This window comes from Streptomyces sp. NPDC037421 (assembly GCF_055602105.1).
In genome coordinates this window covers 18,896-73,945 of the sequence record NZ_JBVJWV010000026.1, presented here as the reverse complement: position 1 = coordinate 73,945, position 55,050 = coordinate 18,896, and the positions used below count along the sequence as shown (strand labels likewise).

The window sequence follows — 55,050 nt, the reverse complement described above, 5'->3', positions numbered from 1 at the left end:
CCACATGGATCAGGAGTCTCTCTTGTTCATGTGGTGTCAATTGCACCTGTATCACCAAGCTTCCGGGACATGGTCGTCGTCGCGCCGGGATGTGACCGTACCGGCCGTCAACACTTTGTTGACCTGCGCTTATCCGTGCCAAGCGTCTCTTGCCCAACACAGGACGAGGCTTTCCGTCCCGATCACCGCCGCTTTACCGGAGCGTGGGTGATCATTGGCGGAAGAGCGAGGACCATACCGTAGGGCCCGTACTTTTCCGCCGAGTTAACCCACGTTTCGGGAAGGCACTCGGTTCAGTTCCGCCCCGGTCCCGGCGGGGCGGTTCGTATACGGCCCTCGGCCGGGGGGTTCAACAGCCCCTGAGGGTGCGCGCGGAGGCGCCGGCGGGCCAGGGCAGGGCGATCCACACGGTCTTGCCGCCGTCCTCGGTGGGGCTGACCGAGAGCCGGCCGCCGGCCTCGGCCGCGAGCCAGCGGATGATGACCATCCCGCGGCCGTTGTCCTGCTGGACGGCGGCGGGGAGCCGCTTGGGCCAGCGCGGGTGACTGTCCGTCACTCCGACGCGCAGCCATTCCTCGCGTTCGAGGCGGACGTCGACGGTGAAGGTGGGCGACTGGCCGAAGGTGTGCTGCACGGAGTTGGTCGCGAGCTCCGAGACGATGAGCCGGACGGTGTCCGCGGTGCCCGCGTCCTCGGGCAGTCCCCAGTCGCTCAGTACCTGCGCCACGTAGCGGCGGGCGGCGGCCACCGACACCGGATCGCTCGGCAGAGTGACGGATGCTTCCAGCTGATCTGCCATGGCGACGTCCCTTTCCCACCGGGACGGAGCCGCCCCGGATCTACGCTGAGCGCCAGAGTGCCACCCATCGTGCCGCCGTTTCCGCCGTTCCCCCAAGATATGCATATATCTGTCGCTCAATGCGGTGAACTCTGCTACGGAAGAGCGTATTTGGACGGCAGACTGGTGCGAGGTGTGCCGGTGGAAGGAGAGCGGGTATGCAGCACGGTCCCGCGGTACGTCGGCGCAAACTCGGTGAGGAGCTGCGCGCCCTGCGCGACCGCTCCGGTCTCACCAGCGGCGAGGTGGCCCGCATCGTCGGCTGGCACCAGTCGAAGGTCAGCCGGATCGAGACGGGCCGCAGCGGTGTGAAGACGGAGGACATCCGGCTGCTGCTGGACGCCTACGGGGACGTGGTGAGCGCCCAGCAGCGCGCCCTGCTGGAGGCGCTCGGGGCCTCGGCGGCCGGCCCGGCGGCGAGCGGGGACGAGGCGCGCGGACGGCAGTGGTGGCACGACTACCGGGGCCTGCTCCCGCAGGAGTACCGGGACTTCATCAGCCTGGAGGCCGGGGCCCGGGCGGCGCGGACCGTCGAGCTGTCGGTGGTGCCGGGGCTGCTGCAGACCCCGGACTACGCGCGGGCCGTGACCCGGGCCGCGCTGGGCGGGCTGCCGGAGCCGAAGGTGGACGCGCTGGTGGACGTACGGCTGGCCCGGCAGGCGGTGCTGCGGTCCGATCCGCCGCTGGAGCTGAGCGCCGTGCTGGACGAGGCGGTGCTGCGCCGGCAGATCGGCGGGCCGGGGGTGATGGAGGAGCAGCTGAGGCATCTGGTGGAGGTGGCGCGGCTGCCCCAAGTGCGCCTCCAGGTGCTGCCGTTCACCGTGGGGGGCCATCTCGGCCTGACCGGACCGTTCGTAATTTTCTCATTTCCGAACATCGCCGATCTGGATGTGGTGGTGCTCGACCATTTGACGAGTAGCCTCTATCTGGAGCGGAAGGAAGACCTAGAGGCCTACAGCGCCGCGTTCCGCACCATCCAGGCGCACGCCCTCCCGCCCCGTGACTCGTCGGATCTCATCAGCTCTATCGCTGACGACGCGTAAGGAGGCACCCCCGTGTCCGCAACCCCCTTATCCACCAGCGGACTTCTGAACAGCGCGCGGTGGCGGCGGAGCAGCCGCAGCACCGGAATGAACAACTGCGTGGAAGCGGCCGCCCTGACCGGCGGCCTGCTGGCCGTCCGCGATTCCAAGCGGACGGACGGCCCGGCCGTGCTCTTCACCGGGCCGGCCTGGGACGGCTTCCTCGCCTCCGTAAGGGCGGACGTGCACGCGTGACGTGACGCCTAGCGGTCCGTGGCTCCGGCCGGAGCGGTCCCGAGGACCGTGCCGACGGCCCGGCTGATCTCGTCCCCCGTGAGATCCGCCCGAGCCGTCAGCCGCAGCCGGGAGATGCCGTCCGGCACCGACGGCGGACGGAAGCACCCCACGGACAGACCTGCCTCGCGGCAGTCGGCGGCCCAGCGCAGTGCCGCCGAAGCCGACGGGGCCCGAACCGACACCACGGCCGCGTCCGGCCGGGCCGCGGTCAGGCCGGACGCGGTGAGCCGCCCGTACAGCTCTGCGGCGACCTCCCGGACCCGGGCCGCGCGCTCCGGTTCCCGGCCCAGCAGGCGCAGGCTCGCCAGCGCCGCACCGGCGGCGGCCGGGGCCAGCCCGGTGTCGAAGATGAAGGCACGGGCCGTGTTGACCAGGTGCCGGATGACCTTGGCCGGCCCCAGCACCGCGCCGCCCTGGCTGCCCAGCGACTTCGAGAGGGTCATCGTGGCGACCACCCCCGGCGCGCCCGCGAGCCCGGCGGCGTGCAGCGCGCCGCGGCCGCCCTCGCCCAGCACCCCCAGCCCGTGCGCGTCGTCCACGACCAGCGCGGCGCCCTCGGCCCGGCAGGCGGCGTGGTGGTCCGCGAGCGGAGCGGCGTCCCCGTCGACGGAGAACACCGAGTCGGTCACCAGCAGGGCGCGGCCCTCGTGCCCGGCCAGGGTCTTGCGGGCCGTCTCCGGATCGCCGTGCGGGGTGACCGCCACCTCGGCCCGTGAGAGCCGGCAGCCGTCGACGATCGAGGCGTGGTTCGCGGCGTCGGAGACCACGAGCGTGCCCCGGCCGCTGAGCGCGGTCACGGCGGCCAGGTTCGCGGCATATCCGGACGAAAGCACCAGAGCGGCCTCGAAGCCCGCGAACGCGGCGAGCTCCCGCTCCAGTTCGGCGTGGAGTTCGGTCGAGCCCGTGACCAGGCGCGACCCGGTGGCGCCGGCACCCCAGCGCTCGGCCGCCTCGCAGGCACCGCGCACGGTCTCCGGGTGCCGGGACAGGCCCAGGTAGTCGTTGCTCGCCAGGTCCAGCAGGGGCGAGGAGGCGGGCCTCGGACGCAGGGTCCGCACCAGCCCCGCCTGCTCGCGGACGCGCTCCGCGCCGTCGATCCAGGCGAAGACGTCCTCGGGTTGCGGGGTGTGCTGGGTCATCGGCGGTCCTCGCGTCGCGTCTCGCGATGTGTCTCGCGTTTTGTCGGCAGTCGACAGATCTGCTCGACCCTATCCGCCGTGACCCGAGGGACTGGTGTGGCGATCCACACACTCCCTTCCGGCCATGTTGTCCGATCTCTCCTTGGCCGGGAGTGGTCGCGTGGGACAGGATCGGGCGCATGGACCTGCTGAACACCCTGGTGGAAAAGGGACTGCGGCGCGAGCTGCCGACCCGCGAAGAGGCGCTCGCCGTACTGGCGACCTCCGACGACGAACTGCTCGACGTGGTGGCCGCGGCCGGCAAGGTGCGCCGCCAGTGGTTCGGGCGCCGCGTCAAGCTGAACTACCTGGTCAACCTGAAGTCGGGGCTCTGCCCCGAGGACTGCTCGTACTGCTCCCAGCGCCTGGGGTCGAAGGCCGAGATCCTCAAGTACACGTGGCTGAAGCCCGAGGAGGCCTCCCAGGCCGCCGCGGCCGGCGTCGCCGGCGGCGCCAAGCGGGTCTGCCTCGTGGCCAGCGGACGCGGTCCGACCGACCGCGACGTGGCCCGCGTCGGCGAGACGATCGCCGCCATCAAGGAGCAGAACGAGGGCGTCGAGGTCTGCGCCTGTCTGGGCCTGCTCGCCGAGGGCCAGGCCGAGAAGCTCCGCGAGGCGGGTGCGGACGCCTACAACCACAACCTGAACACCTCCGAGGCCACGTACGGCCAGATCACCAAGACGCACACCTACGCGGACCGCGTCGACACGGTGCAGAAGGCGCACGCGGCGGGCCTGTCGGCCTGCTCCGGCCTGATCGCCGGCATGGGCGAGAGCGACGAGGACCTGGTCGACGTCGTCTACTCGCTGCGCGAGCTGGACTCGGACTCCGTCCCGGTCAACTTCCTGATCCCCTTCGAGGGCACCCCGCTGGCCAAGGAGTGGAACCTCACCCCGCAGCGCTGCCTGCGGATCCTCTCGATGGTCCGCTTCGTCTGCCCCGACGTGGAGGTCCGGATCGCCGGCGGACGCGAGGTCCACCTGCGCTCGATGCAGCCGCTCGCGCTGCACATCGCCAACTCCATCTTCCTCGGCGACTACCTCACCAGTGAGGGCCAGGCCGGCCAGACCGACCTCGACATGATCGCGGACGCCGGTTTCGAGGTGGAGGGCGCCGGTACGACCACCCTTCCCGCGCACCGCGCCGACGCCGCGGCCGCCGCCCCCGCGGCCGGCATGTGCGGGTCCTCGGCCGGCTCCGGCGGCTGCGGGCCGGCGGCCGACGCGGAGACCCCCGGCTGCGGCTCGGCCTGCGGCGGCTGCTCCGGACACGCCCCGGAAGCGCCGGTGCCCGCCCAGGCGGAGGCCGGAGAGGTGCGTCCGGACCTGGTGGCGGTACGCCGCCGCGGCGCGGGGACGGACATCGCCCCCAATGCGTGACCAGTTCCCGCTGCACGACCCGCTCGACCCCTCGTCTGACACGGCGGACCTGCTCGCCCTGGACCGGCAGCACGTCTGGCACCCGTACGGACCGATGCCCGGGCGGCAGGAGACCCTGGTGGTCTCCTCCGCCTCGGGGGTCCGGCTGCGGCTCGCCTCCCCCGCGCAGGGACGGGAGGAGCTGGTCGACGGCATGTCCTCCTGGTGGTCGGCGATCCACGGCTACAACCACCCGGTGCTGAACGAGGCCGCGACCTCGCAGCTGGGCCGGATGTCGCACGTGATGTTCGGCGGGCTCACCCACGAGCCCGCCGTCCGGCTGGCCGCCCGGCTGGTGGAGATCACCCCCGCCGGTCTGGAGCACGTCTTCCTCTCCGACTCCGGGTCGGTGTCCGTCGAGGTCGCCGTCAAGATGTGCCTGCAGTACTGGCGTTCGCTGGGCCGCACGGGCAAGACCCGGCTGCTGACCTGGCGCGGCGGCTACCACGGCGACACCTGGCAGCCGATGGCCGTGTGCGACCCCGACGGCGGCATGCACGAGCTGTGGCAGGGCCACCTGCCCCGGCAGGTCTTCGCCGACGCCCCGCCCGGGGACTTCGACACCCCCGTGGACCCGGCGTACACGGCCCACCTGCGCTCGCTGGTCGCCGCGCACGCCGACGAGCTGGCCGCGGTGATCGTGGAGCCGGTGGTGCAGGGCGCGGGCGGCATGCGCTTCCACCACCCGGGCTACCTGCGGGTGCTGCGCGAGCTGTGCGACGAGTACGGGGTCCTGCTGATCCTGGACGAGATCGCGACGGGCTTCGGCCGCACGGGCGCGCTCTTCGCCGCCGACCACGCGGGCATCACCCCGGACGTCATGTGCCTGGGCAAGTCCCTGACCGGCGGCTACCTCACGCTCGCGGCCACCCTGTGCACCGAACGGGTCGCCGACGGGATCTCGCAGGGCGAGGTGCCCGTGCTGGCGCACGGTCCGACCTTCATGGGCAACCCGCTCGCCACGGCGGTGGCCCTGGCCTCCGTCGACCTGCTGCTCGGCCAGGACTGGGCGGGTAAGGTCAAGCGGATCGAGGCGGGCCTGCGCGAAGGCCTCGCCGAGGCCCGCGCCGTACCCGGGGTCAAGGACGTGCGCGTGCTGGGCGCCATCGGCGTGGTCCAGCTCGACCACCCGGTCGACGTGTGGGCGGCCACCCGGGCGGCGGTCCGGGAGGGCGTCTGGCTGCGCCCGTTCCGCGACCTGATCTACACCATGCCCCCGTTCGTCACCGGCGACGCCGATGTGGCCCGGATCTGCCGCGCGGCCGTCGCAGCGGCGCAGGAAGGCTGACATGTCCGTAGTCGTCGTGTCCGGTACCGGCACGGAGATCGGCAAGACGGTGGTCACCGCGGCCATCGCGACGGCCGCCCTGGCCGCCGGGCGTTCGGTGGCGGTGCTCAAGCCCGCCCAGACCGGGGTCGGCCCGGACGAGCCCGGGGACGCCGCCGAGGTCGTGCGGCTCGCCGGCCCGGCCGTGACCGCGCTGGAACTGGCCCGCTACCCCGAGCCCCTGGCCCCGGACACCGCCGCGCGGCGCTCCGGGCTGGCGACGCTGACCCCGGCCGGGATCGCGGAGGCGGCCGCGCGGCTGGCCGCCGATCACGACCTGGTGCTCGTGGAGGGCGCGGGCGGGCTGCTCGTGCGCTTCGACGAGGACGGCCACACCCTGGCGGACGCGGCGCGGCTGATGGCGGCGCCGGTGCTGGTGGTGGCCCCCGCGGGGCTGGGCACGCTGAACACCACCGACCTGACGGCGGAGGCGCTCGCTGCCCGGTCCGTCAGGGCGCTCGGGGTGGTGGTCGGCAGCTGGCCCGCCGCTCCCGACCTGGCCTCCCGGTGCAACCTCGCCGACCTCCCGAAGTCCGGGCTCCCGCTGCTGGGGGCCGTGCCGGAGGGGGCCGGAGGGCTGGAGCCCGCCGCCTTCCGCGCGGCCGCGCCGGGGTGGCTGGGGGCCCCGCTGGACGGCACCTGGTCGGCGGAGTCCTTCCTCGCCGAGTGGCCCGCCTGACGTGAAGCGGCGGCGGGGAGCCGGCGGCGGGATCAGTGGCCCCCCGCCGGCTCCTTGCAGCCGCCTTCCAGGTACACCCCGTGCGCCTCGACCCGGGCGGGGTCCGCGGCCCGCCCCGATACGCAGGGGCCGGTGCCGGGGAGCATCAGCGCGAAGCCGGGGCCCTGGGCGGCGTTCCCCTCGTACACGTCACCGCTGCCGACGGGGTAGCCCAGGCCGCGCAGCAGCGCGGTCAGTCCGGCGGGGTCGGCCGCGGGTGCCGCGGCCAGCTTCGCCCTGATCCGGGCCGCGTGGGCCTCACCGCGGCAGCGGGCGGCGGGGCTCAGCTCCGTCTGCTGCCGGTACGCGTGGTTCTCGGCGTACTTGCGCGCCTCGGGATCCGTCGGCATGCCCCCGGCGGCGGGCGGCGCGGGCGAGGCGGCGGCGGTGGCGCAGCGGGCGGCGACCTCCGCGAGGAACGCGGCGTTCGGATCGGCCGGGGGCGCCTCGGCACGGGGCGCCGGCGCCGGGGCCGAGTCGCAGCCGGACAGCAGGAACGCCGCGGCGGCGAGCAGCGCGGCGGCCGCGCCCCGGACGGGGGCCGTACGGGATGTCAAGGTTGCGCTCTCCTCGTGTGCGCGGCCCCAAGTGCGGTGGCCGGAGTGCCGATTATCGCCTCCGCCGCTCGGGCGGAGGCGGTTTCGGGACGGGCCCGGGTGGGGAACAGCCCCGAAGGGCACGCGCAGCCGTGTCGTCCGTCCGCCGCCCGTCCGCGCCCGGAGGCCCGCCATGCCCAGCCCCGTCCCCGATCCGGTCCACCACCCGTACTTCGCCCGGTTCTACGCCCGTGCCAGCACCGCCGCCGAGACCCGCGCCGGTATCGGCGCCCTGCGCCGGGAGCTCCTGGAGGGGGTGTCCGGACGGGTCGTCGAGATCGGCGCGGGCAACGGTCTGAACTTCGCGTACTACCCCGCCGCCGTCTCCGAGGTCGTCGCCATCGAGCCGGAGCGCACCCTGCGCCGGCTCGCCGCGGCGGCCGCGCTGCGCGCCGAGGTGCCGGTGGACCTCGTACCGGGTGTCGCCGAGGCGCTCCCGGTCAAGAGCGAGGCCTTCGACGTCGCGGTCGCCTCGCTGGTGCTGTGCACCGTACGCAACCTGCCGCGCGCCCTCGCCGAACTGCACCGGGTGCTCCGCCCGGGCGCCGAGCTGCGGTTCCTGGAACACGGGCTGGCCCCCGGCCCGGGGATGGCCGCCGTCCAGCGGGCGCTCGACCGGACGGTGTGGCCCCGCCTGTTCGGCGGCTGCCACACGGCGCGCGACCCGCTCGCCGCGATCGAGGCGGCCGGCTTCCGGATCGCCTCGCACCGCTCCTTCCGTCTGCCCGAGCGCGGCCCGGCGCTGCCCACCTCGTACTGCGTCATCGGCTCGGCCCGCCGCCTGGACGACTGAACCGCCGGGTCCGTTCCCGTACCCCTTCCGGCGGACTGGCAGTCAGAGGTGCCCGGCAGGCACCACAATCGAGCCGGGGCCGCGCGGTCCGGCGCGGCCCGGGACCGTGTCAGGAGTGGAGCGGAGGGGGAGCGTGGCACACGAGGCGCAGCCGGGACAGCTGGTCAACCACCGTTACCGGCTGGTCCGGATCCTCGGGTCCGGGGGAATGGGCCGGGTGTGGAAGGCACACGACGTGCAGCTCGACACCGATGTGGCGGTGAAGGAGCTGGTGCTGCCCTCCGGCCTGTCGGGCGCGGACGCGTCGGACGTTGTGCAGCGGGCCCTGCGGGAGGCCCGCAACACGGCCAGACTGCGCCACCACCCGAACGTCGTGACGGTCCACGACGTCGTCCTCGTGGGCAGGGTGCCGTGGATCGTCATGGAGCTCGTCAGCGGCGCGACGCTGCAGGAACGGCTGCGGGTGCGGGGCCGGCTGCCGGTGGAGGACGTGGCGGAGGTGGCCTCGGCGCTGCTGAAGGCCCTCGGAGCGGCTCACGGGGAGGGCATCGTCCACCGCGACATCAAACCGGCCAACGTGATGCTGGCCGACGACGGCCGGATCCTCCTCGCCGACTTCGGGATCGCCCTCAACGAGGCCGAGGACGGCCTGACCAGAACGGGTGTGGTCATCGGTTCGATGCCGTACCTTTCGCCCGAGCGCGCGCGGGGCGAGAAGGGCGGTGCCCCGAGTGACCTGTTCTCCCTGGGGACGACCCTGTACGAGGCCGTCGAGGGCGTGTCGCCGTTCCGCAGGGAGAACCAGGTCGGCTCGCAGTACGCGGTCGTGAACGACCCGGCCCCGCCCCCGCGGCACGCGGGCCGCCTGGCGGCGCTGATCACGGGGCTGTTGGAGAAGGACCCGGCCGCGCGCCTGACGGCGGCGCGGGCGATGGAACTGCTCGCGCCGCCGTCTCCGGAGCCGGCCCCGTCCGAGCCGCCCGCCCCCAGGGCGTCGCCGGGGGAGCCCGCCGCGCCGGCGCTTTCGTTCCTCATGGGCCGTCGGGCCGCCGCGGAGCCCGTACGCCGGCGGGCCGGGTCGGCGCCCCCCGGCCGCGCGGACGGCCCGACCCGGCGGGCGGCGGCGCCACCGCCGCGCAACACCGCGCGCCGCGCGGCCCTCTCCGCCGTCGCGGCCCTCGTGGTCGTCGGCACCGTGTTCGCCGGCCACCGGTGGACGCAGAGCCAGTACTACGTGGGCGCCAACGACGGGCACGTCGCGGTGTACCGGGGCATCAGCCAGAAGCTGGCCTCCATGGACCTGTCGGAGGTGGAGACCGATCACCCCGAGATCGAGCTGCAGTACCTGCCGTCGCACCGTCGCCGGCAGGTCGAGTCGACGATCGTGGCGACCAGCCTGGAGGACGCCCGGGCGCGCGCGGCCGAACTCGCCCTCCAGGCCTCCGCCTGTGCGAAGAACGCCGGACAGAACGGGGAGGACTCCGTCCTCTCGGAGGAGGAGCAGGCCCTCACGGCCCAATGCGGCACGTGACCGCCCCGGTCGGGGGCGGCCGTCGGCGGCCGGCAGGTCCGTTACGATCTTGAACTCGTGCGGATCGAGGGGGACATGCCAATGACTGGGTCGGACCGGGCACCGGTGGACGGAAGCGGAACGGGCACGCTGCGGCCGCTGGCACCGGGGGATCCGCGGGAGATCTCCGGGTACCGGCTCCTCGCGCGGGTCGGCGAGGGCGGGATGGGCACCGTCTACCTCTCCCGCACCCGCGGCGACCAGCCCGTCGCGCTGAAGATGATCCGCCGCGAGTACGCCAACGACCCCGGCTTCCGCGGACGCTTCGAGCAGGAGGTGCGGTCGGCGCAGCAGGTGCGCGGATACCACCTCGTACCCGTGGTGGACCACGACACCCGGGGCGACCGGCCCTGGCTGGCCAGCGCCTACGTGCCGGGCCTGCCGCTGGACGAGGCCCTGGACGCCTACGGGCCGCTGCCGCTGACCGCCGCCCTCCAGGTGGTGGCGTGCGTGGCGCGGGCCCTGGAGGCGGTCCACGCGGCGGGGATCGTCCACCGGGACCTGAAGCCGGGGAACATCATGCTGGCGGCGGACGGGCCGTGGGTGATCGACTTCGGGATCGCGCGGGCCGCCGAGTCCACCCGCCTCACCAGCACCGGCGGGTTCGTCGGGACGCCCCAGTTCATGTCGCCCGAGCAGGGCACGGGCGGGGACGTCACGCCGGCGAGCGACGTGTTCGCGCTGGGCCTGATCGCCGCCGTGGCCGCGACCGGACGCCACCCGTACGGCGAGGGCGGGGCGCTGACCGTGGCGACGCAGATCGCCAACACGGCCGTGCGTCCGCCGGACCTTTCCGGATACCCGGACTGGCTGCGGCCGCTGCTGGAGGGCGCGCTCGCCGCGGATCCGGCCGAACGCCCCGCTCCGGGCCGGCTGGTGGAGCTGTGCGAGCGGCTGGCGGGACGCGCCACCGCCGAGGTCGAGGACTGGCTGCCCGAGCCCTGGGCCGGCGCCGTCGCGGTGCGGCGGGCGGAGCTCGACCGCGTCCCGGCGGCGGGCCCGGCGGGTCCGGCGCCCGGGTACGCCCCGACGTACGTACCCACGCAGGCGGGCGGGCCGTCGGTGCACGCCGCGCCGACACAGGCCCCGCCCGTACCGCCGGTCCCGCCGGTCCCGCCCGCCGCTGCCCCGGTGGCGTCCGCCCCGCAGGGGAACCGGACGCGGCTGCTCGGCGCGGCCGTCGCGGCGGTGCTGGTGGTCGGCGGGGGTATCGCGTGGGCCAGCTCCGGCGGGGAGGAGGGCGACGGAGGCGGCACCGGCGCCCGGCCCCGGCAGTCGGCGGCAACCGAGCAGCAGCCGTCCGGCGGTCAGCAGCCCTCGGGCGTCCCGTCCCAGCAGAAGCCGTCCCAGCCGAAGCCTTCCCAGCCCCCCGTGTACGAGCTGGTGTTCAAGGACAAGCCCCTGCTCTTCGGGTCGCCCGGGGGCTCGGTCGTCACGGTCGACCTGGACACCCCGAAGGTGGTGCCGAACGGCGATGTCGTCGACAAGAAGGCCGAGTTCTACTACATCCTCCAGAACATGACCTTCCGCCGCGCCATGGCGAAGTCGCCGGGCACCACGCCCGAGGTCTGCCGCCAGGCGGTGGACACCACCCCCCTGCCGGCCGAGCTCTCCAACACCTCCCTCATCGAGAAGGAGGCCATCGTCAAGGGCGACGTGCTGTGCTCGGTGACCTCCGAGAACAACCTGGCCATGCTCCAGATCACCGACGTCAGGCCGACGGGCCACAGCGCGGACCCGCCCGCCTACGCCGGGAACCTCACCCTCTGGAAGCAGCCCGCCCAGCCCTAGGGGGTGCCCTGCGGACGGCTACGGGGCGACCTTGCCGATGCCTCCCGGGGCCTGCGCGGCGCGCCGGTCGATCTGCCACAGCTGGCCCTCGCGGTTGGTGACGTAGATCCAGCCGCCCTCCAGCGCGAGTCCCTCGCACGTGCCCAGGCCCGAGGCCACCACCCGGTGCGCGCCGTCGGCGAGGGTGATCTCGTGGAGGAGGCCGTTCGCGTGGTCGATGGTGTACGCCCGGCCGGCGCCGTCGAGTTCCACGCGGATGGTCCGCGCCCCGGCGGGGAGGGTGGCCACGACGCGCTGGGCGCCGTCGGCCAGGTCGATCTCGTACAGCTTGGCGCCGTTGTCCTTCTGGCCGACGTACGCCTTGCCCCTGCCGTCCAGGGCCACTCCGGCGATGCCCTGCCCGAGGCCGGTGGCGATCGTGGTCTTCCGCCCGTCCGGCAGGTCGACGGCGATCAGCTGCCCGTCGGTCCAGTTGGTGACGTAGGCCCTGCTCGCCGCCGCGCCGAGCGCGACGCCGTAGGCTCCCCGCACGTCGGCGATCTTGCGGGAGGTGCCGTCGGACAGGTTCACCGCGAGCAGTCGCCCGCCGGCCCAGTCCGTGGTGTAGGCGGTGCCCTGCCCGTCGAGCTCCACGTCGCCGATGTCGCCCAGGGCGCTCGCGACCACGCGCTGGGCGCCGGTGCCGGGCTTCACCTCCGACAGCCTCAGGCCGCCCCGGTCGGCGACGTACACCGTGCCGTTCGCCGGGTCGGCCGCCACGCCTTCGGAGACGCCCAGCCCCGTCGCGACCAGGGTGTGGCTCCGCTTGTTGGCGATGAGCTTCGACAGGTCCTCCAGCTTGGGCATGTCCTCGTCGCTGATGCTCACCTTCGGCGGCCCGAACGCCTTGGTGGTGGACGAGGCCATCGTGGAGGCCGATCCGGGGTCTTCGGTGACCTGGCGCTGCGCGGCGGCCGCGGCCCGGGTGCTCTCGAAGAGCGGCCCGAGGAAGCCCATGACGTCGAACGCCCCGTGTGCGGTCTGGCGTACGAGCCACGGGTCGCGCTCGCTCTCCAGCCGGCGCACCTCTTCCGAGACGCTCCCCGCTCCCGGGGCGTCCTCGCCGAGCTTCCGGCCGGCCTGGTCGGCGGAACCGGCCTGGTCCCCGCCGTTGTCGAAGATGTTCTTGAAGGACATGGTCTCTCCCCTAGAGCGGCTGCGGCTGCGTCTGGTAGTCGAGTACTTCCGGCTGGAACACCCGGTGTTCCCCGGCACGGACCGCGACCCTTTCGGCCGTCCCCTTCTGCATGAACCGCTTTCCCTCGTCGGCGAGGTCGAAGCGGCTGGAATCGAGAGCGGCCTCGCCGAGCTTCCACGCGAGGACCTTGGAGTACCTCGGCTCGGCGCCCTGCTTGGCCGTCTCCCTGACCTCGACCGGCTCGGGGTAGTGCAGGGCGACCCAGCCGCCGAAGGTGACGGGGAACTCGTAGTCGAACTGGCGGACCTCGCGCCGGGTCGTGGCCATGACGTCGGCCCGGCTGCTGATCTGGAAGCTCATCGTCGACACGTGCTTCCATTCGGTGGTCAGCGAACCGCTCACGGAGCCGGTGATCCCGAGCGCGAGCTCGCCCCACAGTTCCCCGGTGCCGGTGACGGAACTGGTGGCGGTGGTGTTGCTCGTCGCCTCCGTCTGCGTCTCCGTGTTGACGCCCTGGTTGTCCTTGCTGTTGAGCAGGGTGGTCTTCTGGTACTGCTTCATCTCCATGCTCTTCGCCAGCTGCTGCTGGAGCGCTGCGATGGACTTCGCCCCGAAGGTGAGCTTCACCTCCCCCTGGAGCGACCAGCTGATCGTGTTCGAGATCGTGAACTCGACGGTGTCCGTCACGGTGATCACGATCGGGTCGGTGCCGTTGACGTACGTCTGCTTGGACACCATGTCGGGCGGCGGCTGCTGGATGTCGGCACGCTCCTCGATGACGGGTACGCCGACGTTCATGAAGGCGCGCCAGCCGCGCTCCTGCGCCGTCTGCTCGTCCGCGGGGAACGTGCCGTAGCGCTCCTTGTTCAGGGAGAACCCGATGGGGTCGAGCGGCTCGCCCCCTCCCTGGCGGTTCCGCCTGAACGCGCCGCGGCGCAGATTGCGCTCCAGGATGCCGGCGGCCCTGGCGGCGATGTCCAGCTCCTGCTGGTTCTTCGTGGTCAGCGGGTGCCGCATGAACACGTCGTTGATGTAGGCCGTGCCCACGTCGTTCCTGACGCTGCCTTGCCCCATACCCTTTTCCCCTCCCGGTGTGGCTGATCGGTTACGCTACGCAACCGATGGAGGGTCGGCAGCGCCCAGAAGTCGCCACCGGGTGACAACCGGACAGATGCCGCTGACCAGGCACTTGATCATGGCCGGGCGGGGCGCGCACCGGGGCCGGGCGGCCGTCCCGGGTGCGGCTTTGCATGATCCACTGAGGCCGGGGGTCCCGGACGCGGCGCGGCGGCGGGCGGCCCCGGCGGGTCCGCCGCGTGTCCGGATCCATGGGCCCGGGGCCGACTCGGCGTAGCCGGGGCACCGGTTCCGGCTCGAATTGACCCCGGCCGTGCGTTCGAAGGACGGGAGCGGGGTCCCCGCCCGCGACCGGAGCCGGGGCGTTGACCCGTAGCGGTCCGGGCGGCTGCGGATCAGCCCGCGAGCGGCTTGACCCAGCGGGTCCAGATCTCCTCGGGCCCATAGCCGGCCGCCCGCCACGCCCCGTGCGCCCGCTCGTTCCCGTCGAGCACCATCGCGTCGGCGCGCCTGCCGCCCAGCGCCGCGAACCGCTCCTCGGCGGCCGCCAGCAGCGCGGAGCCGATCCCCCGGCGGCGCTGGTCCGGGTGCACGGCGAGCCGGTACAGATGACAGCGCCAGCCGTCGAAGCCCGCGATCACGGTGCCGACGAGCTCGCCGTCGCGCCGGGCGAGCAGCAGGGCCCCGGGGTCGCGTGCGTGCAGCCGCTCGACGCCGGCCAGGTCGTCGCTGATGCTCGCGCCCTTGGCGGCGTCCTTCCAGAAGTCCAGTACGGCGGGCAGGTCCGGGGCCGAAGCGGGAGCGATGTGAAGATCGTTCATTCCGGGATCCCACCACCAGCGCCCGCTCTCCCAAAAGGGCGAGCCATCACCTTTGCCTTTCCTTTACCATGTGGTGAACGGTTTCCCCGATCCACGACGAAAGGTGTGAGCGTCCGCCCATGGGCGAGCCTCCCAGTCCCCGACATCCCGGTGCGCGACATCGCGCGGCCCCCCGCCTCCTGACCGATCATGGGACGGAGGTGAACGACCGATGACCGAGGTACTCCTGCTCCTCGCGGCGCTGCTGCTCTGTCTTGCCTGCGGAGTGTTCGTCGCGGCCGAGTTCTCGCTGACGACCGTCGAGCGCAGCGAGCTCGAACGGGCCGTCGAGCGGGGCGAGCGCGGAGCGGACAGCGCCCTGGCCGCGGTCCGCAGCCTCACCTTCCAGCTGTCCGGCGCCCAGCTCGGCATCACCGTGACCGGCCTGGTCATCGGCATGATCTCCAAGCCCTCGATCGCGGCCCTGCTCACGGGCCCGTTCCAGGACATGGGCCTGCCGGCCGGCGCCGCGTCCTCCACCGCCCTGGTCCTCGGCACCGTCCTCTCGACGGTGGTCCTGATGGTCGTCGGCGAACTGGTCCCCAAGAACTGGGCGATCTCCTCGCCGCTGGCGATCGCCAAGCGCGTGGCGACCATGCAGCGGGTCTTCTCGCGGGCGTTCAAGCCGCTGATCAGCCACCTGAACACCACCGCCAACCACATGGTCCGGCGCTTGGGCATGGAGCCCGCCGAGGAACTGGCCTCCGCCCGCAGCCCGCAGGAGCTGGTGGCCCTGGCCCGGCACTCCGCCAAGGCCGGCGCGCTGGAGAAGGACACCGCCGAGCTGTTCGTGCGGACCCTGAACCTCGCCGACCTGATCGCGGAGAACGTGATGACCCCGCGCGTCCAGGTCACGGCCCTCGACGTGCACACCACCGCCGAGGACGTGGCCAACGCGACCATGGCCACCGGGCTGTCGCGCTTCCCCGTCTACCGGGGCAGCCTCGACACCGTGGTCGGCATCGTCCACATCAAGGACGTACTGGCCCTGCCCGCCGCCGAGCGGCACCGCCATCCGGTGTCGCGGCTGCTGCGCGAGCCGCTCCTCGTACCGGAGTCGCTGACCGTGGACCGGCTGCTGGACCGGCTGTCCGGCAAGCAGACGATGGCCGTGGTGATCGACGAGTACGGCGGCACGGCCGGAGTGGCCACGCTGGAGGACATCGTCGAGGAGGTCGTCGGCGAGGTGCGCGACGAGCACGACCCGCACGAGACCTCCGACCTGGCCCCGGCCGGCACGGACGAGGCGGGCCGCACCCTGTACTCGGCCGACGGCGCCGCGCGCACCGATCAGCTCCGGCGGATCGGGCTGCGGGTGCCCGAGGGCCCGTACGAGACCCTGGCCGGGCTGATAGCGACCGAGCTGGGCCGGATCCCGGCCGTCGGCGACCGGCTGGAGCTGGACGGCTGGCGCCTGGACGTGGTCGACGCCAGCGGGCGCCGGGCCGCCCGCGTGCTCCTGCACGAGCCGGCCGGACCCGTCGGCGGCGAGACCGCGGAGGAGACCCGATGACCGCGGTCCAGCTGCTGATCGGCCTGGCGACGCTGGTCGTCAACGCCTTCTTCGTCGGCGCGGAGTTCGCGCTGATCTCGGTCCGGCGCAGCCAGATCGAGCCGTACGCCGAGCAGGACGACCGCCGGGCCCGCGCGGTCCTGTGGGGCCTGGAGCACGTGTCGGCCCTGATGGCGGCGGCGCAGCTCGGCATCACCCTGTGCACCCTGGTGCTCGGCGTGGTGGCCGAGCCGGCCATCGCACACCTGCTGAGCCCGCTGCTCGACGCGGTCGGGGTGCCGTCGGGAGTGACGCACGCGATCTCCTTCGTGGTCGCGCTGGCGCTGGCCACGTACCTGCACATGCTGTTCGGCGAGATGGTGCCGAAGAACGTGGCACTGGCCGAGCCGGTGCGCACCGCGCTGGCGCTGGGGCCGCCGCTGGTCGCCCTGACCCGGGGGCTGAAGCCGGTGATCTTCGCGGTGAACGCCTTCGCCAACGCCCTGCTGCGGCTGCTGCGGGTGGACGTGAAGGGCGAGGTCGCGGCGACGTTCTCGGACGACGAGCTGGCCCGGATCGTCAAGGACTCCAGTGACGCGGGGCTCATCGACGACCGGGCGAGCGAGCGGCTGCACGACGCCCTCGAACTGGGCCGGCGCCCCGTCGCCGATGTGGTGCTCCCCGTGCACCGGGTCGTCACGGCCCGGCAGGGCATCACCGCGGCCGCTCTGGAGGCCCTGTCCGCCGAGTCGGGGTACTCCCGCTTCCCGGTGGTCGACGCCCGGCAGCGGATCCTGGGGTACCTGCACGTCAAGGACGCCCTGGACGTGGTGGAACGGGACGAGCCCTTCCCCCGGTCCGCGCTGCGCCCGATCGCGCAGGTGCGTGCGGAGACCCCGCTGGACGACGTGCTGACCGCCATGCGGCGCAGCCGCACGCACCTGGCGGCGGTCCTCGGGGCGGACGGGGCGCTGGCGGGACTGGTGACCATGGAGGACGTGCTGCGCGAGCTGTTCGGCCGGCCCGCCTCCGCCTAGGAGGGGCCCGGAAGCGGCGCCCGGGGCGGATGCCCGGGAAGGACGCCTGGGAAGGACGCCTGGGAAGGACGCCTGGGAAGGAAGCCGTACCGCGCGGTAGCATCGCTCCGCCATGGAGATGAATGCGTCGTACACCAGTTTCGTCGCGGTCGGCGACTCCTTCACCGAGGGGATGTCCGACCTGCTGCCGGACGGCTCCTACCGGGGCTGGGCCGACCTGCTGGCCACCCGGCTCGCCGCGCGCGAGCCGGGCTTCCGCTACGCGAACCTGGCGGTGCGCGGCAAGCTGATCGGCCAGATCGCCGAGGAACAGGCACCGGCCGCCGCCGCGATGGGCGCGGACGTGGTCACCCTGGTCGGCGGGCTCAACGACGCGCTGCGCCCCAAGGTGGACATGGGGCGGGTCCGGGCGCACCTGGAAGGCGCGGCGGAACTCCTCGCGCCGTCCTGCAAGCACCTGGTGCTGATGCGCTCGCCCGGCCGCAACGGCCCGGTGATGGAACGCTTCCGGCCGCGCATGGAGGAGCTCTTCGGCATCCTCGAAGAGCTCGCCGCGCGGCACGGGGCGCTGCTGGTGGACCTGTACGGGGCGCCCGTGCTCGGGGACCCTCGGCTGTGGGACGTCGACCGGCTGCACCTGACCCCGGAGGGGCACCGCAGGGTGGCCGAGGCCGTCTGGCAGACTCTGGGGCTGCCCGCCGAGGAGGACTGGCGGGCGCCGCTGCCGGCCGCGGCCGTGCCGGGCTGGCCCGTGCGCCGGACCGAGGACCTGCGTTTCGCCCGGCGGCACCTGCTCCCCTGGATCGGGCGGCGGCTGACGGGCCGCTCCTCGGGGGACGGCCGCCCCGCGAAGCGTCCGGAGCTGCTGCCGTACGGGAACCCGCCGCTCTCGTAGCAACCCACAATCCCAAGGGCTGCCCCTACCTGCGTAAACGCACAGCCGCGGCCCAAGTAGAATCCCTACACGTGACTGCCAAGCCCCGCATCCCCAATGTCCTGGCCGGCCGCTACGCCTCCGCGGAGCTCGCCGTCCTGTGGTCCCCCGAGTACAAGGTCACGCTGGAGCGGCGGCTGTGGCTCGCCGTGCTGCGCGCCCAGAAGGACCTCGGCATCGAGGTCCCCGACGCCGCCCTCGCCGACTACGAGCGCGTCCTGGAGACCGTCGACCTCCCCTCCATCGCCGAGCGCGAGAAGGTCACCCGGCACGACGTGAAGGCCCGGATCGAGGAGTTCAACGCCCTCGCCGGCCACGAGCACGTCCACAAGGGCATGACCTCCCGCGACCTCACCGAGAACGTCGAGCAGCTCCAGATCCGGCTCTCGCTGGAGCTCGTGCGCGACCGCACGGTCGCCGTCCTGGCCCGCCTCGGCAAGCTCGCCGGCGAGCACGCCGAGCTGGTCATGGCCGGCCGCTCCCACAACGTGGCCGCGCAGGCCACCACGCTGGGCAAGCGCTTCGCGACCGCCGCCGACGAGCTGCTCGTCGCCTACGACCGCCTGGAGAACCTCCTCCAGCGCTACCCGCTGCGCGGGATCAAGGGCCCGGTCGGCACCGCCCAGGACATGCTCGACCTGCTGGGCGGCGACGCCGCCAAGCTGGCCGACCTCGAGCAGCGGATCGCCGCCCACCTCGGCTTCGCCCAGGCGTTCACCTCGGTCGGCCAGGTCTACCCGCGCTCCCTGGACTACGACGTGGTCTCGGCCCTCGTCCAGCTGGCCGCGGCCCCCTCCTCGATCGCGAAGACGATCCGCCTGATGGCCGGCCACGAGCTGGTCACCGAGGGCTTCAAGCCCGGCCAGGTCGGCTCCTCCGCGATGCCGCACAAGATGAACACCCGCTCCTGCGAGCGCGTGAACGGCCTCATGGTCATCCTGCGCGGCTACGCCTCGATGACGGCCGAGCTGGCCGGCGACCAGTGGAACGAGGGCGACGTCTCCTGCTCCGTCGTCCGCCGGGTGGCCCTGCCCGACGCGTTCTTCGCCTTCGACGGCCTGCTGGAGACCTTCCTGACGGTCCTCGACGAGTTCGGCGCCTTCCCGGCCGTCGTGGCCCGCGAGCTGGACCGCTACCTGCCCTTCCTCGCCACCACCAAGGTGCTGATGGGCGCGGTGCGGGCCGGTGTGGGCCGCGAGGCCGCGCACGAGGTCATCAAGGAGCACGCCGTGGCCTCCGCCCTGGCCATGCGCGAGCAGGGCGCCGAGCGCAACGAGCTGCTGGACAAGCTGGCGGCCGACGAGCGGATGCCGCTGGACCGTGCGCAGCTGGACGCCCTCATGGCCGACAAGCTCTCCTTCACGGGCGCCGCGGGTGACCAGGTCGCCGCCGTGGTCTCGCGGATCGAGGCCATCGCCAAGGAGCACCCGGAGGCCGCCGGTTACGCTCCGGGGTCGATCCTCTGACCCCCGACGAGCTCGAAGCCGCCCGCGGCCGCGTCCTCCCGGACGTGGTCGCGGGCGGTCTGCGTGTGCTCTTCTGCGGAATCAATCCGGGTCTCCTCTCCGCCGCGACGGGCCACCCCTTCGCCCGTCCCGGCAATCGCTTCTGGCCGGTCCTGCACCTGTCGGGCTTCACCCCCCGCAGGCTCGCCCCCGACGAGCAGGAGGAGCTGCTGTCCTACCGCCTGGGCATCACCAACGTCGTCGCCCGGGCCACCGCCCGCGCCGACGAGCTGAGCGCCGAGGAGTTCCGTGAGGGCGGCCGGATCCTGACGGCGAAGGTGGAACGGCTGCGCCCCCAGTGGCTGGCCGTGGTCGGCGTCACCGCCTACCGCACCGCTTTCGCAAGCCGTAGTGACTATCAGGTGATGCGGGCAGTCTGCCTAGCCGCCTGACCTGGCCGGATACACCGGAAAGCCCCTACCAGGATGGTGAGGCATCGCGCCGGCCGCTGGCGCTCAGCGGGACGGACACGGACGGGAACGTTCAACCGCTCTGCCGTCCGCGCCACCGACTCAAGACGCGTGACGATTTCGGGGCTGGTGATCCGTGCTGACACCGCCTCGTACGAACGGGCCCTGCTATCGGGTAGTCCACCAAGCGGTTCCCGTCCCCAACGCTGTGGTTACCAGAGTGACCACCCATGAGGGAATGCGCTCAATGGTCAGATGCAGCCCGCCGAAGCGAACTTCGATCTGCGGCGATGCAGTCGGCAAGCGGCGACTAGTCACGATTCCTCCTGAGGTCAGCTGCCTCAAACCTCGCGCACACCGCTCGTGACGAACCATCGTGCGTGCCCTGGCGAAGCCTGGCGAATAGTCGCTGGACATCTGGCGGGGGGGACTGTCAACTCAGCCGAGAACCTGGGGGCTTGACGTGGGGAAAGGCCCAAACGCCAGCTTTTGAAGGACCTGTTCGGCCTACTGGCAGCAGTATTCACCGAGCGGCTCGGTCGTGTCGTGACCAACGAGGACCTCGGGCTTGTACGGCAGCGGCGCACCACACGACGGCAGCCGGACGGGGATCGGCAGAACCCCGACGGAATGCCGTGGGCGCCCGAACGCACAGCCGCGGCCCCTCACCGAATTCACGGGAATGGACCTCATGCTCAACCGTCGCGGTCTGATGGGCGCGGGTGCCGCGCTCACCGCCGGCTCCGCCCTCAGCAATTCCATGTATGACTGGCTCCACACCGACCCCGCCCTCGCCAAGGAGGCGCAGCACTTCGGGGACGCCTTCCAGGCCGACCCGGCGGGCTTCGACCGCTACGAGGCCGCCCCGATCGGCTCGCAGGAGATCGAGGCACTTGAACGCTCGGTCGAGGTGTTCCGTGCCTGGAACGCCTCCAGAGGCGGGGGACTCCAGCGCAAGGCCGTCGTGGGCCAGCTCAACGAGGTGGGCGGGATGCTCGCCTACTACCACCCCAACCACCTCCAGCGCCGGCTGTGGGTGGCGGCCAACCTGGCGGTGCTCGCGGAAGGGCAGGAATCACGGTCAGCGCCGACTCAGTCACGGTTCGCAAGCCGTAGCAAGTCGCATGTGACGCATGCCGTCGGCCTAGCCGCCTGACCAGGACCGCAGCAACAAAATGCCCCCACCTGGAAGGTGAGGGCATCACGCCGGCCATCTTGCCCACAGCCGCTCGCCCTCGGCGGGACGGACACGGACGGGAACGTTCAACCGCTCTGCCATCTGTACCACAAGGCGAAGACCCGGACCGACTTCGGACACTTCACCACGCCGTTCTGACGCACTCGCGCATGCGGCTGAATGCCCCTATACATCCGCAGGGTCAACCCAGGTATGTGTCGCCTAAGGGCTGTCCCGTAATCCCCGGTGGATCAGCGCACGGCGTCGGATGCGGTGCATCGCAAGGCGGAGGGGCGCCCCCATACTGGGCGTATTCGGGCGTTCCGACAACGCAGCGAGGTGCCGTAGCCGGCGTCGTGCGCCCGCCGGGGATTACGGGACAGCCCTTAGAGCGGATTGTCTGACCTCCTAAGGTCGATGACATTGCCATCCAAATTGTGGAAGGTGATCAGGGCCTTGTCTTTGAGGTTGTTCACCTCGGCGGTGGAGCAGGACCCGCCCTGGTCAGGGATGGGCGTCACATCGTGGGAGGTGATCAGGGCCTGGTCACCGTCGGCCGCGTGTGCTGTGGCGGGGAGGGTGATCGCCATCGCCGCCAGGGCGAGAACTGTGAGAGTACGTCGGGCGTTGGCCATGTCGTAGCAACGATCATTGGCCCGCGCCGGTTACGAGGGGGTCGCCCTAAGGCCGCCCCGTTGGCGGAACTGCCGCCGTACTCAGCCCTAGTGACTGGTCCGGGACTGCTTACTGATCGTATCCACGCCTCCGGAAGAGAGGTGATCCCTCATGCCCCGAAAGCCCCGCCCCGCGCCCTGTCCCGTACCCCGAGCTGACCCGCGCCTGCGGACGCTGGAGGGTGCATCACCGTCAGTGCCGATTCGGTCATGGTTCGGTGAGAGGAAGGCCGTGATCGGCCCCCAGGACCGCACCATCGGCGCCACCCGGATCTGGGCCCTGCCCAACCCCAGCGGACTGAACGCCCACTGGACCGCCGAGTCCATGGCCGAGGAGTACGCCCGCCTGCGCCTGGCCGCGAGCTCCGACGGCCCCTGAGGCCCGCCGCCGGCTACGGCGGGTCGACCACGGTGACCCCTGCCGTCAGCATGAAGGGGAACTCCTTGTCCCATTGGGTCACGCAGACCACCAGCCACCGGTCCCCGACCCGCCACAGGTGCACATGGTCAGTGGTGTTGCACAGCTCGTTCCACGGTGCCGGTATCTCCTCCCCGTCGAACCCCCGGTCCATCAGCGATGCCAGGGCGAAGACCTGCGGCGGCCCCCACCGGTCGGTGACGGCCTGGGTGAGCGCTGCGTACTCGGCGCTGATCTGCTCCTCGGCCTCCTGCCGGCCGGAGCCGTCGTCGTCCCAGAAATCCCGGGTCCGGCTGAGCTGGACCAGGTGGTGACCCGGGCCCGTGCTCCGTTCGCCGGACACGGCCGGCTCGGACGGGAAGCCCTCCGCCCTGAGCCGGTCGATCGTGTCGAGATGCTCTGCCGTGGTCATGCCGTCAGTATCCCGGGGGCCACTGACAACTGGCCGGGCGTCACGCGTCGCGGCGCCGTACGGCCAACCAGCCCGCGGCCAGGGCCGCGAGGGCCCACAGCCCGGCCACCGCGAGCCCGCTCCAGGGCCCGAGCGACCCCTCCGCGTGCGTCCGCATCACCATCTGGCCCGCCCGGTCCGGCATGAACCGCATGGCCCCGCCGGCGACCTGACCCACCACGAAGGGCACGATCAGCAGGAAGGGTATGAGCAGACTCATCACGAGGGTGCCGCTGCGCACCAGGGCGGTCAGGCCGGCCGACAGCAGGGCGATCAGGGTCAGGTAGACCCCGCTGCCGAAGACGGCGCGCAGCGTCCCGGGGTCGCCGAGGGAGAGGGCGTACTCCCCCATGAACGCCTGCCCCGCCAGGAAGGTGACGAGGCCGGTGATCTGACCGACCAGGAAGGCGAGTCCGGCCACGGCGGCGGCCTTGGACAGGTACAGCCGGGTCCTGTTGGGCACGGCGGTGAGCGAGACCCGCAGGGCGCCGGCCCGGAACTCACCGGCGAAGGCGGTCGCGCCGAAGGCTATGGCCGCTATCTGACCGAAGTTGATTCCGAAGAAGGCCCCGAGCAGGCGGTCCTCCCCCAGGGCGCCGGGCTCCGACGTGCCTATCGCGGCGGCGGTGAGCGCCGTGATGCCGGCGGTGGCCGCGAAGAGGGCGATCAGCGATCCGAGGACGGCGCGGGCGGACCGTATCTTGATCCATTCCGAGTACAGGACGGGGACGGTGGGCAGGGCGGCGGCGGTCACGGCGGTGGCTCCCATCGGTTTCAGGCGGCGGTGGCGGAGAAGGGGGTGCGGTCGGCGGTGAGGTCGAGGTAGGCCTGCTCCAGTGAGGCCCGCTCGTCGGAGAGTTCCAGTACGGCGATGCCCTCCCGGGCGGCGAGGGCCCCGATCCGCTCGGCCTGTGTGTCGTCGACGGTCCAGCGCCCTTCCCCGGAGGCCGCCATGCGCAGGCCCTCGCGGGCCAGGGCGGCCTCCAGCCGGTCCGGCTCCGAGGTCCGCAGCCGCACCCTGGGCGTGCTGCGGGCGTCGATGAACTCCCGTAGCGGGGTGTCGGCGAGCAGCCGGCCCTGTCCGAGTACGACGAGGTGGTCGACGAACGAGGCGGACTCGGCCATCAGGTGGCTGGAGACGAAGACCGTGCGCCCCTCGGCGGCGAGGCCGCGCATCAGCTCACGGATCCAGATGATCCCCTCGGGGTCGAGGCCGTTGGTCGGCTCGTCCAGCAGCAGGACCCCTGGGTCCCCCAGCAGGGCGGCGGCTATGCCCAGGCGCTGGCGCATGCCGAGCGAGAAGGTGCCGATCCGTCGGCGGGCGACCGCCGCTATGCCGGCCTGCTCCAGGACCGCGTCGACCCGGGCGGCCGGGATGCCGTTGCTCACGGCGAGGGCGAGGAGGTGGTCACGTGCCCTCCGTCCGGGGTGGGCCGCCTGGGGGTCGAGCAGGGCGCCCACCTCGCGCAGCGGGCTCCGCAGGTCGGTGAAGCGGCTGCCGGCGATCGTGGCGGCGCCCGCGGTCGGCCGGTCCAGGCCCAGGATCAGGCGCATGGTGGTGGACTTTCCGGCTCCGTTGGGGCCCAGGAATCCGGTGACCCTGCCCGGCAGGACGTCGAAGGTGAGGTGGTCCACAGCCCGGTGGGTTCCGTGGTCCTTGGTCAGATCGCGGATCTCGATGCGGTTCATGGCTCAAGATTCGCCGTCCGGCCCGGGCCCTTCCCTCCCCCACGCGAGGGTGCCGTCTCCCCCACGTGGGGGAGACGGCCCCTCCCCGCGCCCTGCCACGATGGGGGCATGATCCGACTTCTCCGTGCCCCGTTCCGGCCGGTGACGTACTCGCGCTGGCTTCACTTGTGCGTTCCGCTGCTGCTGCTCGCCATCTGGATGTTCGTCAACCCGCGCTGGCCGTGGATGCCGCTGCTGATCGTCATACCGTTCGGGTTCGTGCCGTGGGTGCGGCTGGCCGAGGGGCTCCAGGCCCGGTTCCTGCTCACTCCGCAGCACCGGGACAGCGACGAGAGCGGCATCAGCGCCGCCCCGTCGGCCCGGTGGGGGGACCGGTGGCGGACGCTGCTGTGGCTGGAGATACGCCTGGTCGTGTCCGGGGCCGCCATGTTCGCCTCCGTGTCGCTTCCCGTGATGGCCGTGGAACTGGTCGCGGTCGCGGCCGGGCATCCCCTGACCGACGACCCGGCAGTGCCGTTCGTCCCCGCGCGCTGGGCCGCGGCCCTCCTCGCTCCCGTGCCCCTGGTGCTGCTGATCGCCGTGGTGGTCCTGCTCGGCGAGCTGATCACCGCCATCGCCCGGCGGCTGCTGGGGCCGTCCGCCGCCGAGCGGCTGACCGCACTGGAGGCGCGTACGGAGCAGTTGCTGGAGCGGACCCGGATCGCGCGCGAGCTGCACGACTCCATCGGGCACGCGCTGACGGTGGCGGTGGTCCAGGCGGGTGCGGCGCGGGCCGCGGGAGACCCCGAGTTCACCGACCGCGCGCTGAGCGCGATCGAGGAGACCGGCCGGGCCGCGCTGGAGGATCTGGAACGGGTCCTGCTGGTGCTGCGGGAGTCCGCGCAGCCGCCGTCGCAGCGGCCGACCCTGATGGAGGCGGACCGGCTGCTGGAGTCGGCCCGCGCCTCGGGGGCGGCGGTCGACGCGCAACTGACGGGCCCGCTGGAGAAGTTGCCCGGACCGGTCACGCGTGAGGGGTACCGGATCCTGCAGGAGGCACTCACCAATGTGCTGCGCCACTGCGGGCCCGTTCCCGTACGTGTGCGGGTGGACATGGCCCCGGGCCGGCTGGAACTGGAGGTGACGAACCCGTTGCCGGAGCGTCCTGCCGTCACGAGGGGCGGCGGGAGCGGGTTGCGGGGCATGAGGGAGCGTGCCGCGCTGCTCGGCGGTCAGGCCGAAACCGGCCTCCACGAGGGTGGTTGGCGGGTGCGCGCGCGGCTTCCGCTGGAGCGAATATCCTGACCGGATGCCGGTTACCGTACTGCTCGTCGACGACGAGCCCCTGGTGCGCGCGGGTCTGCGTGCCGTCCTGGAGGCCCAGCCCGACATCGAGGTGGTGGGTGAGGCCGCGGACGGGGCGGCGGTCATCCCCCTCGTGCGGCAGTTGCGGCCGGACGTGGTGGCGATGGACGTACGGATGCCGCTGCTCGACGGGATCGAGGCGACCAGGGCGGTCCTGCGGTCGGTGGACTCCCCGCCGAAGATCCTCGTGGTCACGACCTTCGAGAACGACGAGTACGTCTACCAGGCGCTGCGCGCCGGAGCCGACGGCTTCCTGCTGAAGCGGGCCCGCCCCTCGGAGATCGTGCACGCGGTGCGGCTCGTGGCCGAGGGCGAGACCCTGCTCTTCCCGGCGGCCGTACGGGCCCTCGCCGCCGAGTACGGGAACCGGGAGGCCCGCACGGTCCTGGAGCGGGCCGCGCTGACGGAGCGCGAGGAGGCGGTGCTGCGGCTCGTGGCCCGGGGTCTGACCAACGTGGAGATCGCCCGCGAGCTGATCGTCGGCACGGAGACCGTGAAGTCTCATGTCAGCGCGATCCTGGGCAAGCTGGGGGCGCGCGACCGGACCCAGGCGGTGATCACGGCGTACGAGTCCGGCTTCGTCTCGCCGGCCTGAGGCGAGGGCCGGTTCCTGCCGGCGGGGGGCCGCTTCTCGCCGCGGCGGCGGGCGCGCAGTACGATCCGCCTGACAGGGTCGTTAGCTGGGAGGACACACGTTGGGGCAGCTGACCGGCGGGGATCCCTCTCTGCTCCGGCGCATCAATTCGGCCGTGGTGCTTCGCGCACTGCGGGCGGCCGGATCGCCTACCCTCACCGACCTCACCCGGGTGACCGGGCTCTCCCGGCCGACCGTCGAGGGGGTCGTGGAGGGGCTGATCGGCGCCGGCCTGGTGGTCGAGGCGGTCGCCGAGGAAGGCGCACGCCGGCAGGGCCGGCCGGCGAGGAGGTTCCGCTTCCGCGCCGAGGCGGGGCACCTGCTGGGCGTCGAGATCGGGTCGCACCGGATCGCGGTCCTGCTGTCCGGGCTCGACGGCCGGGTCATCGGAGCCGGCACCAAGGACGTGTCGGAGACGGCTTCGGCCGATGAGCGCCTGGAACGCGTCAGGACGGCGGTCGCCGATCTGCTGCGCCGGGCCGGGATCCCCCGCGACTCGCTGCGCGCGGTCGGTGTCGGCAGCCCCGGCATCGTCGAGGCCGACGGGACGGTCCGCCTCGGAACGGCCCTGCCCGGCTGGACGGGGCTGCCGCTCGGCGAGCGGCTGCGGCGCTCGTTCCGCTGTCCGGTCCAGGTGGAGAACGACGCCAACGCGGCGGCGCTCGCCGAGCACTGGAAGGGTGCGGCGCGCGACACCGACGACATGGTGTTCGTGATGGCCGGGCTCAGCCCCGGCGCCGGCTCGCTGATCGGCGGCAGGCTGCACCGGGGCTTCGGCGGGGCGGCGGGCGAGATCGGCGCGCTGCACCTGCTGGGCCGGGAAGCCACCCCGGAGCGGCTGCTGTCCACGACGGGCGAACCCCTCCACCCCTTGGACGAGCCGGCGGTCGCCGAGGTGTTCGCGATGGCCAGGCGGGGCGACGAGCGCGCGGTGGCCGCGGTCGACCGGTTCCTCCAGCGGCTCGTGCACGACGTGGCGGCGCTGGTGCTGGCGATGGACCCCGAGCTCGTGGTCGTGGGCGGCTGGGCGGCCGGACTGGACGGGGTGCTGGACCCCCTGCGCCGGGAGCTGGAGCGGTACTGCCTGCGCCCGCCGCGGGTGGCGCTGTCCATGCTCGGCGAAGCCGCCGTGGCGACCGGCGCCCTGCGCCTGGCCCTGGACCACGTGGAGGAAGAGCTCTTCGCGGTGGAACGGACGGTCACCGCCCGCCGCTGACGCCGGGGGCGGCGTCCGGAGCACAGGAAACCCCGGGGTACGGAAAACCCCGGGGCCCGTGGGGGCTCCCGGGGTCCGTGTCCGGCGCGGTCAGGAGGCCGCGCGGGTCTCCGTGATCTCCACGCCCGAGTCGCCGAAGGTGAGGCGGCAGGTGTCGGCGCGGTACGTGGCCACCGAGACGGCGGCGGTGCCCGCGGCGGTGAAGTAGCGGGTGGTCACCAGGAGCACGGGCGCGCCGGGCAGCCGGTCCAGCTCCTTGGCGTCGTCGGCCCGGGCGGAGCCCAGCTCGACCGAGCGGTCCTGCCCCTCCAGGGAGAGCCGCTGGAGTTCCCGCATGACGGCGCGGGCCCGGGCGGGGCCGGTGGGGGCGTCGATGGCGGAGAGCCCGGGCACCGAGGCGGCCGGCACGTACAGCAGCTCGGCGGCGACGGCCTGGCCCTGCGTGACGCGGGTCCGGCGCACGGTGTGCACGGCTTCGCCGGCGGCGGTTCCGAGGAGCCCCAGGACGGCGGCGGCGGGGACGGCCTCGACGGCGTCGACGGCCTCCCAGCCGTCGGCCCCCTCACCGGGCCAGCCCTGCTGCGCGCTGCCGACGGCGACGCCCACGCGCGGCGGGGCCACGGTGGTGCCGACGCCGCGGCGGCGCTGGAGGCGGCCTTCGAGTTCGAGCTGTTCCAGGGCCTGTCGCAGGGTGGCGCGCGCGACTCCGAAGCGCGCGGCGAGCTCACGCTCGTTCGGCAGGACCTCGCCGACCGCGAAGTCCTGGTCCAGCGCGTCGCTGAGCACGGTCTTCAGGTGCCAGTACTTCGGCTCCGGCACCGATTCGAGCTGCGTCGTCCCCACCCTGACTCCTCCTGCAATCGCCGCTGTCACCGTGTCCGGCATCGCCGTGTTCCAGCGGCGTTTCCGCGCCGCAGTTCCGCGCCCTTGTTTATTAAAGGTTCCTGCACTATCCGCGACGATAGGACGGTGCACCCCCTTGGTCAAGACCAATCCTGGCCGCTTTGCCGGGCAGATCGGGCATATGTAGCAACCCGTTCACAGGATGTTCTCGCTCGGCACCTCCGCGTCGCGCGGACTTCGCAAAGGCTTGTAGCCGGACGCTACTCGACGGTAATCATGGACACAGTCATTACTGACGGCCTGTCTCATACGCGTCCACCCGACGAGGAGCAGCATGACCGCCACGGTCTCCTTCACGATCGATTCGCCGCTGGGCCCCCGCACCGCCACCGTCGCCTACGAACGCAAGGGCGTCGGCGAACCGCTTCTCCTGCTGCACGGCATCGGCCACCACCTCCAGGCCTGGCATCCGGTGACCGACGTCCTGGCCGCCGATCACGACGTGATCGCGATCGACCTGCCCGGATTCGGCGCCTCCGAGCCGCTGCCCGCGGGTGTCCCGTACGACCTCGCCACCATCACCCCGGCCCTCGGCGCGCTCTGCGCGGCGCTCGGCGTCGAGCGCCCGCACGTCGCGGGCAACTCCCTGGGCGGACTGCTCGCACTGGACATGGGGCGCAGCGGTCTCGCCCGCTCGGTCACCGCCCTCTCCCCCGCCGGATTCTGGTCTGAGCCCGAGCGGCGCTACGCCTTCACCACGCTGCGGGCCATGCGTGCCGGGGCCCGGGCGCTGCCGCTGCCGGCCCTGGACCGGCTCTCGCGCAGCGGCCCCGGCCGCGCCGCCCTCACCGGCACCATCTACGCCCGCCCCGCGCACCGCGCCCCGGGGGCGGTGGTGGCCGAGACCCTCGCCCTGCGGGAGGCCACCGGCTTCGAGGAGACCCTGGCGGCGGGCGGCTCCGTACGCTTCACCGACGACGTGCCCGGGATCCCCGTCACGATCGCCTGGGGCACCCGCGACCGGCTGCTGCTGCGCCGCCAGGGCGTGCGGGCCAAGCACACCGTCCCCGGGGCACGGCTGGTCCGGCTGCCGGGCTGCGGCCACGTGCCGATGAACGACGACCCCGCGCTGGTGGCCCGCGTCATCCTGGACACGGCGGCGGGGGCGGCGAAGGCGACCGGCCCGACGGACCCGGCGAAGGCAACGGCAGGGGCAACGGCAGAGGCAGAGGCAGAGGCAGAGGCAGAGGCAACGGCACGCCGTACATGACCGGCTGACGGCTGTTCATCCACGGTTCGCGTGGGCGACGCGGTCGGTCCCGTGTGCGAAGGCACACTGGTCCGGCCCGCCCCCGCCGGCCCCTGGAGACGCACCCATGGCACCGATGCCGCACACCCGCCGCACCCTGCTCGGCGGTTCCCTGGCCGTCCCGCTGGGCCTGGCCTTGTCCACCGCGCTGGCCTCGCCCGCACTGGCCTCCCCCCGACGGGCCCCCGCCTTCGTCCGCTCCGGCCGCCCGGCCGCGCTCTGGGGGACCCAGTCGGGAGAGGTCACCTCCCACTCGGCCGCCATCTGGACCCGCTCCGACCGTCCCGCCCGGATGTACGTGGAAACCTCCCCGAGCGAGTCGTTCCGCTACGGCGTCCGCCGCCACGGCGGCCCCTTCCTCGGCCCCGCCACCGACCACACCGGCACCGCCACCCTGCGCGACCTGCCGCCCGGCCAGCGCATCCACTACCGGGTCGTGCTCACCGACCCCGACGACCCCCGCCGCTCCGGCGAGCCGGTGCGCGGCAGCTTCCGCACCACCCCCGCCTCCCGCCGCCATGACGTGCGCTTCCTGTGGTCCGGGGACCTGGCGGGCCAGGGCTGGGGCATCAACCCCGAACTGGGCGGGTACCGCGTCTTCGACGAAATGCGACTGCGCGACCCCGACTTCTTCCTCTTCAGCGGGGACACTATCTACGCGGACGGGCCGATCAAGGCCGCCGTTCCGCTGCCCGACGGCCGCGTCTGGCACAACGTCACCACCGAGGAGAAGTCCAAGGTCGCGGAGACCCTGGACGAGTTCCGCGGGAACTTCCGCTACAACCTGCTGGACCGCAACCTTCGCGACTTCTACGCCCAGGTCCCCGTGGTCGCCCAGTGGGACGACCACGAGGTGCGCAACAACTGGTACCCCGGCCAGCTGCTCGACGACCCGCGCTACGTCGTCAAGGACGTCGACACCCTCGCCGCCCGCGCCCGCCAGGCCTTCGGCGAGTACTTCCCGGTCACGGACCTGCGGGGCGGGCGCGCCGAGGGGCGGATGTACCGGGTGCTGCGGCACGGCCCGCTGCTCGACGTGTTCGTGCTGGACATGCGCACCCACCGCGACGCCAACTCCCCCGGCCGCCAGACCGAGGACCGGGTCGGCATCCTCGGCGCCGAGCAGCTGGCCTGGCTGAAGCGGGAGCTCTCGCGCTCCCGCGCCACCTGGAAGGTGATCGCCGCGGACATGCCGCTGGGCATCGTCGTCCCCGACGGGGCGGTGGACTTCGAGGCGGTGGCCCAAGGCGACCCGGGGGCACCGCTGGGGCGCGAGCTCCAGATCGCCGATCTCCTGCGGCACATCAAGCACCAGCACATCACGGGCACCCTCTGGCTCACCGCCGACGTGCACTACACCGCCGCCAACCACTACGCGCCCGAGCGCGCGGCCTTCTCCGACTTCGCGCCGTTCTGGGAGTTCGTGTCCGGGCCGATCGGTGCGGGCGGCTTCCCGGCGGGCCGGCTCGACGCGACCTTCGGCCCGAAGACGGAGTTCGTCCAGTCGGCGCCGGTCGCCAACATGTCCCCGGCCGAGAACCCCCCGTACTACGGCGAGGTGGAGATCGACGGCGGCAGCGGAGACCTCACCGTCCGGTTGCGCCGCCAGGGAGGCGGCGTACTCTTCACCAGGGTCCTCCAGCCGGGCCGCGTCGGGCAGTCGTGACCCCCGCCCGGTGACCAGCCGCCGACCGCCCGGCGACCGGCCGGCGGCCGCCTGGTCACCAGTGGAAATCCGCCGGAAAACCAGGCGAAACCGGCCAGATCGACACTTAACCAGTCGGTCACAGATCGTTCGTGATCACGCAACACCCCTGAGCCAGAGTGGTGTGCATGACTGACCGTAACCCTCTCTCCACCGCCCAGCGTCCCCACCGCCACCACTGGCGCCGGGACCTCGTCGAACTCGCCGCCCTCTTCTGCGCCGTCGCGGTCGCCGACGGCATCGCCAACCTCGTCGCGCACGGCCCGGACGGCCCGGTCCTGCTGGTCGCCTCGGCCGTCGCGCTCCTGGTCACCGCGGCCTTCCACACCTGGTGGGCGCGCCGGCACAGCCATGCGCCGCCCCCGGCGGCCAAGGCCCCCTCCGATCCGGCCGCCGCCACCACGGGGGCGGCGGCGGAGCCCGCCAACCCCGCGCTCTGGCGGATGCGGACGACCGTGCGCGACGAGCCCGGCAGCCTCGCCGCGCTGTGCACCGCGCTCGCCCGCGAGGGCGTCGACATCCTGACCCTGCAGACGCACCCCCTCCCGGAGGGCGGCACGGTCGACGAGTTCCTGCTGCGCACCCCGCGCGAGCTGGCGGCCGCCGGCCTGACCCGCGCCGTCGCCCAGGCCGGCGGCCGCAGCACCTGGATCGAGCGCGCCGACGCCCACGACCTGGTGGACGCCCCCACCCGGGTGCTGGGCCTGGCCACCCGCACCGCCCTGGACGCCGCCGAACTCCCGCTCGCGCTGCGCCAGCTGCTCGGCCGCTGCACCATCCAGTCGATCCCCGCCACCACCCTCTCGGGCCGCCCCAACGCGGGCGCCGACGCCCCGGTCGAAGGCGTCCTGGAGTCCACGGTGATGCGGCTGCGCGACCCCTCGGGCGGCGCGATCACCGTGGAGCGGCCCTACCTGCCGTTCACCCCGACCGAGTTCGCCCGCGCCCGCGCCCTCGTCGAGCTCGACGCGCGCCTCGGGCACCGGATGCCCCGGAGCCAGGACGTGCTGACCCTGCCCGAGGGCAACGAGATCACCGTTCGCCGCGCCGACGGCTCCGACCTGGCGGCCGCCCGCTCCATGCACGAGCGGTGCAGCGAGCGCACCCTCGGCCTGCGGTACCACGGCCCGGTCGCCGACGCCGACCGCTACCTCGGCCACCTCCTGAGCCCCCGCTTCGGCCGCACCCTCGCCGCCACCACCGCCTCCGGCAAGCTCGTCGCCCTCGGCCACCTGCTGTGGGACGGCGACGAGACCGAGGTGGCCCTGCTCATCGAGGACGACTGGCAGCGCCGCGGCATCGGTTCGCAGCTGCTGCGCCGCCTCATCGCGATGGCCGTCGAGGCCGGGTGCGACAGCGTGTACGCCGTCACGCAGGCCTCCAACACCGGGATGGTCGCGGCCATGCGCGGCCTCGGCCTCCCCCTCGACTACCAGATCGAGGAGGGCACCCTGGTGATCACCGCCCGCCTCGACGCGACCCCGGTCGTCTCGCGCCTGCCCTACGAAGTCCCGCGCGCGCAGGCCCCGTACGGAACCCGGCACCACCCCGGGCGCTGACCGGGGCCCGGACTCCGGAGGTCTCCTGGGTCCATGGCCGCCCAGCCCGTCCGTCAGGAGGCTGAGCGGCCATGGTGATGACGCGGGGGCCTCCCGCATACGAAGATGTCCGCATGTCAGACACCCTCCAGACCGACAGCGCAGCGCGTCTGCCCCGCCAGGTCGCCGACGCCTACGTCGACGAGCTCATCGCACTCGACCCGATCCAGGGCACCTACCTCGGCGTCGCCGCCAGCTCCGGCCGGCTGCCCGACTACTCCCCCGCCGGCCGCGCCGCGCTCGGCGAACTGCTGCGCACCACCCTCGCCCGGCTGGACGCCGCCGAGCGGCTGCCCGGCGCCGGCACGGACGCCGAGCGCCGCTGCGCCCGGCTGCTGCGCGAGCGGCTGAACGCCGAACTCGCGGTGCACGAGGCCGACGAGGACCTGCGGGCCGTCAGCAACATCCACTCCCCCGCGCACGCCGTCCGCGAGGTCTTCACCCTCACCCCGGCCGACACCGAGGAGGAGTGGGCCGCGATCGCCGAACGGCTGCGCGCCGTACCGGCCTGCTTCGCCGGATACCGCGAGAGCCTCGCGCTCGGCCTGGACCGCGGGCTGCACGGCAGCCCGCGTCCCGCCGCCACCTTCGTCGAGCAGCTCACCACCTGGGCCGGCCAGGACGGCGACGGCGCCCGGGACTTCTTCGGCGAGTTCGCCTCCGCCGGACCCGAGTCCCTGCGCGCGGAGCTGGACGAGGCGGCGGCCGGGGCGACGGCCGCCGTGGCCGAACTGCGCGACTGGATGCGCGACGTGTACGCGCCGGCCGTCGCGGACGCGCCGGACCCGGTCGGCCGCGAGCGCTACGCCCGCTGGGCCCGCTACTTCAACGGCACGGACCTGGACCTGGACGAGGCGTACGCCTACGGCTGGTCCGAGTACCACCGGCTGCTCGCCGAGATGAAGTCCGAGGCGGCCAAGATCCTGCCGGGCGAGCCGAACCCGTGGGACGCCCTGCGCCACCTGGACGAGCACGGCACCCACATCGAGGGCGTCGACGAGGTCCGCGACTGGCTGCAGGGGCTGATGGACGAGGCCATCGAGAACCTCGACGGCACCCACTTCGAACTCGCCGAGCGGGTCAAGCGGGTCGAGTCGATGATCGCCCCGTCGGGCGGCGCCGCGGCCCCGTACTACACCAACCCCTCCGAGGACTTCTCCCGCCCGGGCCGCACCTGGCTGCCGACCATGGGCCAGACCCGCTTCCCGGTGTACGACCTGGTCTCCACCTGGTACCACGAAGGCGTTCCGGGCCACCACCTCCAGCTCGCGCAGTGGACGCACGTCGCGGACCGGCTCTCGCGCTACCAGGCGACCGTGGGGCTCGTCAGCGCCAACGCCGAGGGCTGGGCGCTGTACGCGGAGCGGCTGATGGACGAGCTCGGCTACCTCAAGGACGCCGAGCAGAGGCTGGGCTACCTGGACTGCCAGATGATGCGCGCCACGCGCGTGATCGTGGACATCGGCATGCACCTGGGGCTGGAGATCCCGGCGGACTCGCCGTTCCACCCGGGCGAGCGCTGGACGGTGGACCTGGCGCAGGAGTTCTTCGGCCTGCACAGCGGCCGGCCGGCGGACTTCGTCGAGAGCGAGCTGACCCGCTACCTGTCGATGCCCGGGCAGGCCGTCGGCTACAAGCTGGGCGAGCGGGCCTGGCTGCTGGGGCGTGACAACGCCCGTGCGGCGCACGGTGATTCCTTCGACCTGAAGAAGTGGCACATGGCGGCGCTGTCCCAGGGTTCGCTGGGCCTGGACGACCTGCTGGACGAGCTGTCGCGGCTCTGACCCAGTGCCCGAAGGGCCGCCCGCTCCCCGGTGGGGCGGGCGGCCCTTCGTCGTCCCGCGGGCGCTCCGGGTTCAGCAGCCGCAGTCGTCCGAGTCGGTGGGAGCGGTCAGCGGGTCGGCCTCGGCGCGCTGCTGGGTGCCCTGCCAGGTCTCGACCTCGAAGCCCTCGCGGATCCAGTACTCGATGCCGCCGAGCATCTCCTTGACCTGGAAGCCCAGTTCGGCCAGGGCGAGGGCGGAGCGGGTGCCCCCGTTGCAGCCCGGGCCCCAGCAGTAGGTCACCACGGGGACGTTCTTGTCGAGGAGCTTCTCGGCCTGCTCGGGGATCAGCGCGGTGGGCAGGTGGATCGCGCCGGGCACGTGGGCCTGGTCCCAGGAGGGCGTGGAGCGGGAGTCGATCAGCTGGAAGCCGAGGTCGGCGCCCTGCTCTCGGTGGGCCTTGAAGGCGGCGGCGACGTCCGACACGTCCGCGTGGAAGGCCAGGCTCGCGGCGAAGTAGGCGGCTGCGGCAGCCGGGCCGGCCGGGGGGACCCGGAGCACGGGGTTGGCGGTGGCGGGGGTGCTGTTCTGGTTCTGCGTCGTCGTCATGGCTCAAAATCTACGAGCCGACGATCAAGGCGAGAAGTGAGTTTCCCCGGCCTTTCTCTTGTTCCCCCGGGGATTCCCCTGCTAGACCTCGACCATGACCGGTCATTCCCCCGACGCCACCGACTGGCGGATCCTCGCGGCGCTCCAGCAGGACGGCCGCGCCAGCTTCACCGAGCTCGCCCGCACCGTGTCGATGTCCGCGAGCGCCGTCACCGAGCGGGTCCGCCGGCTGGAGGAGGCCGGGATCATCACCGGCTACACGGCGGTGGTCGACCACGAGAAGCTGGGCAAGACCATCCTGGCACTGGTGCGGCTGCGCTATCCGCACGGCAACTACAAGCCGTTCCACGACTTCCTGGAAGCGACCTCCGAGATCCTGGAGGCCCACCACGTGACCGGGGACGACTGCTTCGTCCTCAAGGTGGCCGCCCGCTCGATGGCGCACCTGGAGGAGGTCACGGGCCGGATCTCCGGGCTGGGCCCGGTGACCACCAGCGTCGTGTACTCGTCCCCGCTCGCCCGGCGCCCGATCAGTCCGTGACGCCCGCCGTGCGGTGGCGCACCACGGAGCCGCCGCGCTGCTTGACGATCTCCAGCTGCGCCTGGACCCGGGTGCGCAGGTCGCCGACGTGGCTGACGATGCCGACGCTGCGGTCCCGCTCGCGCAGCGAGTCCAGTACGTCGAGCACCTCGTCCAGCGCCTGGTCGTCGAGGCTGCCGAAGCCCTCGTCGATGAAGAGGGTGTCCAGGCGCATGCCGCCGGCCTCGTCGGTGACCACGTCGGCCAGTCCCAGGGCGAGGGCGAGGGAGGCGAAGAAGGTCTCGCCGCCCGAGAGGGTCGCGGTGTCCCGCTCACTGCCCGTCCAGGCGTCCAGCACGTGCAGCCCGAGGCCGGAGCGCCCGCGTCCGCCGGCCCGGGCGTCGGAGTGGACGAGGGTGTAGCGGCCGCCGGACATGCGCAGCAGCCGTACGGTCGCGGCGGCGGCCACCTGCTCCAGCCGCGCGGCCAGCACGTACGCCTCCAGCCGCATCTTCCGCTCGTTGTCGGCGGAGGTGCCCGCGGTGAGCCCGGCCAGCCGGGCCACCCGCTCGTACGCCTCGCGCAGCGGGCCCAGGGCGCGCAGCTCCTGCTCCGCCTGGCGCGAGAGCCGGTCCAGCTCGGCGCACCGCACCCGGGCGGCGTCCACGGCCGAGGCGGCCGAGCGCAGCCGTGCGGCAGCCCGCTCCTCGGCGGCCGCGGCGGCGGCCGGCTCGGCGGGGGGCAGGGCGGCCGCCGCGGCGGTGTCCCGCTCGGCGTGCCGGTCGGCCAGCATCGCCTCCTCGGCCTGCCAGGCGTCGAGGCGGTGCTGGAGGGCGGTGCGTTCGTACTCGGGGAGCACGGCGTCGGCGGCCTGCTCGGTGGTGTCGAACCCGGCCTTGAAGGCGGCGTCGGCGAGCTGGCCGTCGGCCTCCTTGAGCCGGGCGGCGGTGGTCTCGGCGCGGCGCAGCGCGGCGGCGGCCGTGGTCACCATCCGGATCCGGTCCTCAAGGGTGCGGGCGCGGGCGGCGACGCTGGGCGAGTCGGCGCGGACGAGGACCAGTTCGGCTTCGAGAGAGGCCTGCTCCTCGTCGAGGGCCTCGCGCCGGGAGGCCCGGGCGGCGGCCCGGCGCTCGGCTTCGAGCCGGTCGGAGCTGCGCGCCCCGTGCTCCCGCTCGGCGCGGGCGAGCCGCTCGCGGGCGGTGTGCAGCGCGGCGGCGTCCGCGTGGGCGGCGGCGTGGCGGGCGCTCAGGTCGGCGGTGAGGTCGAGGAGTTCGGCGGTGGTGGCGTCCCCGGCGGCGGAGGCGGCCTCGGCCTCGGCCTCCCGGACGGCGGCGAGCCGCCGCTCGACGGCGGCCCTGCGCTCCTCGGCCTGCTCGAAGCGGGCGTGGGCGTCGTCCTCGGCGGCGCGGTCGACGTGGCCGGGGGCGGGGCGGGCCGGGTCGGGGTGCTCGGCGGACCCGCACACCGTGCAGGGCTCCCCGGCGGTCAGGGCCGCGGCCAGCTCGGCGGCGATGCCGCGCAGCCGGGCCTCCTTCAGCTCCAGCCAGGTCTCCCGGGCGGCGGACGACGCCTCGCGCGCCCGCAGCAGTTCGCCCGCGGCGGCTTCGGCGTCGGCGGCGAGGGAGTCGCGGCGCCGGGCGGCGGTCAGCTGCATCCGGGCCGGCTCCAGCCGCCCCGCCAGCTGCTCGGCGAGGGTGAGGGCCTGCTGCGCGGAGTCGACCTTCTCCTGGAGGGCGGCCCGGGTGGCCTCCCAGCGGGCGAGCCACTCGGCGGACTCCTGGTACCGCTCGTCGGCGTCCCGGGACTCCCGCTCCAGCGTGGCGCGCTCCCGGCCGATCTCGGCGCTGCGCTGTTCCGCGCGCTGGGCGGCGCCGGCCGCGCCGAGGTCCTCGCGCAGACGCTGCTCGACGGCGGCGAGCTGCTCGGTGCCGGCTCCGGCGAGGGCGGGGGGCAGCTCCGCCCGGGCCAGGGTCTCGGCGTGCGCGGCGGTGAGGTGGGCGGCGGCCGCGGCCCCGCGCAGTTCCAGGGCGGGGGCCACGAGGGCGCCCCGGCGGGCCCGGTCCAGCAGGGCCCGTACCCGCTCGCGCTCCGGCGCGGCCTGCGCCAGCAGGTCCGCCCGGCGGGCGGTCTCGGCGTGGCGGTGCTGGAGCCGGTCGAGTTCCCGCGCCTCCTCGGCGTCGCGCCGGGCGGCGGCGTGGCGTCCCTCGACGGCGGCGAGCGCGTACTCGGCGACGGTGAGCCGCTCCCGGGCGGAGCAGCGGGCGACGGCGGCCCAGGCCCGGACGGCCTCGGCGAGGCCGGGGTCGCCGGGCTGGTGGCCGGGCAGCGGCCAGGCCCGCAGGTCGGGGCTGTGCCCGGCGGCCTGCGCGAGGCGCTGGGCGGCGGCGAGCACCTTCTCGTCGCCGGCCCGCACCTTCGCCTCGGCGGCGCGGCGGCGCTCGGCGAGCAGGGTCTCGACGGCGGCGAAGCGGCGGGTGTCGAAGAGCCGGCCGAGGAGCCGGCCGCGGGCTTCGGCGCCGGCGCGCAGGAACTGGGCGAACTCCCCCTGGGGCAGCAGGACGACCTGGCAGAACTGCTCCCGGCTCATGCCGAGGAGCTGCTCGACCTCCTCGCCGATCTCCTGGTGGGAGCGGCTGAGCGCGGTCCAGCCGTCACCGGTGTGCTCGCGGAGCCAGGACTGGGCCTTGTCCCTGGTGGTGCCGGTGCCGCGCTTCTTGGGGCGGTCCTGTTCGGGGCGCCGGGTGATCTCCAGCCGGCGCCCGCCGGCGGTGAGTTCGAGGGTGACCTCGGTGGGGGTGTCCGGGGCGGCGTGGTCGCTGCGCAGGGTGGTGCCGGGGGCCTGGCGGGAGCCGGGGACGGATCCGTAGAGGGCGTAGCAGACGGCGTCGAGGACGGAGGTCTTGCCGGCGCCGGTGGGGCCGTGCAGCAGGAAGATCCCGGCGCCGGAGAGGGCGTCGAAGTCGATGGTCTGGGGTTCGGCGAAGGGTCCGAAGGCGGTGACCTGGAGCCGGTGCAGCCTCATCGGCCGGCCTCCTGACGGCCGTCCTCGGCCCGTACGGCCTCGAAGGCGCCGCGCAGCACGGCCCGCTCGGCCTCGTCGGCGCTGCCGCCGCCGCGCACGTGGGCGACGAAGTCCTCGGCGATCTCCTGGTCGCTGCGGCCCTTGAGGCGCTGGGCGTAGGAGGCCGCGCCGTCCTCCTCGCGGCCCTCGGGGTCGAAGGCGAGGCTGAGGGTGTGCGGGAAGCGGGCCGCGAGGCGGGCCATCGGGTCCTCGGGGCGGGCCGGGTCGGTGAGGGTGGCCTCGATCCAGGAGTCCTCGCACGCGGTGTGCGCGGGGTCGTCGAGGAGGTCCTCCAGCCGTCCGCGCAGCCGGGCGAGGGGGCGGGGCACGGGGGTGTCGATCCGCTCGGCGGTGATCTCCCCGGCCGGGCCGAGGTCGACCAGCCACATCGTCTTGCGGTGGGCGGCCTCGGAGAAGGAGTAGGCGAGCGGGGAACCGGAGTAGCGGACCCGTTCGTTGATCGTCTGGCAGCCGTGGAGATGGCCGAGGGCGGCGTAGTCGATCCCGTCGAAGACGGAGGCGGGTACGGCCTCGACCCCTCCGACGGCGATGTCGCGTTCGCTGTCGCTGGCCTGCCCTCCGGTGACGAAGGCGTGGGCGAGGACCACGGAGCGGGTGCCGGGGGCCCGGCCGGCCAGGTCGGTCCGGATCCGGTCCATGGCCGCGCCCAGCACCGCCTCGTGGCTGACCTTCTCGGCGGCGAAGGTGTCCTTGACCAGTGCCGGTTCCAGGTACGGCAGCCCGTAGAAGGCCACGTCACCGTGTACGTCGGCCAGCACCACGGGGTCGGCGCAGCCGGCGGGGTCGGTCCTGAGGTGGATCCCGGCCCGGCCGATCAGCCCGGCGCCGACACCGAGGCGGCGGGCCGAGTCGTGGTTCCCGGAGATCATCACCGTCGGGACGCCGAGGTCGGCGAGCCGGTGCAGGGCCCGGTCGTAGAGCTCGACGGCGGGCAGCGGGGGCACGGCCCGGTCGTAGACGTCCCCGGCGACGAGCACGGCGTCGACCTGGTGCTCCCGGACGGCTTCGACGAGGTGGTCGACGAAGGCGGCCTGGGCTCCGAGCATGTTCACGCGGTGGAAGGACCGGCCCAGGTGCCAGTCGGAGGTGTGCAGGAACTTCACTCGACCGCTCCGACCCGCACGCTTGTTCTCCTCTGGTTCCGCACCGACCATCCAGGCTAACCCGTACCCGGGCGCGCCCCGGCCGGACCGGGATTTCCGCCCGCTCCCCGGCGCGGACCGGGCCGTGTGTTGCGGGACCGTGGCGGCGGTGCGAAACCTCCGTGGCCGAACTCCGGTGGCGGCTTCGGGCACTTGTAGCGCCTGCGGCCCGCTGGTTGGCTTCGCGGCATGCCGCTCTCCGGACCCCCGCGCATCCGTCCCGCGCTGCTCGCCGCCGGCTCCGCCGCGCTGCTCGCGCTCACCGCCGCCGTGCCCTCGGCCGCTTCGCCGGCCGCTCCTTCGCCGTCCGCCGCGCCGCCCGGCGCCGGGTCGGTGGTGCTCGACTGGTACGACGCCACCGCGCGGACCGTCGCCGCAGCGGCCGCCCCGACCCAGATCACCAACAGCCGCACCTGGGCGATCGGCTGGATCGCCGCCGCCCGCGCCGCCCGCGAGGCCCCGGGCGGGCCCGGCCGGAGCCGGTTCCAGGACGCGGCCGTCGCCTCCGCCGTGCACGACGCGCTGGTCGCGCTCGCCCCGTCCCGCAGGGCCGACCTCGACGCGGCCCTCGCCGCCACCCTCGGCGGGATCCCGGACGGGCCCGCCGAGGACCGCGGCGTGGCCGCCGGCTCCCGGCAGGCCGCGGCGGTGCTCGCCGCCCGCGCCGGGGACGGCCTCGACCCGGCCTCGTCCAACGCCCCCTTCAGCGTGCCGGGCGCCGCTCCCGGCGTGTGGCAGCCCACCCCGGACGGCTACGCGCCGGCCGCGCAGTACGGCAACCGCCTCGCCCGGCCCTTCCTGCTGGAGCGCGCCGACCGGTTCCGGCCGGGGCCGCCGCCCGCGCTGGACTCCCGCCGCTACCGGTCCGACCTCGCGGAGGTCCGGGCGTACGGCGCGGCCGACAGCACGGTGCGCACGCCGCGGCAGACCGAGACGGCCACCTTCTGGTACGGGGGCTCGCTGACCCTGTTCACCGAGCCGCTGCGGGTGGCCGTGGTCCGCTCGCACGGCTCGGCCGCCGAGCGGGCCTCGCTGGTGGCGCTCTTCCACGCGGCTTCGGTCGACACGCAGATCGCGACCTCCGACGGCAAGTACACGTACGTCCGCTGGCGGCCGGTGACGGCGGTCCGGACCGGGGAGATCGACCCGGACCCGGCCTGGCGGCCCCTGCACCAGACCCCGGCCCACCCGGACTACCCCAGCGGCCACGCCACGTACGCCGGCGCGGCGCAGACCGTGCTGGACGCGCTCGTGGGGCCGGTGACGGCGCCCTTCGAGATCACCAGCCCGACGGCGCCGGGGGTGCGCCGCACGTACACCGCGTGGAGCGGGCTCACCCGGGACAACGTGGACGCCCGGGTCTGGTCCGGAATCCACACCCGTACCGCCGACGAGGCGGGCGTGCGGCTCGGCGAGGCGGTCGCCCGCCACACCCTGCGCAACGCCGACCGGCTGCTCGGCGGGCACGGGGCTCAGCCGTCGCCGTAGGCCTCGCCGCCGAGTTCGAAGCCGGCGGTCCCTGCGGTGACGTCGGCGAGCCAGGCCCGGAAGGCCTCGACGTCCGACTCGGGGAGGCCGATCTCGATGGAGACGGCCTCCCCGTAGCGCACGTCCAGCACGGCGCGGCCGGTGGAGCGCAGGTCGTTCTGGGTCTTGCCGGCCCGCTGGTGGTCGACGGTGACGGTGGCCAGCCGGTACCGGTGGCGGGTGACGGTCCCGAGGGCGTCGAGCGCCTCGCCGACGACGCCGCCGTAGGCCCGGATCAGCCCGCCGGCCCCGAGCTTCACGCCGCCGTAGTACCGGGTGACGACGGCGACCGCGTACCGGATGTCGCGCCGGGTCAGCATCTGCAGCATGGGCACTCCGGCGGTCCCGCCGGGCTCGCCGTCGTCGCTGGCCTTCTGGACGGAGGCGTCGGCGCCGATCACGTAGGCGTAGCAGTTGTGCGTGGCGGTGGGGTGCTCCTTGCGGATGCGCGCGATGAACTCCTGCGCCTCCCGTTCGGTCGCGGCGGGCGCGATCGAACACAGGAACCGCGAGCGGTTGATCTCCGCCTCGTGCATCCCCTCACGGGCCACGGTCACGTACTGGTCTGCCTTCACCGCTCCACCCTACGGGGAATCGGACGGGTGTCCGCGCCGTTGATCCTGCCGAACGATCCGGCGGAACGATCCCGTCGGACGACCCCGGCAGGAGGCGGCGCACGTGTACGGCGACCAGGCGACCATCCGCAAGATCCTCACCGAGCTCGGTGACACCTGGGCCGTGGTGGGCCTGTCCGGCAACGAGGACCGGGCCGCCTACGGGGTGGCGAAGGTGCTCCAGCGGTACGGCAAGCGCGTGGTGCCGGTGCATCCGAAGGCCGAGACGGTGCACGGCGAGCCGGGGTACCCGTCGCTGGAGGCGATCCCGTTCAAGGTCGACGTGGTGGACGTCTTCGTGAACAGCGCGCTGGCCGGCCAGGTCGCCGACGAGGCGGTGGCCGCCGGCGCGGAGGCCGTCTGGTTCCAGCTCGACGTGGTCGACGAGGCCGCCTTCACCCGGACCCGTGAGGCGGGGGTGGAGATGGTGATGGACCGCTGCCCGGCCATCGAGATCCCCGCCCTGTAGGCCCCCTAGGCCTGGCGGGTGCCGGCGCCGGTGCCCTGGACCGGGGGGATCGAGACCGCCATGGTCATCACCATCGGGACGGTGCCCTCGTTGCGGTAGGCGTGCGGGAGGTTCGCCTCGAAGGAGACGGCGCCGCCGGCCGGGACCACGTACCGGTCGTCGGCGAGGTCGAGGGTCAGTTCCCCTTCCGTCACGTGCAGCATCTCGAAGGTCCCGGCCGGGTGCGGGTCGGAGGCCGTGCCGTCTCCGGCCTCCAGGCGGTAGGTCCACATCTCCACGGGCCCGCGCCGGTCGTCGCCGAGCAGCATGCGGGCCTCGCTGCCCTCCCCGCTCGACCACATCCGCACCCCCTGCCCCGGCAGCACCACGCGGGCCTGCGGCCCCCGGTCGTGGTCCAGGAGGGTGGTGATGCTGACCCCGAGGGCGTCGGCCAGTTTGACCGTGGTGCCCACGCTGGGATTCGTACGGGCCTGCTCGATCTGGATGATCATGCCGCGGCTGACCCCCGCGCGGGCGGCCAGCACGTCCAGCGTGAAGCCGCGTTCGCCGCGCCACCGCTTGAGGTTGCGGGCGAGCGCCTGGGTGAGCTGTTCGAGGTCCGACACCATTCCGTCCAATATTTTGGATGACACAGTCCAACAGACTGAACTAATCTGCGGTGTATTCGATGCTGCACTCCACCGTTCACCGCACTGTACTGCGAGGCCCCCCGCCATGACCGCCTTCTTCGCCCTGGCCACAGCCGTCCTGTGGGGCCTCGCAGACTTCGGCGGGGGGCTGCTGACCCGGCGGATACCGGCGCTCACGGTGCTGGTGGTCTCGCAGCTCACCGCGGTCGTCGTGCTCGGCGCGGTCGTGCTCGGCACCGGGGCCTGGAGCGAGGCGGGCCCACAGCTGTGGTTCGCGGTGGCCGCGGGCCTGGTCGGACCGGCCGCGATGCTCGCCTTCTACAAGGCCCTGGCCCTGGGGCCGATGGGCGTGGTCTCCCCGCTCGGCTCCCTCGGCGTGGTCGTGCCGGTCGGGGTGGGGCTGGCCGTGGGCGAGCGGCCGGGCCCGGGCCAGTTCGCGGGCATCGCGGTGGCCGTCGTCGGCATCATCCTGGCCGGCGGCCCCGAGCTGCGCGGCGCACCCGTACAGCGGCGGGCGGTGGTGCTGACCCTCGTCGCGGCCTTCGGCTTCGGCGCGGTCATGGCCCTGATCTCCGAGGCCTCCACCACCCTGACCGGGCTGTTCCTCGCCCTGTTCGTCCAGCGGGTCACGAACGTCGCCGTCGGCGGCGTCGCCCTGCTCGCGCAGACCCGGCGCGGCGTCCCCGCGCTGCCGGAGGGCACCGGCCCGCGCGTGCTGTGGAACATGCTGCCCGCCCTGGCGTTCGTGGGCCTCGCCGACGTCGCGGCCAACGGCACCTACTCCCTCGCCGCCCAGAACGGGCCCGTCACCGTGGCCGCCGTGATCTCCTCGCTCTACCCGGTGGTGACCGCGTTCGCCGCCTTCGTCGTGCTCAAGGAGCGGCTGCGCAGCGTCCAGGCGGCCGGCGCGGGCCTGGCCCTGGCGGGCACGGTCCTGCTCGCCGCCGGCTGAGACCGCCGCGGGCCGAGACCTCCCTGGCTCAGGACTGCTCGGCCTCCGCCAGCAGGGCCAGCCCGCGCAGCTGCTCGGGCGTCATCCCGTCGGGGATCGGCACCGGCGCGGGAGTGCGCAGCGGCGGCTGCCAGCCGGTCTCCGGCTCCCAGCGCCGCACGATCCTGGCCGGGGCCCCGGCCACCACGGCGTGGTCGGGCACCTCACCCCGTACGACGGCCCCCGCGGCCACGACGACGTTGCGCCCCAGCTTCGCGCCGGGCAGGACCACCGCCCCCGTGCCCAGCCAGCAGCCCGGCCCGATCTCCACCGGGGCACTGCGGGGCCACTGCCATCCGACGGGCTCGTGCGGGTCGTCGTAGCTGTGGTTGGTGGAGGTGATGTACACACCCGGCCCGCAGAAGGTGTCGTTGCCGATGGTGATCCGGGCGTCGGCGATGACGTGGCTGCCGCGGCCGAGGACCACCCCGTTGCCCAGCACCAGCACCGGGTCCGCGCCGAGGTCGAGGTCCGGCATCATCCCGGCCGTCAGCGTGACCTGCTCGGCGATGATGCAGTGCCCGCCGAGCCGGATCCAGCGCTCGCCGAAGACGGTGCCCTGGGGGAAGGCGAGCCGGGTGCCCTCGCCGATCGCGCCGAAGCGCAGCCGGCCCGGGTGCTCCGCGGTGACCGCCCCGGCCTGCTGCATCCAGCGCCAGCCGGCGTGCACCGCGCGGCTGGCGATCCGGCGGCGCAGGGCCGCCAAGGATGAGAACGTGTTCTGGTTCTTCGGCACCCGGCCACGGTAGTGCGCCCCGCGCCGGAGGTCGGGACCCGGCTCCTGTGATCTTCACCCCATCGCGGGGCGGCGGCGTTGCGTGCCCTACGGTGCAGTTGGCGCGGCATCCGGAAGCAGAGGAAGTGACCATGACGTATCAGCCGAACCAGGCGCACCGGGGGGCTCTCATCGCGGGCGTCGGCGACCGGAAGCCGTCGGTGGACCCGACGGCCTTCACCGCCCCGACCTCCGTCGTCGTCGGCGACGTCACGCTCGGCGCCGGCGCGAGCATCTGGTACTCGGCGGTGCTGCGCGGCGACTGCGGTCCGATCACGCTGGGCGCGGACAGCAACGTGCAGGACAACTGCACGGTCCACGTGGACCCCGGCTTCCCCGTGTCCATCGGCGAGCGCGTCTCCATCGGGCACAACGCGGTCGTGCACGGCTGCACGGTGGAGGACGACTGCCTGATCGGGATGGGCGCGACCGTGCTGAACGGCGCCGTGATCGGCGCGGGTTCGCTGGTGGCCGCGCAGGCCCTGGTGCCGCAGGGCATGGTGGTCCCGCCCGGCTCCCTGGTCGCGGGCGTCCCGGCGAAGGTGCGGCGGGAGCTCACCGAGGAGGAGCGCGAGGGGATCAGGGTGAACGCCGCGATGTACACGGAGCTGGCGGAGCAGCACCGCGCCTCGGTGGCCCCCGACGCCTGACCGCCCGGCCGGCCGGGGGCCTCGGCGTCAGTCCGTGGCCCCCGCCGGGGCGGTGGCCGGCTCCGGCGACGGCGCCGCCGCACGGGCCTCGGCGGCCGCCTTCTTCATCCGGCTGCGCAGGACCAGGGTCACGGTGAGCCCGATCAGTACGGCCACGACCAGGGCCAGCCAGGAGAACCGCTTCAGCCAGGGCTCGGCGACGATGCCGACGGAGTAGATGACGGCGGTGGTGCCGCCGGCCCAGAGGATGCCGCCGAGGACGTTGGCGACGAGGAAGCGCCAGTACGGCATCTGCAGTACGCCGGCCAGCGGGCCGGCGAAGATGCGCAGCAGGGCGACGAAGCGCCCGAAGAAGACGGCCCACATGCCCCAGCGGTCGAAGGAGCGCTCGGCCATGGCCACCTGGTCGGGCCCGAAGTGCTTGGGGAAGCGCCTGCCGAGTTTCTCCAGCAGCGGCTTGCCGCCGCGGCGGCCGATGGCGTACCCGATGGAGTCGCCGATGATGGCGCCCGCGATCGCGCACAGGCCGAGGACCACCGGGTCGATCTGCCCGTGCTGCGAGGCCAGCAGGGCCGAGCTGACGAGGATGATCTCGCCCGGGAGCGGGATGCCCAGGCTCTCCAGTCCGATGACCAGTCCCACCAGGAGGTAGACACTGATCGCCGGGATTTCCTCCAGCCATTCCTGGATGTGCACCGGTATGTCCTCCCTCGTCGCCTCCGGCGCGCCCCCGAGACACGCCGAACGGGCAGCCTATCCGCTCCCCGCCACGCCCTTCGTCCACTGCGGGCGCTGCCGGGACGAACGACCGGCGAACACCTCAGGTTCCGGCGACGCCCCGGTACCCGCCCCGGGCAGCACGGCGGGAGCGGCCCGCGCCGGACCGCTCCCGCCCCTACTGTGCCGCTCCCGCGGCCCGTTCGCGGCGTGACGCGCCGCGCGAGGTGTCCTACGCGTTCGGTCGCAGCGTCCAGACCACGGTCATCTCGCCGGTGACGGCCTCGTCCTCGCGCTGGATGGCGATGGTGACGGGGAACTCGGGGCGGCCGCCCGCGTCGAGTTCGGCCACGACGTCGGCGGCCGGGCGGCCGAGGGTGGCGGTGGCGGTGACGACGCCCTTGGCGAGCTTCTTGTAGCCGATCTCGGCCTTGACGGCCAGCGGCACGGCGCGCGAGAGCTGGTCACCGAAGGCGGCCAGGACGATGGCGCCGCTCGCGGACTCGGCCAGGGTGAACATGGCGCCGGCGTGCGGGCCGCCGACGTGGTTGTGGAAGTCGGGCTGGTCCGGCAGCCGGACGACGGCGCGCTCGGGGGTGGTCTCCAGGAACTCCAGGTTCAGGGTGCGGGCCATCGGCACCGTCTGGGCGAGCAGTTCGCCCACGTTCATCTGTTCTGCGCTCATGGCAGGCGATGTTACCCACGAGTAGATGCTGTTGGCCAGAGTCGAACGGGGGGCGGGCGTGGCTCCTGTCGGCCGCTCCCACTATGGTTACCGGCCATGTGGCCAGGACAGCAGCAGCCGCCCGGGGGCGAGCAGAACCCCCAGGACGCGCATCAGAACCCGTACCAGCAGCAGCCGGGACAGCCGAACCCGTACCAGCAGCAGCCCCAGCCGGGATTCGGTGAGCAGCAGCCCGGCTACGGATACCCGCAGGCGGGCTACCAGACCCCGCCCCCGGTCCAGCCGTGGGGCAACGCCGCCCAGCAGCAGCCCCCGGCGCAGCCGTCCGGCGGGAGCCCCTTCTCCACGCGGACCGTGGCCATCGTCGCGGCCTCCGCGGTCGTGGTGACGGCGGCCGCCACCGCCGCCTTCGTGCTGACCCGGGACGACAAGGGCTCCAACGAGGCCGACAACAAGCCGGCCGCCTCCACCGCCGCCTCCGCACCCGTCGCCCCGGTCGCGCCCGCGGCCCCGAGCGGTGCCAACCCGCGCGCGGGCGGCGACGTCAAGCCGGTGATCCCGGGCTGGAAGGTGGTCATCAACCCGAAGCACGGCACCGCCTTCGACGTCCCGCCGGAGTGGAACGTCCTGGGCTCCGGCATGATCGCCGGCTTCGAGGACGCGGAGAAGAAGGACGGTTCCCCGCTCGTCACGTTCTCCGCACCCGCCTACCTCAAGGAGGACTGGTGCAAGGTGGACTCCAACAAGGACGGACGCGAGGAGAGCACCTCCCTGGCCGGCACCGGCACCAAGGGCGGCCAGGGCGCCAAGGACACCGCCCAGGCGGCGCACAGCGAGGCGGGCACGTGGGTGTTCGCCGCGTACTCGCAGAAGCTGCCCAAGGAGATGGTCAAGTTCACCGAGACCAAGGAGTACACCACCCTTTCCGGCCTCAAGGGGCACGTGGCGACGGCGACCGTGAGCGGCGTCCCGAAGGAGAACAAGTGCTCCTCGGACGGCAAGAGCATCGCCTTCAGCTTCAAGAACTCCAAGGGTGACTTCGCCAGCTGGGTCCTCTACGGCGCCGCCGGCGTCCCCGGCGAGGTCGACCAGGCCACCTACGAGAAGATCCTCAGCTCGGTCCGCCTCAGCGGCGGCTGATCCCGGCCCTCCGGGGCCGCCGACCCCGCACGATCCCCGGGCCGACCATCCGTTTTCCGTTATTTCGTTTGGATTCTCGGCCCGGGGCAGGGATAGTCCCGGGGTGAGCCCCCGCACCGTCCTCCGGACCCCCCGCCGCCGGCCCGCCTGGGCCGGACGCAACTACAGCCTCCTGACGGGCGCCGCGGTCGTCACCAACCTGGGCAGCCACGGGGCGCTCATCGCCGCCTCCTTCGCCGTGCTCGAAGCGGGCGGCAGCGGCGCCGACGTCGGCCTCGTAGCCGCCGCCCGCACCCTGCCCCTCGTCCTCTTCCTGCTCGTCGGCGGGGCGCTCGCCGACCGGCTGCCGCGGCACCGCGTGATGGTCGCGGCCAACGCCCTCAACTGCGTCTCGCAGGCGGCCTTCGCCGTGCTCGTACTGGCCGGCGACCCGAAGCTGTGGCAGATGATGCTGCTGACCGCGCTCTGCGGCACCGGCACCGCCTTCTTCAACCCGGCCGCCGAGGGCATGCTCCTGTCCAGCGTCTCCGGCGAGCACGCCAACCGGGCCTTCGCGCTCTTCCGCATGGCCATGAACGGCGCCGGCATCGGCGGCGCGGCCCTCGGCGGCGCGCTGATCGCCGCGATCGGCCCCGGCTGGGTGCTGGCCGTGGACGCGGCGGCCTTCGCGGTCGCGGGCGCCCTGCGCGCCTTCCTCGACGTCGGCCCCACCGCCGAGCGGGCCCCCGGCGGGGGCCTGCTGGCCGACCTGCGCGAGGGCTGGGTGGAGTTCCGGACCCGGCCCTGGCTGTGGAGCATCGTGCTCCAGTTCTCCGTGGTCGTCGCCGTCGTGGGGGCGGCGGAGGCGGTGTACGGGCCGCTCGTCGCCCGCGATCAGCTGGGCGGTCCGGCGCCGTGGGGCGTGGCCCTGGCCTTCTTCGGCGCGGGCACCATCGCCGGAGCGGTCCTGATGATGGTGTGGAAGCCGCGCCGGCTGCTCCTGGTCGGCACCCTGTGCGTGTTCCCGCTGGCACTGCCGTCGGCGGGGCTGGCGGTGCCGCTCCCCGTCTGGGGGCTGTGCGCCGTGATGTTCTTCAGCGGCGCCGCGATCGAGGTGTTCGGCGTGAACTGGATGACGACGATGCACCAGGAGATCCCCGAGGAGAAGTTCTCCCGGGTCTCCGCCTACGACTGGTTCGGCTCGGTGTCCATGCTCCCGCTCGCCACCGCCCTCGCCGGCCCGGCCGAGACCGCCTTCGGCCGCACCCAGGCCCTGTGGGGCTGCGCGGGGCTGGTGGTCGCCGCCACCGCCCTGGTCCTGTTCGTCCCGGAGGTACGCCGGATCACCCGGAAGCCCCCGCCCCTGAAGGGCTCCGCCCCCGCCCCGGTGGAGGCCGCCGGGGCCGCCGGGCTCACCCCAGGCTGAAGGCCCCCTCCGGCGGGGCCGGCGAGGAGACCGCGTCCGCGTCGGCGACCGGACGCGCCCCGCGCATGAACCGGGCGAGCCCCTCCCCCGACTCCACCCGGGCGGGGAAGGCGTCGGCGGCGCACCGCCGGGCCAGCGCGGCCAGCGGCAGCGGGGCGTCCGAGGCCAGCAGCACCGCGTTGCCGAAGCGCCGTCCGCGCAGCACCCCCGGCTCGGCGATGAGCGCGAGCTCCGCGAACGCGGCCGCGAAGTTGGCCAGCTGGGCCTTGAGGAAGCCGAACGGCGCCCCGTCGGCCAGGTTCGCCGCGTACAGCCCGCCGGGCCTCAGCACCCGCGCCGCATGCCGCGCGTACTCCACCGAGGTCAGCTGGGCCGGCACGCGCGAGCCCCCGAACACGTCGGCGACCAGCACGTCCGCGCTCGCCGCCGGGGCGGCCTCCAGCCAGGCCCGCGCGTCGGCGGCGTGCACCGTCACCCGGGCCCCGGCGGCCAGCGGCAGGTGCCGCTCCACCAGCTCCACGAGGGCCGCGTCGAACTCGACCACGTCCTGCCGGGACCCCGGGCGGACGGCCGCGGCGTAGCGGGGCAGGGTGAGCGCGCCGCCGCCCAGGTGCAGCAGGTCCAGGGCGGACCCCGGCTCCGCCGCGCAGTCCAGTACGTGCGCGAGGCGGCGTACGTACTCGAACTCCAGGTGCCCGGGCTCGTCGAGGTCCACGTAGGACTGGGGCGCCCCGTCCACGGTGAGCAGCCAGGCCCGCTCCCGGTCCACGTCCGGCATCAGCTTGGCGGTGCCCTGGCCCACTTCCCGGATCACCGGGATCTGTTCGTCGCTCACCCCACCATTGTCAGGCCGCCCAGACGGCCGCCGCGTCGGCCGCGTGCTCCGCGGCCTGCGCGAGCCCGGCCCGGGCGGCGGGGTCGCGCCGCGCGGGGTCCAGGACGTTGCGCCCGAAGGCCTTGCGCGCCTGCGGGGACGGGGTGATCAGCAGCACCCGGGCGCCGGCCGCCCGCAGCCGGGCCGCCTGGGAGGCGGGTGAGGGGACCAGGGCTGATCCGAGCGCGATCGGCGCGAGGATCACCACGCGCGCGTATCCGGCCGCGAGGTCGGCGTTGGTCGCCGAGCGGACCCCGCCGTCGATGAAGCGGCGCCCGCCGACCGTCACCGGCGGCCAGACGCCCGGAACGGCGCAGCTCGCGGCGACGGCGTCGACGAGCCCGGCCCCGCTCGCCCGGTCGAAGTCGGCCGGGGCCCCGCTGAGCGCGTCGACGGCGGTGACGACGAGCCGGCGATCGGGCCACTCGTGCGACACGAGCCGCGCCGCCAGCACCTCGCGCCGCGCCGCTTCCGCGCCGGTCTCCGCGGCCAGGGCGAAGGCGCCGACGCGGCGGCGGTACGCGGCGGCGTCCCGGGATCGCACCATCGCGAGGGCGTAGCGGGCGAAGACCCCGGCGCCGAGCCGGGCCGCGCGCTCCCCGGTCGCGTCGCCGAGCTGGCGCTCGTACAGCTCGCGGGCGGTGAGGCCCGAGGTGAGCTGGGCGCCGACCACGGAGCCGGCCGAGGTGCCGACGACCAGGTCGGCGGTGGCGAGGTCGACCCCCGCCCGGGAGAGCCCGTACAGGATCCCGGACTCCCAGCCGACGCCGGTCAGGCCTCCGCCGCCGAGCACCAGTGCCGTTTCGCCGCCCATGTCGGCCCCCTCTTCCCTCGCGTCCGCGCACGCCGGTGGTGGTGGTGACGGCAGTCTGGCGCAACCGGACCGCCGTCACCACGGCGGGGTACCGCCCGGGGCTCAGCCGAGCACGGCGGTCACCGTGCCCGCGCCGACCGTGCGGCCGCCCTCGCGGACGGCGAAGCCGAGCCCCGCCTCCAGGGGGACGTCGCGGCCCAGCTCGACGGTCATGGTGACCGTCTCCCCGGGCCGCGCCACGCCGGCCTCGCCCAGGTCCACGTCCCCGACCACGTCGGCGGTGCGGATGTAGAACTGCGGCCGGTACCCGGAGGAGAAGGCGGTCCTGCGCCCGCCCTCCCGCGCGGACAGCACGTACACCCGCGCGGTGAACCGCCGGCTCGGCCGCACGCTCCCGGGGGCGGCCACCACGTCCCCGCGGCGCACCATTTCCCGGTGCACCCCGCGCAGCAGCAGGGCGACGTTGTCCCCGGCCTCGGCGGACTCCATCGGCTTGCCGAAGGTCTCCAGCCCGGTGACGACCACGTGCTCCAACGGCTCGTCCTCGCCTCCGAGCACGCTCACCCGGTCGCCGAACCGGATGGTGCCGCGCTCGACGGCGCCGGTCACGACGGTGCCCCGGCCCGTGATGGTCAGGACGTTCTCGACCGGCATCAGGAACGGCGCGTCCGTGTACCGCACCGGCATCGGCACGTACGTGTCCACCGCGTCGAGCAGCGCCTCGATCGCCCCGGTCCACTGCGGGTCGCCCTCCAGCGCACCGAGCCCGGAGACCCGTACGACCGGAGCGGAGTCCCCGCCGTAGCCGTGCGCGGAGAGCAGGTCGCGGACCTCCAGCTCGACCAGGTCGGTCAGCTCGGGGTCGCCGGCGTCGGCCTTGTTGAGGGCCACCACGATGTGGTCCACCCCGACCTGCCGGGCGAGCAGGACGTGCTCGGCGGTCTGGGGCATGACCCCGTCGAGGGCGGACACGACGAGGATCGCCCCGTCGAGCTGGGCCGCGCCCGTGACCATGTTCTTGATGTAGTCGGCGTGGCCGGGCATGTCGACGTGGGCGTAGTGCCTGGTGTCGGTCTCGTACTCGACGTGCGTGAGGTTGATGGTGATGCCGCGGCGGGCCTCCTCGGGGGCCCGGTCGATGCGGTCGAACGGCACGAAGGAGGCGCCGCCGCGCTCGGCGAGGACCTTGGTGATGGCGGCGGTGAGGGTGGTCTTGCCGTGGTCGACGTGACCCATGGTGCCGATGTTGAGGTGCGGCTTGGTGCGGGTGAAGGCCGTCTTGGCCATGATCTCTTCCCGTGGGCTCGAAGCTGGACCGGGACCCCTGGATTCAGCCGACCCTCCCCCTGCGGGGTCCGCCGGACGATCCGGGAAGGGTCAGCTTCGTGCGCCGTCGAACGCGGCGAAGGCGAATGCCTCGAACGCCTCGGAGGCGGTGGGTGCCTCGGTTGCGGCGGAGAGGAGAGCGGCAGCCTTCGGCGCGTCCGCGACTGCGGACGGCGCTGCGGGGAAGGCGTACCGGGACATGCACCGGATCCTGCCGGAGGGACCGGGCCGCGTCGAACGAATTAATGTCCCCGCGGGCCGGAACGGCGTCCGGGGCGGGCGGGGGCGTGGCCGGGAGGGAGCCCGGACGTGGCCGGGAGGGAGCCCGGACGTGGCCGGGACGGACCCCGGACGTGGCCGGGACGGTGCCCGGATGAGGTCTGGATTACGGCGGGGCGCCATATGTGTCGGTTAGTCTCCCCGGATGTCCCTCCTCCTCGCGCCGATGGCCCGGCTGTCGCTGCTCGTCGTGCTGCTGGTCGCGGCCGGGGTCTGCGTACTGCTCTACGAGCCCCAGCGGCTGCTGTCGCAGGGCTGGCCGCCGGGACTGCCGGTGGGTACGGGGGTGCTGCTGTTCGCGGGTGCGTACGGCGTGTGCACGGCCGCGTTCGTACCCCGGCCGCTGCTCAACCTCGCCGCCGGGGCGGTCTTCGGATCCCAGTTCGGGCTGGTGGCGGCCGTCGGCGGCACCGTGGTCGGGGCGGGACTCGCCTTCGGGCTGGGCCGGGCCATGGGGCAGGAGGCGTTGCGTCCGTATCTGCGCGGGCGCTGGCTGGAGGCTGCCGACAGCCAGCTGAGCCGGCACGGCTTCCGCTCGATGCTGGCGGTCCGGATCTTCCCCGGCGTGCCCTTCGCCGCGGCCAACTACCTCGCCGCCGTCTCCCGCTGCGGCTGGCTCCCCTTCCTCCTCGCGACGGCGCTCGGGACGGTGCCCAACACCGCCGCGTACGTGATCGCCGGGGCCAGCGCCTCCTCCCCCGGATCGCCCGCGTTCCTGGTCTCGTTCGGCTTCATCGCCGTCTCCGGGGCGGTCGCGGCGGCGGTCGCCTGGCGCAAGCGGCACCGGCTGGCACCCGCCGCCGCGGCCGAGTCCGCCCCCGGGCACCCCCCAGTGGTCACGGCGGCTCCCCACGGGCCCTAGCATCGGACCCGAACTGCCCGACGATCACAAGGACGAGCGCACCCCGACATGAGCTGGTTCGAATCCCTAATCCTCGGTCTCGTCCAGGGGCTTACGGAGTTCCTCCCGATCTCCTCCAGCGCCCACCTGCGGCTGACCGCGGCTTTCGCGGGCTGGCACGATCCGGGTGCGGCCTTCACGGCCATCACCCAGATCGGCACCGAGGCCGCCGTGCTGATCTACTTCCGCAAGGACATCGGGCGGATCATCTCCACCTGGTTCCGCTCCTTGTTCACCAAGGCGCTGCGCTCAGAGCAGGACGCCAAGATGGGCTGGCTGGTCATCGTCGGCTCGATCCCGATCGGTGTCCTCGGCGTCCTGTTCAAGGACCAGATCACCGGCCCGGCCCGTGACCTGCGGCTGACGGCCACCACCCTCATCGTGATGGGCCTGGTCCTCGGCTTCGCCGACTGGCTGGCCTCGCGCGACGAGGAGGGCGGCCGGCACCGCGTGGTCAAGCAGCGCAAGACGCTCCGGGAACTGGGCGTCAAGGACGGCCTGGTCTTCGGTCTGTGCCAGGCGATGGCGCTGATCCCGGGTGTCTCCCGGTCCGGTGCGACGATCTCCGGCGGCCTGCTGCTCGGCTTCACCCGCGAGGCGGCGGCCCGCTACTCCTTCCTCCTGGCCATCCCCGCGGTGCTGGCCTCCGGCGCGTTCGAGATCAAGGACGTGGTCGAGAACCCCGGACACATCTCCTGGGGGCCGACGGTCTTCGCCACGGTGCTCGCCTTCTTCGTCGGCTACGCGGTCATCGCGTGGTTCATGAAGTTCATCTCCACCAAGAGCTTCATGCCCTTCGTGATCTACCGCATCGTGCTCGGCATCGCGCTGTTCGTGCTCATCGGCATGGGCGTGCTCAGCCCGCACGCGGGCGAGTCGGGTTCCTAGCCCCGTCCGGCCCATGGCCTGAACTCGACGCGGGGGGGGGGGGGGGGGGGGGGGGGGGGGGGGGGGGGGGGGGGGTGTTGGGGGGGGGGGGGGGGGGGGGGGGGGGGGGGGGGGGGGGGGGGGGGGGGGGGGGGGGGGGGGGGGGGAGCGTA

Annotated in this window: 52 protein-coding genes and 3 pseudogenes (1 of these 55 running past the window's edge); 31 read left to right on the top strand and 24 right to left on the bottom strand. The window is 73.6% G+C overall.

The window, feature by feature from the left end:
- Positions 1-46: the 5' portion of an urease subunit gamma gene (locus ACZ7IF_RS29310; protein WP_470977400.1), read on the bottom strand. Its footprint begins 257 nt before the window's first position; 46 of the gene's 303 nt are visible here — the first part of the coding sequence; its start codon is at positions 44-46; its stop codon lies beyond the left edge, outside the window.
- Between the two features lie 303 nt (positions 47-349).
- Positions 350-799 carry an ATP-binding protein gene (locus tag ACZ7IF_RS29305; RefSeq protein WP_470977397.1) on the bottom strand — a complete coding sequence of 150 codons (450 nt, stop codon included), beginning with the start codon at positions 797-799 and terminating at the stop codon, positions 350-352.
- Positions 800-996: 197 nt separating this feature from the next.
- On the opposite strand from ACZ7IF_RS29305, the gene ACZ7IF_RS29300 reads away from it, so the two are divergent.
- Complete coding sequence (locus tag ACZ7IF_RS29300) at positions 997-1,881, top strand: helix-turn-helix domain-containing protein (RefSeq protein ID WP_470977394.1); 885 nt, start codon at positions 997-999, stop codon at positions 1,879-1,881.
- Positions 1,882-1,893: 12 nt separating this feature from the next.
- The gene (locus tag ACZ7IF_RS29295; protein WP_467893667.1) at positions 1,894-2,115 is read left to right on the top strand and encodes a DUF397 domain-containing protein; all 222 of its coding nucleotides are present in this window, start codon (positions 1,894-1,896) and stop codon (positions 2,113-2,115) included.
- Between the two features lie 8 nt (positions 2,116-2,123).
- On the opposite strand, the gene ACZ7IF_RS29290 is transcribed toward ACZ7IF_RS29295, so the two are convergent.
- Positions 2,124-3,296 (bottom strand): 8-amino-7-oxononanoate synthase, encoded by a 1,173-nt coding sequence (locus ACZ7IF_RS29290; RefSeq protein WP_470977391.1) that lies wholly within the window; start codon positions 3,294-3,296, stop codon positions 2,124-2,126.
- Between the two features lie 179 nt (positions 3,297-3,475).
- Between ACZ7IF_RS29290 and bioB the strand changes: the two genes are divergently transcribed.
- Genes bioB through bioD form a run of 3 tightly spaced genes read left to right on the top strand, consistent with a single transcriptional unit; the run spans position 3,476 to position 6,759 of the window.
- Positions 3,476-4,714 (top strand): biotin synthase BioB, encoded by a 1,239-nt coding sequence (bioB, locus tag ACZ7IF_RS29285; RefSeq protein WP_470977388.1) that lies wholly within the window; start codon positions 3,476-3,478, stop codon positions 4,712-4,714.
- Complete coding sequence (locus tag ACZ7IF_RS29280) at positions 4,707-6,041, top strand: adenosylmethionine--8-amino-7-oxononanoate transaminase (RefSeq protein WP_470977385.1); 1,335 nt, start codon at positions 4,707-4,709, stop codon at positions 6,039-6,041. The genes bioB and ACZ7IF_RS29280 overlap by 8 nt, the downstream gene beginning before the upstream one ends.
- A gap of 1 nt (position 6,042) precedes the next feature.
- On the top strand, positions 6,043-6,759 hold the full coding sequence (gene bioD, locus ACZ7IF_RS29275; protein ID WP_470977382.1) for a dethiobiotin synthase: 717 nt from the start codon (positions 6,043-6,045) through the stop codon (positions 6,757-6,759).
- A 32-nt stretch (positions 6,760-6,791) separates the two neighbouring features.
- Here the strand turns inward: bioD and ACZ7IF_RS29270 are convergent, their stop codons facing one another.
- Positions 6,792-7,355, bottom strand: coding sequence for a hypothetical protein (locus ACZ7IF_RS29270; protein WP_470977379.1), 564 nt, complete (start codon positions 7,353-7,355; stop codon positions 6,792-6,794).
- Between the two features lie 172 nt (positions 7,356-7,527).
- Between ACZ7IF_RS29270 and ACZ7IF_RS29265 the strand changes: the two genes are divergently transcribed.
- From ACZ7IF_RS29265 to ACZ7IF_RS29255, 3 genes are all read left to right on the top strand, one after another.
- On the top strand, positions 7,528-8,187 hold the full coding sequence (locus ACZ7IF_RS29265) for a class I SAM-dependent methyltransferase (RefSeq protein ID WP_470977376.1): 660 nt from the start codon (positions 7,528-7,530) through the stop codon (positions 8,185-8,187).
- Between the two features lie 133 nt (positions 8,188-8,320).
- Entirely contained in the window at positions 8,321-9,718 is a 1,398-nt protein-coding gene (locus ACZ7IF_RS29260) for a serine/threonine-protein kinase (protein WP_470977373.1), read from the top strand.
- 81 nt (positions 9,719-9,799) lie between these two features.
- Entirely contained in the window at positions 9,800-11,548 is a 1,749-nt protein-coding gene (locus ACZ7IF_RS29255) for a serine/threonine-protein kinase (RefSeq protein WP_470977370.1), read from the top strand.
- Positions 11,549-11,566: 18 nt separating this feature from the next.
- On the opposite strand, the gene ACZ7IF_RS29250 is transcribed toward ACZ7IF_RS29255, so the two are convergent.
- The 3 genes from ACZ7IF_RS29250 to ACZ7IF_RS29240 form a co-directional block, all read right to left on the bottom strand.
- A complete protein-coding gene (locus ACZ7IF_RS29250) occupies positions 11,567-12,724 on the bottom strand; it encodes an NHL repeat-containing protein (RefSeq protein WP_470977367.1) in 1,158 nt (385 codons plus the stop codon).
- 10 nt (positions 12,725-12,734) lie between these two features.
- Entirely contained in the window at positions 12,735-13,799 is a 1,065-nt protein-coding gene (locus ACZ7IF_RS29245) for a gluconolaconase (RefSeq protein WP_470977364.1), read from the bottom strand.
- A 398-nt stretch (positions 13,800-14,197) separates the two neighbouring features.
- Positions 14,198-14,623 (bottom strand): GNAT family N-acetyltransferase, encoded by a 426-nt coding sequence (locus ACZ7IF_RS29240; RefSeq protein WP_470977361.1) that lies wholly within the window; start codon positions 14,621-14,623, stop codon positions 14,198-14,200.
- Between the two features lie 211 nt (positions 14,624-14,834).
- On the opposite strand from ACZ7IF_RS29240, the gene ACZ7IF_RS29235 reads away from it, so the two are divergent.
- From ACZ7IF_RS29235 to ACZ7IF_RS29210, 6 genes and pseudogenes are all read left to right on the top strand, one after another.
- The gene (locus ACZ7IF_RS29235) at positions 14,835-16,175 is read left to right on the top strand and encodes a hemolysin family protein (RefSeq protein WP_470977358.1); all 1,341 of its coding nucleotides are present in this window, start codon (positions 14,835-14,837) and stop codon (positions 16,173-16,175) included.
- Positions 16,172-17,191 (top strand): hemolysin family protein, encoded by a 1,020-nt coding sequence (locus ACZ7IF_RS29230; RefSeq protein ID WP_470977355.1) that lies wholly within the window; start codon positions 16,172-16,174, stop codon positions 17,189-17,191. The genes ACZ7IF_RS29235 and ACZ7IF_RS29230 overlap by 4 nt, the downstream gene beginning before the upstream one ends.
- A gap of 112 nt (positions 17,192-17,303) precedes the next feature.
- Entirely contained in the window at positions 17,304-18,086 is a 783-nt protein-coding gene (locus ACZ7IF_RS29225; RefSeq protein ID WP_470977352.1) for an SGNH/GDSL hydrolase family protein, read from the top strand.
- Positions 18,087-18,157: 71 nt separating this feature from the next.
- Positions 18,158-19,591 (top strand): adenylosuccinate lyase, encoded by a 1,434-nt coding sequence (purB, locus tag ACZ7IF_RS29220; protein WP_470977349.1) that lies wholly within the window; start codon positions 18,158-18,160, stop codon positions 19,589-19,591.
- A pseudogene (gene mug / locus ACZ7IF_RS29215) lies at positions 19,588-19,980 on the top strand (G/U mismatch-specific DNA glycosylase); the annotation flags it as partial. The gene purB and the pseudogene mug, both read left to right, overlap by 4 nt.
- 567 nt (positions 19,981-20,547) lie before the next feature.
- Positions 20,548-21,103 (top strand): annotated as a pseudogene (locus tag ACZ7IF_RS29210) (DNA-binding protein NsdB); the annotation flags it as partial.
- Positions 21,104-21,603: 500 nt separating this feature from the next.
- On the opposite strand, the gene ACZ7IF_RS29205 reads toward ACZ7IF_RS29210, so the two are convergent.
- Positions 21,604-21,852, bottom strand: a complete 249-nt coding sequence (locus tag ACZ7IF_RS29205) for a hypothetical protein (protein WP_470977346.1) — start codon at positions 21,850-21,852, stop codon at positions 21,604-21,606.
- Positions 21,853-22,096: 244 nt separating this feature from the next.
- Between ACZ7IF_RS29205 and ACZ7IF_RS29200 the strand changes: the two are divergent.
- Positions 22,097-22,270, top strand: a pseudogene (locus tag ACZ7IF_RS29200) (mismatch-specific DNA-glycosylase); the annotation flags it as partial.
- A gap of 13 nt (positions 22,271-22,283) precedes the next feature.
- Here the strand turns inward: ACZ7IF_RS29200 and ACZ7IF_RS29195 are convergent.
- Genes ACZ7IF_RS29195 through ACZ7IF_RS29185 form a run of 3 tightly spaced genes read right to left on the bottom strand, consistent with a single transcriptional unit; the run spans position 22,284 to position 24,449 of the window.
- Positions 22,284-22,721, bottom strand: coding sequence for a hypothetical protein (locus ACZ7IF_RS29195; protein ID WP_470977343.1), 438 nt, complete (start codon positions 22,719-22,721; stop codon positions 22,284-22,286).
- Positions 22,722-22,761: 40 nt separating this feature from the next.
- Positions 22,762-23,529 (bottom strand): ABC transporter permease, encoded by a 768-nt coding sequence (locus ACZ7IF_RS29190; RefSeq protein WP_470977340.1) that lies wholly within the window; start codon positions 23,527-23,529, stop codon positions 22,762-22,764.
- 5 nt (positions 23,530-23,534) lie between these two features.
- The gene (locus ACZ7IF_RS29185) at positions 23,535-24,449 is read right to left on the bottom strand and encodes an ATP-binding cassette domain-containing protein (protein WP_470977337.1); all 915 of its coding nucleotides are present in this window, start codon (positions 24,447-24,449) and stop codon (positions 23,535-23,537) included.
- A gap of 108 nt (positions 24,450-24,557) precedes the next feature.
- On the opposite strand from ACZ7IF_RS29185, the gene ACZ7IF_RS29180 reads away from it, so the two are divergent.
- The 3 genes from ACZ7IF_RS29180 (at position 24,558) to ACZ7IF_RS29170 (ending at position 27,643) form a co-directional block, all read left to right on the top strand.
- Positions 24,558-25,733 (top strand): sensor histidine kinase, encoded by a 1,176-nt coding sequence (locus ACZ7IF_RS29180; protein WP_470977334.1) that lies wholly within the window; start codon positions 24,558-24,560, stop codon positions 25,731-25,733.
- Positions 25,734-25,737: 4 nt separating this feature from the next.
- Positions 25,738-26,388 (top strand): response regulator, encoded by a 651-nt coding sequence (locus ACZ7IF_RS29175; protein WP_470977331.1) that lies wholly within the window; start codon positions 25,738-25,740, stop codon positions 26,386-26,388.
- Positions 26,389-26,488: 100 nt separating this feature from the next.
- Complete coding sequence (locus tag ACZ7IF_RS29170; RefSeq protein WP_470977328.1) at positions 26,489-27,643, top strand: ROK family transcriptional regulator; 1,155 nt, start codon at positions 26,489-26,491, stop codon at positions 27,641-27,643.
- A 90-nt stretch (positions 27,644-27,733) separates the two neighbouring features.
- On the opposite strand, the gene ACZ7IF_RS29165 is transcribed toward ACZ7IF_RS29170, so the two are convergent.
- Positions 27,734-28,486, bottom strand: coding sequence for a GntR family transcriptional regulator (locus ACZ7IF_RS29165; RefSeq protein ID WP_470977325.1), 753 nt, complete (start codon positions 28,484-28,486; stop codon positions 27,734-27,736).
- Between the two features lie 334 nt (positions 28,487-28,820).
- On the opposite strand from ACZ7IF_RS29165, the gene ACZ7IF_RS29160 reads away from it, so the two are divergent.
- The 4 genes from ACZ7IF_RS29160 to ACZ7IF_RS29145 all read left to right on the top strand — a co-directional run bounded on the left by ACZ7IF_RS29160 (position 28,821) and on the right by ACZ7IF_RS29145 (position 34,882).
- Entirely contained in the window at positions 28,821-29,756 is a 936-nt protein-coding gene (locus ACZ7IF_RS29160) for an alpha/beta fold hydrolase (protein WP_470977322.1), read from the top strand.
- Between the two features lie 115 nt (positions 29,757-29,871).
- The gene (locus tag ACZ7IF_RS29155) at positions 29,872-31,461 is read left to right on the top strand and encodes an alkaline phosphatase D family protein (RefSeq protein ID WP_470977496.1); all 1,590 of its coding nucleotides are present in this window, start codon (positions 29,872-29,874) and stop codon (positions 31,459-31,461) included.
- Between the two features lie 167 nt (positions 31,462-31,628).
- On the top strand, positions 31,629-33,059 hold the full coding sequence (locus ACZ7IF_RS29150) for a GNAT family N-acetyltransferase (protein WP_470977319.1): 1,431 nt from the start codon (positions 31,629-31,631) through the stop codon (positions 33,057-33,059).
- Positions 33,060-33,172: 113 nt separating this feature from the next.
- Positions 33,173-34,882 (top strand): DUF885 domain-containing protein, encoded by a 1,710-nt coding sequence (locus ACZ7IF_RS29145; protein ID WP_470977317.1) that lies wholly within the window; start codon positions 33,173-33,175, stop codon positions 34,880-34,882.
- Between the two features lie 72 nt (positions 34,883-34,954).
- On the opposite strand, the gene ACZ7IF_RS29140 is transcribed toward ACZ7IF_RS29145, so the two are convergent.
- Entirely contained in the window at positions 34,955-35,470 is a 516-nt protein-coding gene (locus ACZ7IF_RS29140) for a rhodanese-like domain-containing protein (protein ID WP_470977314.1), read from the bottom strand.
- Between the two features lie 94 nt (positions 35,471-35,564).
- Between ACZ7IF_RS29140 and ACZ7IF_RS29135 the strand changes: the two genes are divergently transcribed.
- Entirely contained in the window at positions 35,565-36,011 is a 447-nt protein-coding gene (locus ACZ7IF_RS29135; protein WP_470977311.1) for an Lrp/AsnC family transcriptional regulator, read from the top strand.
- Here the strand turns inward: ACZ7IF_RS29135 and ACZ7IF_RS29130 are convergent.
- Both ACZ7IF_RS29130 and ACZ7IF_RS29125 read right to left on the bottom strand, forming a co-directional pair.
- On the bottom strand, positions 36,001-39,012 hold the full coding sequence (locus ACZ7IF_RS29130) for an AAA family ATPase (protein ID WP_470977308.1): 3,012 nt from the start codon (positions 39,010-39,012) through the stop codon (positions 36,001-36,003). The genes ACZ7IF_RS29135 and ACZ7IF_RS29130 overlap by 11 nt on opposite strands.
- Positions 39,009-40,175 (bottom strand): exonuclease SbcCD subunit D, encoded by a 1,167-nt coding sequence (locus ACZ7IF_RS29125; protein WP_470977305.1) that lies wholly within the window; start codon positions 40,173-40,175, stop codon positions 39,009-39,011. Before ACZ7IF_RS29125 ends, ACZ7IF_RS29130 begins: the two co-directional genes overlap by 4 nt.
- A 228-nt stretch (positions 40,176-40,403) precedes the next feature.
- Here ACZ7IF_RS29125 and ACZ7IF_RS29120 point away from each other — a divergent pair, with 228 nt between their 5' ends.
- Positions 40,404-41,702, top strand: a complete 1,299-nt coding sequence (locus tag ACZ7IF_RS29120) for a vanadium-dependent haloperoxidase (RefSeq protein WP_470977302.1) — start codon at positions 40,404-40,406, stop codon at positions 41,700-41,702.
- On the opposite strand, the gene ACZ7IF_RS29115 is transcribed toward ACZ7IF_RS29120, so the two are convergent.
- Positions 41,687-42,316 carry a YigZ family protein gene (locus ACZ7IF_RS29115; RefSeq protein WP_470977299.1) on the bottom strand — a complete coding sequence of 210 codons (630 nt, stop codon included), beginning with the start codon at positions 42,314-42,316 and terminating at the stop codon, positions 41,687-41,689. The genes ACZ7IF_RS29120 and ACZ7IF_RS29115 overlap by 16 nt on opposite strands.
- Before the next feature lie 103 nt (positions 42,317-42,419).
- Here ACZ7IF_RS29115 and ACZ7IF_RS29110 point away from each other — a divergent pair, with 103 nt between their 5' ends.
- Positions 42,420-42,824: a CoA-binding protein gene (locus ACZ7IF_RS29110; protein ID WP_470977296.1), complete on the top strand. Its 405-nt coding sequence runs from the start codon at positions 42,420-42,422 to the stop codon at positions 42,822-42,824.
- Between the two features lie 5 nt (positions 42,825-42,829).
- On the opposite strand, the gene ACZ7IF_RS29105 is transcribed toward ACZ7IF_RS29110, so the two are convergent.
- Positions 42,830-43,429 carry a helix-turn-helix domain-containing protein gene (locus tag ACZ7IF_RS29105; RefSeq protein WP_470977493.1) on the bottom strand — a complete coding sequence of 200 codons (600 nt, stop codon included), beginning with the start codon at positions 43,427-43,429 and terminating at the stop codon, positions 42,830-42,832.
- A gap of 109 nt (positions 43,430-43,538) precedes the next feature.
- Between ACZ7IF_RS29105 and ACZ7IF_RS29100 the strand changes: the two genes are divergently transcribed.
- Positions 43,539-44,405 (top strand): EamA family transporter, encoded by an 867-nt coding sequence (locus tag ACZ7IF_RS29100; RefSeq protein ID WP_470977294.1) that lies wholly within the window; start codon positions 43,539-43,541, stop codon positions 44,403-44,405.
- Positions 44,406-44,433: 28 nt separating this feature from the next.
- On the opposite strand, the gene ACZ7IF_RS29095 is transcribed toward ACZ7IF_RS29100, so the two are convergent.
- Positions 44,434-45,180 (bottom strand): acyltransferase, encoded by a 747-nt coding sequence (locus tag ACZ7IF_RS29095; RefSeq protein ID WP_470977291.1) that lies wholly within the window; start codon positions 45,178-45,180, stop codon positions 44,434-44,436.
- A 131-nt stretch (positions 45,181-45,311) separates the two neighbouring features.
- Between ACZ7IF_RS29095 and ACZ7IF_RS29090 the strand changes: the two genes are divergently transcribed.
- Positions 45,312-45,869 (top strand): gamma carbonic anhydrase family protein, encoded by a 558-nt coding sequence (locus ACZ7IF_RS29090; protein WP_470977288.1) that lies wholly within the window; start codon positions 45,312-45,314, stop codon positions 45,867-45,869.
- A gap of 27 nt (positions 45,870-45,896) precedes the next feature.
- Here ACZ7IF_RS29090 and ACZ7IF_RS29085 read toward each other — a convergent pair whose 3' ends face one another.
- Both ACZ7IF_RS29085 and ACZ7IF_RS29080 read right to left on the bottom strand, forming a co-directional pair.
- Entirely contained in the window at positions 45,897-46,565 is a 669-nt protein-coding gene (locus ACZ7IF_RS29085) for a DedA family protein (protein ID WP_470977285.1), read from the bottom strand.
- A 253-nt stretch (positions 46,566-46,818) separates the two neighbouring features.
- Positions 46,819-47,256, bottom strand: a complete 438-nt coding sequence (locus ACZ7IF_RS29080) for a DUF4442 domain-containing protein (protein WP_042800586.1) — start codon at positions 47,254-47,256, stop codon at positions 46,819-46,821.
- Positions 47,257-47,367: 111 nt separating this feature from the next.
- On the opposite strand from ACZ7IF_RS29080, the gene ACZ7IF_RS29075 reads away from it, so the two are divergent.
- A complete protein-coding gene (locus tag ACZ7IF_RS29075; protein ID WP_470977282.1) occupies positions 47,368-48,411 on the top strand; it encodes a DUF8017 domain-containing protein in 1,044 nt (347 codons plus the stop codon).
- Positions 48,412-48,514: 103 nt separating this feature from the next.
- A complete protein-coding gene (locus tag ACZ7IF_RS29070; protein WP_470977279.1) occupies positions 48,515-49,816 on the top strand; it encodes an MFS transporter in 1,302 nt (433 codons plus the stop codon).
- Here the strand turns inward: ACZ7IF_RS29070 and ACZ7IF_RS29065 are convergent.
- The 4 genes from ACZ7IF_RS29065 to ACZ7IF_RS29050 form a co-directional block, all read right to left on the bottom strand.
- Positions 49,803-50,594, bottom strand: a complete 792-nt coding sequence (locus ACZ7IF_RS29065) for a spermidine synthase (protein WP_470977490.1) — start codon at positions 50,592-50,594, stop codon at positions 49,803-49,805. The genes ACZ7IF_RS29070 and ACZ7IF_RS29065 overlap by 14 nt on opposite strands.
- Positions 50,595-50,661: 67 nt before the next feature.
- Positions 50,662-51,504, bottom strand: a complete 843-nt coding sequence (locus tag ACZ7IF_RS29060; RefSeq protein ID WP_470977276.1) for a patatin-like phospholipase family protein — start codon at positions 51,502-51,504, stop codon at positions 50,662-50,664.
- 102 nt (positions 51,505-51,606) lie between these two features.
- Entirely contained in the window at positions 51,607-52,791 is a 1,185-nt protein-coding gene (gene tuf, locus ACZ7IF_RS29055; RefSeq protein WP_470977273.1) for an elongation factor Tu, read from the bottom strand.
- Positions 52,792-52,881: 90 nt separating this feature from the next.
- Positions 52,882-53,031: a hypothetical protein gene (locus tag ACZ7IF_RS29050; RefSeq protein ID WP_470977270.1), complete on the bottom strand. Its 150-nt coding sequence runs from the start codon at positions 53,029-53,031 to the stop codon at positions 52,882-52,884.
- Positions 53,032-53,254: 223 nt separating this feature from the next.
- Between ACZ7IF_RS29050 and ACZ7IF_RS29045 the strand changes: the two genes are divergently transcribed.
- Both ACZ7IF_RS29045 and ACZ7IF_RS29040 read left to right on the top strand, forming a co-directional pair.
- Positions 53,255-53,971, top strand: coding sequence for a TVP38/TMEM64 family protein (locus ACZ7IF_RS29045; protein ID WP_470977267.1), 717 nt, complete (start codon positions 53,255-53,257; stop codon positions 53,969-53,971).
- A gap of 48 nt (positions 53,972-54,019) precedes the next feature.
- The gene (locus ACZ7IF_RS29040; protein WP_470977264.1) at positions 54,020-54,898 is read left to right on the top strand and encodes an undecaprenyl-diphosphate phosphatase; all 879 of its coding nucleotides are present in this window, start codon (positions 54,020-54,022) and stop codon (positions 54,896-54,898) included.
- Positions 54,899-55,050: the final 152 nt, after the last annotated feature.

Bases quoted from the DNA above. Each gene is read 5' to 3' on its own strand.
- ACZ7IF_RS29305 (WP_470977397.1), bottom strand. From the start codon at position 799: ATGGCAGATCAGCTGGAAGCATCCGTCACTCTGCCGAGCGATCCGGTG.
- ACZ7IF_RS29300 (WP_470977394.1), top strand. From the start codon at position 997: ATGCAGCACGGTCCCGCGGTACGTCGGCGCAAACTCGGTGAGGAGCTG.
- ACZ7IF_RS29290 (WP_470977391.1), bottom strand. From the start codon at position 3,296: ATGACCCAGCACACCCCGCAACCCGAGGACGTCTTCGCCTGGATCGAC.
- bioB (WP_470977388.1), top strand. From the start codon at position 3,476: ATGGACCTGCTGAACACCCTGGTGGAAAAGGGACTGCGGCGCGAGCTG.
- ACZ7IF_RS29280 (WP_470977385.1), top strand. From the start codon at position 4,707: ATGCGTGACCAGTTCCCGCTGCACGACCCGCTCGACCCCTCGTCTGAC.
- bioD (WP_470977382.1), top strand. From the start codon at position 6,043: ATGTCCGTAGTCGTCGTGTCCGGTACCGGCACGGAGATCGGCAAGACG.
- ACZ7IF_RS29265 (WP_470977376.1), top strand. From the start codon at position 7,528: ATGCCCAGCCCCGTCCCCGATCCGGTCCACCACCCGTACTTCGCCCGG.
- ACZ7IF_RS29255 (WP_470977370.1), top strand. From the start codon at position 9,800: ATGACTGGGTCGGACCGGGCACCGGTGGACGGAAGCGGAACGGGCACG.
- ACZ7IF_RS29250 (WP_470977367.1), bottom strand. From the start codon at position 12,724: ATGTCCTTCAAGAACATCTTCGACAACGGCGGGGACCAGGCCGGTTCC.
- ACZ7IF_RS29245 (WP_470977364.1), bottom strand. From the start codon at position 13,799: ATGGGGCAAGGCAGCGTCAGGAACGACGTGGGCACGGCCTACATCAAC.
- ACZ7IF_RS29240 (WP_470977361.1), bottom strand. From the start codon at position 14,623: ATGAACGATCTTCACATCGCTCCCGCTTCGGCCCCGGACCTGCCCGCC.
- ACZ7IF_RS29235 (WP_470977358.1), top strand. From the start codon at position 14,835: ATGACCGAGGTACTCCTGCTCCTCGCGGCGCTGCTGCTCTGTCTTGCC.
- ACZ7IF_RS29230 (WP_470977355.1), top strand. From the start codon at position 16,172: ATGACCGCGGTCCAGCTGCTGATCGGCCTGGCGACGCTGGTCGTCAAC.
- ACZ7IF_RS29225 (WP_470977352.1), top strand. From the start codon at position 17,304: ATGGAGATGAATGCGTCGTACACCAGTTTCGTCGCGGTCGGCGACTCC.
- ACZ7IF_RS29205 (WP_470977346.1), bottom strand. From the start codon at position 21,852: ATGGCCAACGCCCGACGTACTCTCACAGTTCTCGCCCTGGCGGCGATG.
- ACZ7IF_RS29195 (WP_470977343.1), bottom strand. From the start codon at position 22,721: ATGACCACGGCAGAGCATCTCGACACGATCGACCGGCTCAGGGCGGAG.
- ACZ7IF_RS29190 (WP_470977340.1), bottom strand. From the start codon at position 23,529: ATGGGAGCCACCGCCGTGACCGCCGCCGCCCTGCCCACCGTCCCCGTC.
- ACZ7IF_RS29185 (WP_470977337.1), bottom strand. From the start codon at position 24,449: ATGAACCGCATCGAGATCCGCGATCTGACCAAGGACCACGGAACCCAC.
- ACZ7IF_RS29180 (WP_470977334.1), top strand. From the start codon at position 24,558: ATGATCCGACTTCTCCGTGCCCCGTTCCGGCCGGTGACGTACTCGCGC.
- ACZ7IF_RS29175 (WP_470977331.1), top strand. From the start codon at position 25,738: ATGCCGGTTACCGTACTGCTCGTCGACGACGAGCCCCTGGTGCGCGCG.
- ACZ7IF_RS29160 (WP_470977322.1), top strand. From the start codon at position 28,821: ATGACCGCCACGGTCTCCTTCACGATCGATTCGCCGCTGGGCCCCCGC.
- ACZ7IF_RS29155 (WP_470977496.1), top strand. From the start codon at position 29,872: ATGCCGCACACCCGCCGCACCCTGCTCGGCGGTTCCCTGGCCGTCCCG.
- ACZ7IF_RS29150 (WP_470977319.1), top strand. From the start codon at position 31,629: ATGACTGACCGTAACCCTCTCTCCACCGCCCAGCGTCCCCACCGCCAC.
- ACZ7IF_RS29145 (WP_470977317.1), top strand. From the start codon at position 33,173: ATGTCAGACACCCTCCAGACCGACAGCGCAGCGCGTCTGCCCCGCCAG.
- ACZ7IF_RS29140 (WP_470977314.1), bottom strand. From the start codon at position 35,470: ATGACGACGACGCAGAACCAGAACAGCACCCCCGCCACCGCCAACCCC.
- ACZ7IF_RS29135 (WP_470977311.1), top strand. From the start codon at position 35,565: ATGACCGGTCATTCCCCCGACGCCACCGACTGGCGGATCCTCGCGGCG.
- ACZ7IF_RS29130 (WP_470977308.1), bottom strand. From the start codon at position 39,012: ATGAGGCTGCACCGGCTCCAGGTCACCGCCTTCGGACCCTTCGCCGAA.
- ACZ7IF_RS29120 (WP_470977302.1), top strand. From the start codon at position 40,404: ATGCCGCTCTCCGGACCCCCGCGCATCCGTCCCGCGCTGCTCGCCGCC.
- ACZ7IF_RS29100 (WP_470977294.1), top strand. From the start codon at position 43,539: ATGACCGCCTTCTTCGCCCTGGCCACAGCCGTCCTGTGGGGCCTCGCA.
- ACZ7IF_RS29090 (WP_470977288.1), top strand. From the start codon at position 45,312: ATGACGTATCAGCCGAACCAGGCGCACCGGGGGGCTCTCATCGCGGGC.
- ACZ7IF_RS29080 (WP_042800586.1), bottom strand. From the start codon at position 47,256: ATGAACGTGGGCGAACTGCTCGCCCAGACGGTGCCGATGGCCCGCACC.
- ACZ7IF_RS29075 (WP_470977282.1), top strand. From the start codon at position 47,368: ATGTGGCCAGGACAGCAGCAGCCGCCCGGGGGCGAGCAGAACCCCCAG.
- ACZ7IF_RS29065 (WP_470977490.1), bottom strand. From the start codon at position 50,594: ATGCCGGACGTGGACCGGGAGCGGGCCTGGCTGCTCACCGTGGACGGG.
- ACZ7IF_RS29060 (WP_470977276.1), bottom strand. From the start codon at position 51,504: ATGGGCGGCGAAACGGCACTGGTGCTCGGCGGCGGAGGCCTGACCGGC.
- tuf (WP_470977273.1), bottom strand. From the start codon at position 52,791: ATGGCCAAGACGGCCTTCACCCGCACCAAGCCGCACCTCAACATCGGC.
- ACZ7IF_RS29050 (WP_470977270.1), bottom strand. From the start codon at position 53,031: ATGTCCCGGTACGCCTTCCCCGCAGCGCCGTCCGCAGTCGCGGACGCG.
- ACZ7IF_RS29045 (WP_470977267.1), top strand. From the start codon at position 53,255: ATGTCCCTCCTCCTCGCGCCGATGGCCCGGCTGTCGCTGCTCGTCGTG.
- ACZ7IF_RS29040 (WP_470977264.1), top strand. From the start codon at position 54,020: ATGAGCTGGTTCGAATCCCTAATCCTCGGTCTCGTCCAGGGGCTTACG.